Raw genomic sequence first — 55,781 nt, 5'->3', positions numbered from 1 at the left:
CTAGGACAAACACCCAGCGGACGAGCCACAGTCCACCTGCTTCAGTTCAACACAAATGAGCGCATCTCAGAACGGCAACGCGCGGCCAAGCTGAACTCATAAAAGGCAAGCAGCAAGTTTAAGAGAGATTTATATTTCATTCCGTATATTCTGTGATGCACAGCTCCGAGGTTGGCTAATAGGTTCCGAACAATCCTATATTTCCCTCATCTGAGGAGTGACCTATGTTCCACAAACTTGCTCGTCCTGCCTTCCTCGCTGCTGTTGGTATCATGTTCACGGGTGCAACTGCGGCGCTGGCCCAGCCGATTCCTGCTGCCTTCCGCGATGCCCAGAACAATATCTATGTGACCGGGCAATCTCCCAGCTCCAGCGTTTCCATGACCTATCAAGGTTTACTCCGCAGCCGAGACTATCAGGCTAACTCCTGCGGTTGGATTCTGCTGCGTCCCAGCACCACTAGCCCGATTCCGGCTTCCTTCACCGCTGGCGGCACTGCTATCACCACCGCGAGCTTGCCCACGCAGCTCCTTCCTGGCTGCAACAATGGCGTTGCCCAAGAGACTCGCTCTGCCAACTTCAAAACCAATGCTGGTCGGCCAGACACCGGGCGGCTATGTCACCGTGCAGACTCCAACCGACCGGGTGCGGAGAGCAACGGCTAATGCCTGTGGCGTAGCCCGCTTCACCAACAGCACCACCTACCAGCACAGCGGCACCACCCAGATCGATCTGGCTGCGGCTCCGACTGCTGACCAAATCTCTGACCTGAACGAGAAAGCTGGCATCCTGTGCAGCCGGGGGAACCTCTACGTTCCGGCATCCTGGCTAGCGGGCGGTGGAAGCTGATTGCGTCTAATTTCTAACTCTTAATCACCTGATCTGAGGGGCGATCTGCCTCTCTTTTTTTATGGCAATGATCTCGGTCGTCATCCCGGTTCAGAACGACAGCCAGCGGCTCGCCCAATGCTTGCAGGCTCTCCAGCGTCAGAGCTACCCCAACTTTGAAGTGATCGTGGTAGACAATAACTCGACTGAGGCCATCCGGCCCATTTGCCAGCAGTTTGCAGCTCGCTACTGCCGTGAAACGCAGCTAGGCAACAATGCAGCCCGCAATCGAGGCATCGCCATCGCCGTCGGTGAGGTCATCGCCTTCACAGATTCAGACTGTATCCCTGATCCTGACTGGCTAGCGCAGGGCATGGCAGCGATGCAGTACAGCCCGATAGTCGGTGGCGCGATCCATCTCACCTAGCAAGCTCAGCAGCCCAACATCGTTGAATATGCAGATAGCCTGAGCTATCTACGGCAGCAGGATTATGTGGAGGGTGAGCAGTATGGCGCTGGCGCTAATCTATTCATGCAGCGCAGCCTATTTGCAGCCGTGGGCGGGTTCGACTCCAGGCTGATGAACTTGGGCGACAAAGAATTCTGTCAGCGTGCCTATGCTGCTGGGTTCGAGATTGCCTATTGCCAGAGCGCGATTGTCCACCATCCAGCTCGCCACAGGCTCAGAGCGCTGCTGCATAAGGCCAGAAGACAGGCTAGAGCCTCAATGAAGCTCGCAGCGTTGCAGGGGAAAGCTCAGCCTAGAGCCAGCTTTCTGCCGCTGGGCTATCCGTTCTGGCGAGCCGTCAGCGCTGATGTCAATTTACCTACCCTCAGCCAGAAGCTTCTATTTGCAGGGGTGATCCACTGCCTCAAATGGACAATCGCCGCTACTTTATTGTTCAGCCCCCAGAACAGTTAGCTTCACCCGCACCAGCTGAGAGCGCAGTTTCGACCATGCTCTGAAGGTGTCGGCCTTTGTCCGATCCAGCGAGTTGATCTGGGCTAGGAACTGCGGCGTGTCCATATTGCCCACCGCAAACCGATAGTTCTGCTCAACGATCTGGAGCTGGAGCTGCTGACGCTTGGCCACCTCTTGACCAATCTGGAACTCGCGCCGAATCGTGTCAAAGTCCAGCATTTGCAGAATTACCTGCTCGCGGAGATTCTCAGCCAGCTCGCCTCGCTTGTTCTCCACCTCAGCAATTTTGACTTGCAGATCTGCGATGGCAATCTCGCGCTGCTGAGTCTCTGGACTGCCGCCTGCAATCGCCTGGAACAGCGGTACGCCAATTACAGAGAGAATGTCATTGATGGTTGACAGGGTACTGCTGCCCGTAAACAGCCCAATCACCCGATCCACCAGCCCCACCGTTCTGGCCGCCTGCCCCTGCGTCACGACTCGGCCTGAGCTATCCCTGGTTTCCGCGACGGCAGGCACATTCTCAACCTTGAGGAAATATTGCAGAGCCGGTTCAAACAAACCCAGATTGATAGTCTGCTGATTGTTCGCCCGTGCTGTATCGATCTTCTCGTTGATTAGCTCAATTCGCTCATCGATTGCCCTCAGCGCTGGGGCGTTCCCAATCGCCATTTCCTGGAGCTGCCGAATGCAGGACTCGGTCGCCTCCAGACAGGGCAGCTCTCCCTGCATCGTTGACCAGAGATCCACGTTCACCTGCATCTGAATCAGAGCATCCAGCGACTCACCAGCCGGGTTGAGCGGGTTAGGGTCAGTGGTGACGGTTTCGGGATCAGCCGGTTCAGCAGGCTCATCCACAAATTCTTCTACAGGCTCTTCTGGTGGTTCACTCTCCTGTGCCCTGACCGGATGCGGAACCACCAGCATCACGAACAAGGGTAAGCTCCACCAAAAGGTTCTGGTCATTCTGTTCTTTCCACACGATGCGCTGTATCTTGCCACTGTAGGGACTCCTGACTGATGAAAGGCTAAATAATTGACTGTCTAACTGCTGCATCTGCGTCTCAAGCTGGGCTAGCTTAAACGAGCGGTCGCGTTCCTGCTCCTCCTGCCGCTGAAGCTGCTCTTGCCGCTGGAGTTCGCCCTGCTGGATGCTGAGGCCGCGCTTACTCATTTCCAGCGAGTGCAGATATTCCTGGTACTGCCTGTCCTGCTGCGTCTGTCCCAGCTTGGCCTCACTCAAGCTCATCTCAGCCCTAGCCTGATCCAATTCCTGCTGCTTCTGCCTCAAGACTTCCTGCTCATGCGGCAAGGTAGCTTCCGGCAGCTCACCGCTCGGCATCGAGGCCAGCATGTCCAACATCCGCTGCTGATTCCCCACCACCGCCTCCGCCTGCCGCACCATGACGCGCTGCCGTTCCACCTCAGCCACTTCGTCTAAGAAAGTTGCCGGGGGCAGTGAGGCCACTTCAGGAATCGGGCGAGCTGGGAGCGCCCCTGCAATCGGAGCCTTCAGCCGCTCAATCTGGATCTGGAGCTGCCGCTTTTGTGCCTCTAGCCGCTGCCGTTCTCTGAGTCGGTCGCTGAGGATCTGATTCGCCTGCACCTGATCGCCTTCTCTCACCTTCAAATCCTCTGGACTCGACAGGGTAAGCCGTAGACTCAGACGCTGCCGACTATTGGCTGACTCGCTGGTAATGATCTGAGGTGGCGAGGTCGGGGACGAGAGCGCCTGAGAGTTAGCCTGTCCTGCACAGCTATAGGACATCAGCCCGATGAGTAGAGCCGCCGCTAGTTTCTGCTTCATGACTGCACCCGCGCATAGTAAGGAACAATCTCAACTGGCCTTGCATCTGTACCAAACCGCACCAGCGCTTGCAGGGGCTGAAGGGCAGCAACTTTCGCCTCGGCAAATCGGAACTTCTTCGCCACCCGCGTCACTTCGGTCTGATCGACCGGCAGCACAATCTTGGTACTAGAGTTGCCGATCACATCCAGCGACAGATGCCGCTCCGACTGAGAGGCCAAACAAAGCGCTAGGCCATATTTGCGCCCGTCGGCAATGATCCGGTCACAGGCAGCGCCTTTCCCGTTCGGCATCTCCTTCGCCTCGTCAATCCCCAGAAAGGTACGCGGCACCTTGCCGTTCATTTCCCCCAGCAGCCGATGCCGATCCATCACCTGCTTGGCCAGCGACTCTGCCGCGATAGATTGCAGCGCCGGGGGCAGCTTGGACAAATCGACCCGAATCAGCGCAGCATCCAGCGGAAACTGAGGCCGCGAGAACACCCCATATTGAAAGGTGGCCGCTAGCTTCAGCCGCAGTCGCCGCGACTCCTTGCAGTCCTCCTGCTCATCTCGATGCTGAAGTTCCTGCTCGACATCCCCAAAGTTCGGCGCTTCCCGGTTCCAAGTGGCGGCATCCTCGTTGACAATTCCCTTTTGCCGATAGCAGGCTTGCAGTACGCCCAGCAGCATTCCTTCTTGGACTGAACCCAACTGAAGCGATTTCTTCAGCACCGAGACAGCTTGAATCGCCTGAAGGTTCGGCCCACCGCCTTCGGGGTCAAGATTAACGCTCAGCGGATTGATGCCCCAAGGTGAAGCCATATGGAGCGGATAGCAGACCTCGCCTTCGATGTCCTGGTCGCCATGAAAGTCGATTAAAATTTTCTGCGACTCCATATACATAGATAGGAGCGCATAAAAAATTCCTTTGATCGTTTGGGTTTTGCCGGAACCGCTCGCCCCAATTACGACAATGTGACCATTCGGCAGGCGCTCAGGATTCCAGTAGACCCCTTGCCCCAGCAGGATGCCAGCAGCCTCGGCCACAGGTGCAGCCTTGCGCTGTAGGGGCACTACGGTTGCGGGCGGCAGTGGTTTCTCGTAACTACGACTGAACATAAATTGACCTCACAACTAAACTGCCAGTGGCATAGATGTCGCCCAGAACGGCTAGCGTCTGAGCCGGGGAAGCAGACTCCAGTTCCACCGTCACCCCGTTGAAACTTTGAATCGGCTGAAAATACTGCTTGGAACCATGAAGCTGGACGCTCTCTCGATCCAACGCATCGATGAGAAGCTGGCCTGAGAGGTAGCTGTTCTGGGGCAAATGCAGCGAGCGGATCATCTGGCCGACAGGCTGGCTATCTAGGAACAGCTCGTTCGTCACCAGGTTGATTGCTGCACCAATCGCGGCATGAACGGTTTCTGGTGCAATCTGAGCTTCGGGACTGCCGCCTGCGCGATAGAGACGGTTCTGGCTGTCCTTCACCAGCAGATCGCCCGCGATGGTGCCGATAATCTCGAACTGGCCGGCCACCGCCTGCTGCGTGATCGTATGTCTGCCCTCAATGGTGGCGAATACCTGATGACGGGCTGACTCACGCTGATAGATTTCGATTGCGCCGCTCTGAGAACCCAACATCTGGTCAAAGCTCCGCATGATGCCGCCTGACGAGTTGATGTTGATGCTCACCACCCCAATCAGCACCAGCACGGCTAGAACGCCTGATTCAGACTTACTGCCGCTAGAGAGCCGCAGGCGGGGATTGGCCGGAATCACCAAGCGAGCCTGATGTGGAAAGAAGGCAGCTACCCCAGACTTGGTGAACACATCTCCAAACCAGCCCATCCAGTAGCCGATCAGCAGCGCCCAGTAGAACTGTGATGCCCCCCAGAACATCAAGGGCAGTAGCAAGACTGCAATCAGGCCAGTCACGCTAAATGAATGCGTCATGGAACGATGCGGATACCGTGCCTCTAGCCAGCGGCTAATCGGGTGAAATACTCTGCCCGTGACGCTGCCGGAGGTATCTACATCAGGAAGTTGAGAAGCGATGGCCGCAGCACCTAGTACCCAGGGATCTGCGGTTCCGGTGAGCAGGGAAGTCGAAGCAATAGCTAGGGCAGCATGGGTGACAGTAAGCATTAGCCGAGCCGGGTAGATTTCTTGGGCAGTGAGTAGAAGATCAGGCGCAGGATGCCGACTAGCACGGTGAGTACGCCGCCAATCAGGTAGAGACTGGTGGAGTTGAGGCCGATGCCGATTACCCGCACCATACCGAACACCATCAGGCCAGCAATCAGATAGGGAGTGCCGTCTACCCATTGGGTATGGTCAGGGGCGGTATCCTCTAGCCCTAAGAACTCTTTCTGAATCACCCGCTTTGCCAGCATCGGATTCCCGCCGCAGCGTTGTTGCAGGGCTGCAAGCTGAGCTGTGCCAATGCTGAGGCCAGTTTCGAGCGCATGGGCGGCCATGATGTCTCGGATGGCAATATCAGGCAGGGGCTTCAGCTCTAGGCGAGGCAGCTTCAGGAAGATGTCTTTGGCTGGGGGTGCGGTGGCCAGCAGCAGCAGCACCACGCGATAGAGCGTCATGCGGCCTCAGCTTCAGCAACCAGCTTGCGAGCTTTCTTCCAATTCGAGATGACGCGGCGGCTACATCCGGTTCCGGTATGCTTCTCAACATAGGCAATCAGCTCAGGATAGGTGCTTTTGCCCAGCGAGTAGGCTTCGTCAAGCAGGGCGCTCACGATCTGGCTGCGGTCGCCTGTAGGAGCAGGTTCGCTGGAACTGGGAACAGGCTCGTTCAGATCTGGTGCCGCTAAGTCAGGCGCGGTCACGGCATCGTTAATCGATTCAGCTACGAGAATCATCTCGACCTCAGTGGGTGAGAGATCGATAGTGATGACGGGCGCTGGCGCAGAGACAGGTGCGGAGACAGGCAGGCTGGCGACTCGACGCTGCTGAACGCCTCGATAGATGCCGGTAGCGATGCCGCCCATGATCTGCCAGGTGAGGCGATACAGAGAGAACGCAAACTTAAGAGGTTGGAGGTACATAGTTGGGTAGGAAATTCAGTTTCCTACTCGTACTGACCAAGCCCGATTTGCGGCAATGCTGAGACTACTGAGGCGTTGAATAAAGTTTCTCTGAAGGGCTGGCATTCTCCTCGGTACGGAGCCAATACCAGCGCTTGCCGTCGCGCAGGGTGGAGCGAAGCTTGCCTTCTAGACAGAGGTTGCCTGCCTGACGGCGCACCTGTTCATAGCTGAGGCCAGAGCGCTGGACGATCTGCTCACGGGTCAGGATTTCATCGATCTGAATATGGGCTAGCAGACGAGAGCGGGTCTTTGGCCCTTGCGTAGTAATGCGGTACAAGATGCTGTCTTGCATGATTTCTGAGGAACGTCAAGCTTTCTGTTAAGGTTCCCGATAGAAGAATGATGTCAAGGCTCTGAAATAAAACTTTACCCTGCTTCATCAAAAGCAAATCTTTGGGCTGTATGAACCTGATGTATATCTAGAAGCCCAGAGAGTGATTTTCAGGTGTTAGTTAGGTCAAATTTAGGTCATTGAGTTTTTGTAGCTCTAGGAACTCCCACAATACAGGAGTTACAGCGCTCTGAACTAGGGACTCATAAGCCCAAGGTCGCAGGTTCAAATCCCGCCAGAGCCATACGAAACAAAGCGTTTCAGAGAGGTCATGTACTTCTAGGTGCGTCAAGTAGATACGTCAGGCTTGCTGCGCTATCTCCACCAAAATCAGCGGCATCACCGAACAGCAGTAGGCGAAGCCGCGAAAAAATCCAGCAGCGCCGCTGAGAACTCCTCTGGCGCATCCTGCGGCACCCAGTGCGAAGCGCCGTCAATGGCTCGAAAGACGGCACCAGGAATCTCTTGAGCGAGTTGCTTCCCATCTTCCGACTTCTGCCAGGGGTCGTCCATTCCCCAGAGGATGAGCGTCTCGGCAGAAATATCCCCGTGGCGGTCAACCAGCGCCATCGTCTGATTTGGATTCAGCGCAGAAGCGTTGCGCAGCAAGCTCAACTTTCCCATTTCGCTGGCCCAAGGCGCAATGATGCCCTGCCGGAACTCAGGCGTGAGACGGCTGCGGTTGGTTAAACCCGCCGCTAAACTGGCTTCAAGCGCTTCAACTAAATCTGCTATCGGGCGCGGCTTCCATCTCAGCGGATGACCAAGATCCAGCATGTCATCGTCAAATCGGTCGTAGCAGACCGCATTGGTAATAACCAGACGATTCACGAACTCTCTGTGCTCAATCGCCAGCATCAGAGCAACCGCGCCGCCCGTATCGTGACCGACTACCTCTACCTGCTCAACGCCAAGTGCCGACAGCAGGGCTGTGATCATCCGAGCCTGACTTTGAAACGATCGATCAAATCGGTCTCGGCGATCTGACCAGCCATGACCGAGAAAATCTGGGGCGAGAATGCGGTATCCAGACTGTACAAGAGACGGTATAACCGCATGATACAGATATCCCCAAGTCGGTATCCCATGCATCAGCAAAATTGTGCCGCACTGAGCCTCGCCTACGTCGATATAGCGGATGGTAACCGGGATATGGACGACCTGACCAGCAGGAAGAACGATTTCTTGCTGGTCAGCCCTAAATTCTTCCCAGCCGCTCCAGTTTGGCTGCATCTCGCTCCTGCCGCTATGCGTCACTTCAATGCCCGTCACTATCAATGCTCGTCATAACGCCAGATCAGCGCTGCTGCCAGCACCCTACCCGCGCACCCGCAACAGCCGCCCGTCTCGGATTTGCACTACCGGGTAATGCAGCTGTCGCACGAGCTGCTCATCGTGGGTTGTGACAATTACCGTAATGCCCATGGCGTTGAGTCGCTGCAAAATCTTGATCACCTGCAGTGAGTTATCAGGGTCAAGGTTGCCCGTCGGTTCATCAGCTAGCAAAATGGGCGGTGTGCCCACAACAGCCCGCGCGATGCTCACCCGCTGCTGTTCGCCGCCCGATAGTTCACCTGGAAAGCATTCGGCCTTCTCCTGCAGCCCGACCATTTTGAGCGTTGGCAGCAGACGACGGTGAATTTCTTTGCGAGTGAAGCTCTGGGCCTGCAGCACAAACGCCACGTTTTCGGCTACGGTGCGGCTAGGAATCAGCTTGTAGTCCTGAAACACAATCCCGATCTGCCGCCGCAGTTTGGCGATTTGATGAGGCTTGAGCTGCGACAGCGCGGTGCCGTTGACCGTGACTTCGCCCTCAGCAGGACGTTCTTCGGCATAGAGCAGCTTCAGCAGCGTTGATTTACCTGACCCAGATGGCCCCGTCACAAACAAAAACTCGCCGCGCTTTACCCGCAGGTTGACTTCGAGCAGCGCCCGACAGCCGTTCGCATAGATCTTTGTCACCCGCTCCAGCTCAACAGCCGCTCCAGCAGTCTGCGGTCTGGCCTCACTAGCGGTACTGCCCGCAGGCGGCACAAAGGACTGACCAAAGGGCGGAATCGGCGGGCGACGTGAGGGATTAGAGGTGACAGACATAGATGAAGATCGCTGAAGAACGCTATGGAGTGAGCCAACCAAAGAGACAAATTGAGCCAAGCCACCTGCCCAAAAATCAGAGGCGGCTGACCTGAAGCCTATTTTAATCTGCCTGCTGCAAAACGCTACGCCTGAGCTGATTATTTCAAGCGATCTCTATGCCGCGCTGTTGATTACGTCAGATCAGGTGATGAAGCGTACAGGCTGAGCGGCCAGATCCAACCGCACGCTTCATCGCCTTCAGAGTGCCTTCATTAACCGAGCGGCTATTAGCGGCTATTGGAAATAGCTCGTTACAGTCAATGCGCCTGCCGTAGCCTGAGCCGCTGGGCGAGTCAGTCCAGTTGCATTAACTAACAGATCCTGCCCTGCTCCAAGAGACTGCGTGCCGTCATTCACGCCGAGATACAAGCCCGTCCGCCATTCAAACAGCACGGCCTCATTCGCCCGCAGACTCTGCTTGCCTTTTTGCTTCTGGTTTTTGTCAGCATAGGCAGCGCGCGTCGCGGCGGTTAGGTTGCCCCCGGTCACGTTGCCTGCATTAAACAGCCCCTTGGGTCGCTGCGCGGTGGCCAAGTTATTGTCATAGTCAAGCTGAATCCGGTCGCCCTCAACGATGTTGAAATCGGTGATTCGATCCAGGCTCCTGAGCCGCGATCCAGCAAAGGCCGCTCGCTGGCTGGCGCCCCGATAGAGAAACCGATCGGCTCCCGCTCCACCCGTGAGCTGATCGGCTCCCGCTCCACCCGTGAGCTGATCGGCTCCCGCTCCGGCCAAGATGATGTCATTGCCTGCGGTGCCAGTCAGGATATCATTGCCTGCGGTGCCGTTGATGCTGCGGGGACTGCTCGGATTGCTTGGATTACTCGGATTGCCGGGACTTGTACCGCCTGCCCCAAACTCAAAGGCGCCGCTGTCAGCCTGTCCCACCCGGCTGAAGCCACGCGCATCGGTCGCTGGAGCGCCGCCCACCGCTGTATTAATCGCCGGACTGCCGGGGAGTAGCGCATGGGTCAGCAGACCGCCGCCGTTATCTTGCAGCGGGCCTAGCTTCGGGTCGGCAACCAGGCTATTAGCTGACACCCGGTCGTCGTTGGCCTGCGGAAACTGAATATTGCCGCCGCCATCAGTGAACTGCCGGTTGGTATGCTGCTGAATATTCCAGGGGTTGCCGCCGTTGAGCGCCGCATTGTTAGAGAAAATCGTGTTCTTGAGCGTCACGGGGGCGTCGTTGCCTGCCGTGATGCCGCCGCCCACCCAGCCAGCTCGGTTGTTGGCAATGGTGCTGTTGGTAATGCTAACCGGCGCGCCGTAGAAGATCATGCCGCCGCCGTTGCGATTAAAATCGTTGGCTGACGGCGTGGCGCTCACCAGCGCCTGATTGCCCGAAAACGTGCTGTTGGTGATTGCTGTCGGCGTGTCAAAGGCCCATAGCCCGCCGCCCTGGTTGGTGGCGCTGTTGTTGACAAACGAAGTCCGATTCAGCGTCAGGCCGCGATTGTCGCCATTGCTGAGCACCACTAGGCCGCCGCCGTTGCCCGCATTGCCGCCTGCGAGCGCCGATACTCGGTTATCTTTGAAGCTGCTGGCTTCGATGCTGACGCTGTCTTGGGTGCCGGTGTAGAGGTAGGCGCCGCCGCCTTCGGCTAAGCCCTGGTTGCCCTCAAACACCGTGCCGACAATCCGAATCGCGCCAGAGTTTTCGTTCAGCGAGCTGGCCCGGTCGGTAAATAGCGCCCCGCCGTAGCCCCGCAGATCGGCTCGCGGCTGACCGCTGGCCAGCTTGGCTGCCGTGGTGCGGTTGTTGATAAAGCGCGAATTTTCGATCGTCAGCTTGCCGTTGAGGCTGTTGACTGCGCCGCCGTTGATCCCCTCGTTGTTGGTAAAGCTGCTGTTGCGGATCGTAAAATTGCCGGGACTGACAAAGGCAATTGCGCCAGCGCCGCGCTCGTCGTTGCCTTTCACCGCTTTGTTACCGTCAAACTGGCTGTTGAGCACCGTTAGGTTGGTGTCCCAGAGCGCAAACACAGCGCCGCCGCCCTTGTCAGCCACGTTGCTGTTGAACTTGACTGTATCTAGCGTCAGGCTGCCTTTATTTTCGACCAGAATTGCGCCGCCTTGATTGGCGGTATAGCCATTCTCAAACGCCAAATTTTTAATCGTGACGCTGGTGTTGAAATCGACGTTGGAATTGACAAACAGGATCTGTGTCGCGCTCTTGCCGCTGATTTTCAGATTTGTCGCGCCTGTGCCGTCTAGCGCGATGTTTTTGCCGGGCGTAATTTCGATGCGGCTATTCAGGCCAATAGTCTGGTTGGCTAGCGCTGGGGCAAACTGGATCGTATCGCCTGAGCGCGCGGCTGTAACGGCGGCTCGCAGTGAACCAGCACCGCTGTCAGCTGTAGATGTAACCGTGATGATTGCCATATTAATCCTCGCTAAATCGCGCTGTAAATATCTGAGCTCGACAAATAGCAGAGCTCGAAAGATTGCAGTGAGTGGAAACTACGGTGAACCTAGACTAAGAGAGGAGAGGGATAGTTTCTGCTGCTGTGAACAAACCTTTCTGAATATGCAATCTCAGCAACCTAAAAATGATCTAGGCAACAGTAGAGGGCAGTAAATGAGACAGGGTTTGTTGAAGAATTGCCTGGTATAGAAAATAAGTTAGATCAGCAGCTAGAACTCAACTAACTATTTTGGGGCAATCGAAAATGAAGCAGAAGTAGCTTCGTCCTCTCTTAGCTTTTCTGATGTTCCTGAGCGCGACCGGAAAAGCTCTTGTGACAATTTTATTGCAGAGGCGTGACTTCCATCACATCAAGCGGCGTCAATCCAACAGGCTATAGCCACGCGTTCATGAAGACTATTCACAGCTCACTAGATGCTGAGCCACCTTATGCACTTCCTGACTAAACGGATGCTCCGGATGATGTAGCCAGAAAATGCCGCTGCTGGCGAGCTGCAGCATCTCTTCGTTCTCCTGAAATAGCCCTGCAACAGCCACACCATAGCGACTTTCAACCTGCTCAATGATGGCGGCAGGCTCGAACGACTGGGGGGCTTTGTTCACCAGCAGCATCAGGTTGGGCACATCCAGCCGCTGAGCCACTTCTAGCGTCACAGCAGTTCCCAAAAAGTCCTGTCGATCAGGGCGGAGAATGATCACGGCTGCGTCAGAAACCGCAATCGACAGCAGTGTCTCTTCGTTCAAGCCAGGATGCGTGTCAATAAAGAGATAGTCAAGATCCAGCTGGGCAATCAGGTTCTGGAACCCGTCGTTCAGCAAGCCGACATCAAACCCTTCTCGCAAAATTTTGGCAATCTCTCCAGCCTTGATGCTTGAAGGCACCAGATACACTGCACCAGCGAGGTTGACAGGTTCACCGCCGGCAGATTTCAGATTTTGCGTCACCTCGTAGGCTGTTTTTTCGATGCCGCAGCGCTCCCAGAGATAGTCATTCAGCGAGTAGGTGAAGGTATCTTCGTCCAGCCCAAAAATTACGTGAATGCCGGGAGACTGGATATCTGTATCGACAATGCCGACTCGCTTGCCATAGCTAGCAACTGCTACGGCCAAGTTGGCGGTCAGGTTAGATTTGCCCGTGCCACCCCGAAACGAATGGATCGAGATAATTTTGGACATAGTGGCTCCTCGCTGCTGGCGATACTGCGTTCAGTATGGGAACAATAGCCCCGAAACTATCGCAGTAGCGGAAATTCATCCACGATGAGCCAATGCTCTGTCCCAACTATCTTAGCCTCAGTCTTAGTCTCGGACTTATTAGTCTCGGACTTGGCGGTGATCTTGGCCTCACTGACCTCAGCCGATCTGGAGATCTAGATATGAATAGAGTCGGCAAACAGGTGACCATTCCTGGCATTTTGGGCGGCATGGGGCCACTGGCCCACCTGGAGTTTGAGCGACGATTGATTCAGCGGAACCTGGAGCGGGGCGCGAGCTGCGATCAAGATCACCCCGTCTGGATTCTAATTGGTGCATCCGACATTCCTGATCGAACTCAGAGTTTGGCCGGACTGACAGAAGACTGTACGCCATGGCTGGTGCGCTACGGTCGGATCTTAGAGCAGGCGGGCGCAGATTTTCTAGTCGTCACCTGCAATACATCGCATGCGTTTTACAGCCGCGTGCAGCCGCAGCTTCAAATTCCCTGGCTGCGACTCATGGACTGCACGGCTGAGTTTATTCGGACGCAATATCCGCAGGTTAAGCAGGTGGGAATTTTGGCGACAGACGGCACGTTGCAAACTGGGCTATATAGCCAGCCCCTGCTCAATCTAGGTTTAACGCCGATTCTGCCAGTCGCATTCCATCAGGCCCAGGTCATGCAGTCGATCTATCACCCAAACTGGGGCATTAAAGCATCGGGAACCTGGGTAAGCGATCAGGCGATGGCGCAGCTCCGACAGGCGATCACGACGTTGCAGCATCAGGGCGCAGAGCTGGTGATCGCGGGCTGCACCGAGCTATCGGTAGGTTTGGCGCGGATGCCAGATCTGCCGATGCCCTGGGTTGACCCGCTGGATGTCATGGCAGGTCTGTCCCTGGATCTGGCGTTTGGTCATCGTCCCGTTCATTCTATGCTGGCGGCTTAAGCAGACATGATCAGACTACAAGCTAAACCACAAGTTAAACCACAAGTCAAACTACGCAGCTTCATCCAGCTCACGGTGCGCTTCACGCTCTGCCTCAGCCTCAGCTTGGGGTGCTGGTTGGGCAGCACAGCGCCGGTTCTGGCTGGAGCGAGCTTGGAGCAGCGTACAGCATCGACAAGCCAGGCTAAACGCGCTGCAATGCCGCCCGACATTCAGAAAATTCGGCAGCGTGGCAAGCTCATTGTGGCGATGTTAAACCAGGAGAACTCGCCTTTCTTCATGACCAACCCCGCCCGTGATTTTACAGGGCTCGATGTGAAGCTAGCAAAAGCGCTGGCTGAGCAGCTAGGTGTCACCCTAGAATTTAACCGCACGGCTAAAACCTTTGATGAAGTCGTGAAAACGGTCTATGACCTGAAAGCCGATCTGGCCATCTCAAAGCTGAGTCGCACCCTGAATCGGGCTGAGAGAGTGCGGTTCTCGCAGCCTTACTTGAAAATGCGGCAGGGATTGCTCGTTAACCGCCTGCAGATTGCTCAGCAGGCCAACGGTCGTAGCATGACCGAGGTGATCCGCAGCTTGCAAGGCAAAATTGGCGTAATTCGCGGCTCCTCTTATGTCGGCTTCACGCGCAAGAAATTCCCGAATACCACAGTTGTTGAGTTTCCAACCTGGGCCGACGCCGTAGAAGCTGTGATTCGGGGCGATATCTTAGCCACCTATCGAGATGAGCTAGAAGTCAAAAAGGCTGTCTTGAGCCAGCCTGATACAGCGCTCACCCTGCAAACCATTGCCCTCACCGATACACAGGATGCGATCGCCATAGCGCTACCTTGGGACAGCTCACAGCTACTTGCCTACGTGAATCAGTTTTTGGAAATGACTGCAAGCTACAGCGCCGAGAGTCTGCTGCAGGAGTATCCAATGGCAGCATCTACTCAATAGTTCTGTTTAAGTCAACCTGTTAGGACTTGATTGCCAATCTATGTTTAAATCTATTCGCAAAGCTGCTGTCTCAAACTGGCTTCGGAGTCCCTGGTGTCTGGCGCTCAGTGTTGCCCTGGGAATCTATTTAGGAACTCACCATCCAGTCATTGCTGTTGCCCTTGCGCCAGTTGGCACGCTCTATCTCGGCTTGCTAAAAATGTGCGTTTTGCCAATTCTGCTGACTTCAATTACCAGCAGCGTCGGTCGGCTGATGATGAGTCAGGATGCCAAGCAGTCAATTCAGCGAATTTTGCTGGTGTTTCCGCTCGGACTGCTCGGCGTCAGCGGCCTGGCGGTGTTGATTGCCTCCATTGCCGCACCGGGCAAAAACCTGTCAGAGGCCACTCTGCAAACTCTGGGAGTTTTCGTGAACCAGTCGGGCATTGATTTGGAAATTGCCCTGAGCGGCTCAGTGGCAGCTGCCAAAGATGCAGATATGAGCCAGTTTTTGCTGAGCATGGTGCCCGACAATATTTTTAGCGCTCTGAGTGAGGGCCAAACCTTAAAGGTCTTAGTATTTTCGATTGTGTTTGGTATAGCACTTGGAACTATCCGCGAGCCCGTCACCGAACGGCTGTTTGAGCTTCTAGAAAGCATCTACAAGGGCTGTCACCGGGTGATTCACTGGCTGACTTTAGGGCTGCCAATCGGCCTGTGTAGCCTGCTCGCCGACCAGCTCTCCAGGCTCGGAACAGATGTATTGGTTTCAATGCTCAGCTTTGTTGTTGTGGCCATCTTCACTTTTGTACTCATCTATTTACTTTGTGTTGTCATCATCTGGCGACAGACTAGTTCTTCTCTGACGCAGATTGTATTTGCTTTGAAAGAGCCCACCGTTTTAGCCCTCGCAACCTCTAGTAGCTTTGCCTGCATTCCGGCAGCGGTCTCGGCGCTGAGCGAAGGATTAGCCTTTGATCGCAAAACCACTCAGCTGGTCGCACCGTTGGCGATCACAATCTGTCGATTCGGAGCGGTCGCTTATTTTGCGCTGGCGGCTCTGTTTGTGGCGCAGCTTTATCAAAAACCGCTAGATCTTGGGCAGCTCAGCCTGATTGTCTGCCTGTCGATTTTGGCGGGTATGGCAACCTCAGGAACCACAGGTATCCTTACCTTGACGATGCTCGATCTAGTGCTCACGCCCCTGAAACTGCCTTTGGAAGCAGTTCTGGTTTTATTTATTGCCATTGATCCAATTGTCGATCCCTTCCGCACCATGGGATTAATTCACAGCAGTTTAGCTGCTACTGCTCTAATCGCCAAACCCAGGGATTGCCAAGTGGAGAGGCTGTCATTCCCAGCAGAGCTTCAGTAGCTGGACATCAGCCTATGATTTCGTTGGCTTCATCGAACTGCACTTATCTAGACAGGATCTCCTACAAAATTTACCAATGAAACTGCCGCAGTTCTGCAAAACGCCCAATCTAAAAATTACGCTAGTGAGCGCTATGTTGGCGACCATTGGCGCAACTGTCGCTATCGTCTATCTGCCTTGGGCCATGATTTCCAAGCGGAATATCGATATGATTATTGCCCAGGTCAATCAGGAAATTTCCTTGGCCACCTCACAAGAAGTCGAGCGCCTGTTTGCCAGCGCTCAGTCGGCTCAGCAGCTGATTCAAAGTAGCTTTACTCAAGACTTCATTGACCTATCGAATCAGCAGGCTCAGGAGGCGTTTTTTCTCAGCGCGCTAGAGGCAAATCCTAACTTTACCTGGATTCAGTTGGGCTACGCGAATGGCGATTTTATTGGAGTCCAGAGAACAGCTCAAGGACGGCTTGACTTTCACAGCCGAGACTGGAATGCTCAGACGAAAACAACCCTGAGTACGGTTCGCTCCTACCGAGTGGGAGACAAGCAGATCCGGCTGGTAGATCAACAGACTCAAGCGATGAATCCCGCTTTTTATGCCCCTCAACGGCCTTGGTATCAGAACGCAGTTCAGGCCAAAGGGCAAACTGCCTGGACAGTATATGTCTATCGTTCGACTAATTCACCTGGGATGGATACAACAATCACCCTGAAAAAACAAGAGAAAACAGTCGGCGTAATCGGAATTGGTATTGAACTGACGCAGCTCTCTGACTACATGCGTAAATTGCAAAGCAAGCAGCCCGGAGAAGCATTTATTCTCAACGGCAAAGCTGAACTGATCGCCTCTTCAGACACGCAGGAAGTCCGAGTCTCTGAACCAACCTACTCCAGTCAGCTTCAGCTCAAACAGCTCAGCGCCGCCCAAAATCCGCTGCTGCAATATGCCGATCAAACGCTTCAGACTCAGCAAGTTAGCCTTGGCAAGCTAGAATCCCAGCGGCGATTTGTCTATACCAATCCTCAGACAAGCGCCAGATACTTCATCTCTTTTTCCCCGGTTGGACATCTCGACTGGGTTGTAGGGACGGTGATTCCAGAAGCCAACTATCTGGGCGAAATCAACCGCAACAAGCAAATTTTGCTGATTGTGATCGGCCCGTTCATTCTGCTAACGGCGGGGCTGTCGATCTTGGCGGTGGATCGAGTGATTGCTCGCCCCATTCTTAAAGTTGCCCATGCTGCTGCAGATATGGAGACTGAGAATTTTGAGCAGGAGAGTCTGTTTTCGGTTGCTCAGCGCACTGACGAACTCGGACAGCTAGCCCGCGTCTTTCAGACCATGGCTCGGCAAATTTACATGCGTGAACAGACGTTGAAACAGCAGGTTCAAGAGCTGCGAATTGAAATTAATGAAACCAAACGGCAAAAGCAGGTCAAGGAAATTGTTGAGTCTGATTTCTTTCAGGATTTGGCGAGCAGAGCGCAAACTCTACGCAGCCGCAATGCCAAGTCAAATCAGACTGACTAGCTCTGGACATACTGGCTCTTCACTCAACACAGTGAAAATACTGAACTCTGCACTGAAACGTCTATTGTAGTTTGAAATTAGCGTGAATTCGCTCAACTGAAACGATATTAACTAGATCTACTATTTTGAGAGTAGGCAGGAGATTAGAGGAAGAATATGCCTGTAGTTAATGTATTTCTAGGAATTAATAATAACGGCGCCGTCGCAAAACCGAGCGAAGCTCAGGTTTCAGCCGTTCAAAAAGCAATCAACGACAACCTTCTCGATACTCTATCCACCAATTTTCCAACTCAGCTCGGCTTTGCCAATCCTGAACAGGCACAAATTGCCGCTCAAGAAGTCAGAGCTGCTTTTCCAGGTTATATCTGGATTGACGTGCATCCACAAGAGTATTCGACCTCCGTCTATGCAAAAAACACTACCAACAGCGTCAATGCTCAGGTACAGGTGCAGATTGTCGAGCTAGCGCTAAATGAATCAATCCAGGATAAGCTGGTAACTGCGGCAGTAGATGGCGTTAAAACCATCATGGGTCAATCCACCGGGCTGCCAGTCAATATTGCTGCGGGCAACTATACGGGCAACATTGACATTACCGTGCCTCAGTCGAATCAAGGCGGCGTGATCAGCGCTGATAGTCGAGATAATACGATTGGTTTCCACAAAGTGCTATGGGACAGGATTTTGACCAAAACTGATTCTTTGGGACTCAACCTGGAACTCGTTGATACTCTTAACAACATTGATGGACTGCGAGGCGGTAAGGGTAACGATACGCTGCTGGGTCTGGGCGGCGATGATCTGCTGATGGCTGGCGCTGGCAACGATAAGCTCTACGGCGGCAATGGCAACGACCAGGTTTTTGGCGAAGATGGCAACGATAAGCTTTACGGCGTGGGTCAAAGAAACCTCGGCGCAGGCAGCATCGATTCCTTGACGGGTGGTGCCGGCAAAGACAGGTTCATGCTGGGGAACAGCAAGAAAGCCTTCTATGCCAGAGGCGGAGATCTCGACTACGCGGTGATTCGCGACTTCACAATTGGGGAAGACAAGATCCGACTCGAAGGCAAGCGGCAAGACTACCGACTGGCTGAAGTTGAGGTGGCAGGTATCGGCAGCGAAGAGGATATCAGCGGCACCGGCATCTTTACCAAGTCTGGCGATCTAGTCGGAGTTGTAGAGAACGCCTCGCGCGCCCTGTCTCTGAGCAAGAACAGTCAGTTTTCGTTTGTTTAAGTATCTAATTCGTTCAGCTTGAGTATTTAACTAATTCTCTCAATTTAACAGGAGGCTCTCAATGAGTAGACGCATGAATTACTACCAAGATCTGATTGCAGACTATTCAAAGCCCGGTCTGGTTTCTGAAGCCATGCGGCAAAAGCTGATCTCAGAGGCAGAGCGCTTCGTGGCCATGAAGCAAGATATCCTGCCGCAGATTGGCGCAGACTATACTGCCGAGCAAATCGAGCGGGAAAACAAAGAGTGGTGGCCGACTCACTGCGAAGCGCTACGCCAGTCAAGAGGCGATATTCTGACCGGAGAGTATCGCAGCGAGCTGGTTTATTTCTGCCAGGATGGGCCTTACTACGGCGTAGAGGAGCAGAAAACCCGCGAGCAGCACTGGTGGGCGCTAATCGCTCAACCCGGCGTGACGATGTGCTGGCCAATTGTCATGTTCCACGGCGAGTTTGTGCATTTTGAGTGGAAGTGCGAAGACGACATCACGAATGAAACTATCGCCAAAGGCATGGTCTGCTGGGTGCGACGGGGACATCAGGGCGGCTGTCACTTCAAGAGCGAGCAGCTGACCTTCTATCGCGATGTATTCGCGCCGCAAAATCTGGTCGATCTGGTAACGCTCTAAGATATTTTTCTCTATAGGCACAAGGATTGAATATGACAGGACTGAATATGGCAGAAGTAAAAGGCAAAATTGGTATCTTGATCGAAGAACATTTTGACCTCACTGAGTATCGACTGTTCAACAAGTATTTCCCTGAGCAGGGCTACGCAGTTGAATATATTTCTCACCTCTGGGGCAACGCCAGCCTCAAGTTTGGCTCCAACCCCGATCACGGCTACGTCGAAGAAGAGGTCGAAGTCACGGTCGAAGTGAATCAGGTCAACCCGGCTGACTATGCGGGCATTATCGTGATTGGCGGCTATGCCAGCGATCGACTTCGCTATCAGGCCACGGTAAAGCCCAAGCAAAAAAATCAGGCTCCGGCGGTAGTCTTTCTGCGTCAGGCAATGGCGCTACCAGCCGTCAAAAAAGGCGCGATTTGTCACAGTCTCTGGCTGTTCTGTGCCGATAGCGACCTGCTCCGCAACCGGAAAGTTACCTGTGCCCATAACGTGATTTGCGATGTCGAAAATGCTGGCGCAGAGATCGTCTACGAAGGCGAAGGCACGGCAGCGCTAGTCGTGGATGGCGATTTGATTACCGGCAAGCATCCCGGCGTTACCGAGCAGTTTATGGCGGCGTTTGTTGCCGAACTTGAAATCCAGCAGCGTCAGCTCGAAATGGCTCGCTAAATTGCTGCGCGACCTTCCCACACTATTTGCCTAGAGGAGGCGACAAGATATGGAACATATGAGTTTCTCGTTCTCAGATACGATTGCTGGGTACGTGACCCGCTTCGATCGGCAAGAGAAATGCTTCGGGCTCAAAACCAGCGATGGCCGTCAGTATCAGGTTTACCTGACGGATACCACCTTTGGCCGCATTGCCCAAAACCTGGAAGAGCCCTACACAGACTGCACCGGACGTTTGGCTGAGCTGCTGGTGCCCGGTCAATATCTGTTCAGCTACGGCGTATTTTATCCCCACGGCAGCGAGTTCAAATTTGACGCCAAGGCGCTGGTGTTTCCGGGTGAGTCGCCGGAGCAATATCGGCATGAGGAGCCAGATTGGTGGGTGAAACAGGCGCGCTCCATCGCCGACTCCTACTTGAAATGGCAGTTTGACTACCCGAATCAGACGATTGACTATGCCAACTACCGCACCCAGCTAAATCTGGCTGGCGCGAAAAAAGAAGAAGACTATCTGCAGGAAACAGATACGATTTCTCGCTTAGTTTACGGCATGGCTTCGGCTTTTCTGATGACGGGCGAAGATCGCTTTCTAGAAGCCGCCGAGAAGGGCACCGAGTATCTGCGCGATCACATGCGCTTCTACGATCCAGATGAAGATCTGATCTACTGGTATCACGGCGTTAAGGTGACGGGCAACCGCGAGCAGAAGCTATTCACCTCTGAGTTTAGCGATGACTACGATGCGATTCCGGCCTACGAGCAGATTTACGCTTTGGCTGGCCCCATCCAGACCTACCGGATTACTGGCGATCCGCGCATTCTCAAAGATGCCGAAATGACGGTAGCGCTGTTTGACCGCTTCTTCATCGACAAAGAGCAGGGCGGCTATTTCTCGCATATCGATCCGCTGACGCTTGATCCGCGCGCCGAGTCTCTGAAGTGGAATCGCGCCCGCAAAAACTGGAACTCGGTTGGCGATCACGCTCCGGCCTATTTGATTAACCTCTGGCTGGCAACTGGCGATCCAAAGTATGCCGACTTCCTGGAAGATACCTTTGACACAATCGCCAAATACTTCCCCGACTACGACCACAGCCCCTTCGTGCAGGAGAAATTCCACGAAGACTGGAGCCATGACAGCAGCTGGGGCTGGCAGCAAGATCGGGCAGTGGTTGGGCATAACCTCAAAATTGCCTGGAACCTAATGCGGATGCAGTCGCTGAGACCCAAGCCTGAATATTTGGAGCTGGCCGAAAAGATCGCGGACTTGATGCCAGAGGTAGGGAGCGACCAGCAGCGCGGCGGTTGGTATGACGTGGTGGAGCGCGTGACGCAGCCCGGAGAGCAGCAGCATCGCTTTGTCTGGCATGACCGCAAGGCTTGGTGGCAGCAAGAGCAGGCGATTCTGGCTTACCTGATTCTCAACGGCACCTTGAACCAGGCTGACTATCTGCGTCACGCCCGCGAAGCTGCTGCCTTCTACAATGCCTTTTTCCTCGACCATGACGACGGGGCGGTATATTTCAACGTGCTGGCTAACGGGATGCCGTTTTTGCTGGGCACAGAGCGCTTCAAGGGATCGCATTCGATGAGCGCCTACCACTCGACTGAGCTATGCTATCTCAGCGCCGTCTATACCAATCTGCTGATCACCCAGCAGCCGATGGATCTCTACTTCAAGCCCTATCCCCAGAGTTTCCCAGATAATATTCTGCGTGTCTCACCTGATATTTTGCCACCTGGCAGCGTCCGGATCTCTGAGTGTTCCATCGACGGCCAGCCCTACGATCAGTTTGACGCTGAAGCGCTAACCGTGACGCTGCCGAATAGCCCAGAGCGGGTCAAGGTGAAAGTGCAACTTATGCCCACCGGGAGGAAGTAGATGCAGCTCAAAAAACAAGCAGTTGTCACGACTAGCGCCGAGAGCACCGCTGTCACCGTCATGCTGATCGAACTGATTGGCGATATTGACGGCAGTACCGCTCCGCTGGTGCAGGCGGATATCCTGGCGGCATCGGCACCCAACATCAAGATGATTTTAGACATGACGCAGGTGGCTTACCTGTCGAGTGCGGGGCTGCGGATGCTGCTGTCGGTCTATCGGCAGATCTCAACGCAGTCTGGACAGGTCGTGCTGGTGGGTCTGCTAGAAGAGATTCAGGACACCATGAGCATCACCGGCTTCCTGGAGTTTTTCACCGTTGCCGATACATTAGAGGCTGCCTTCAGCCTGCTGCAGCTCAAGGCTCCGGCCTTATCGGAGCATTAGGAGGCAAGATGGAACGCATTGATATTCATCCGACTCACAGCTCCGGCAGCTATCGGCTGCGCTGCGGGCGGCCCCTGCCGTTTGGCGCAACGCTGATTGCAGGCGGCGTCAACTTCTCGATCTATTCCAGCCATGCCACGAGCTGTACGCTGGTGCTGTTCAAACGCCATCAGCCAGAGCCCGTCGCTGAAATTCTGTTTCCAGAGGAGTTTCGGATTGGCAATGTCTGGAGCATGATCGTCTTTGATCTTGACTACGAAAATCTGGAATATGGCTACCGCATGGATGGGCCGGTCGATTTTCAGCAGGGGCATTGGTTCAATCCCCAGAAAATTCTGATGGATCCCTATGCCAAAATTATCGGCGGACGGGATGTCTGGGGCGTAGAACCGGACTGGAGCGATGCCTACCAGCATCGAGCAAGACTCGCCTTCGATGATTTTGACTGGGGCAACGATCGTCCGCTAGAGATTCCGCCCGAAGATCAAATCATCTACGAGATGCATCTGCGGGGCTTTACCCAGCACCCTTCATCGGGCGTCAAGGAAACCCATCGGGGCACATTTGCCGCAGTTCGTGACAAGATCCCGTATCTCAAAGCGCTGGGCGTGAACGCGATTGAGCTGATGCCAATTTTTGAATTCGACGAATTCGAGAACTCGCGCCGCCATCCTGAAACCAACGAGCTGCTGCTGAACTACTGGGGCTACAGCACGGTTGGTTTCTTCGCCCCCAAAGCGGGCTATGCGGCGACTGGCAAATATGGCATGCAGGTGGATGAGCTGAAAACGCTGGTCAAGGATCTGCATAAGAACGGCATCGAAGTGATTCTGGATGTGGTGTTTAACCATACTGCCGAGGGCAACGAGAACGGGCCATACATCTCGTTTCGAGGCATCGACAATAAGACTTACTACATGCTGACGCCAGAGGGCTACTACTTCAACTTCAGTGGCTGCGGCAACACGCTCAACTGCAATAATCCAATTGTGCGGAATATTGTGCTGGACTGCCTGCGCTACTGGGTGAGTGAATACCATATTGATGGGTTTCGGTTCGATCTGGCCTCGATTTTGGGACGCGATCCTTGGGGTGCGCCATTGGCCAATCCGCCGCTGCTGGAAACGCTAGCTTTTGACCCGATTCTGGCCAAGTGCAAGCTGATTGCTGAGGCTTGGGATGCAGGCGGGCTCTATCAGGTGGGCTCTTTTCCAGCCTACGGACGCTGGGCTGAGTGGAACGGCAAGTATCGCGACGATATTCGTCAGTTTCTCAAGGGAGATGCTGGAAAAGTGGGAGCCATGGCGCAATCTCTGCAGGGCTCTCCTGACCTCTACGCTCCTGCCGGACGCGGCCCCGCTACCTCAATTAATTTCATCACGGCACATGATGGCTTCACGCTGGCAGATTTAGTTTCCTATAACGGCAAGCATAACGAAGCCAACGGTGAATATAACAACGACGGCAGCAACGACAACGAAAGCTGGAACTGCGGAGCCGAAGGCTGGACGGAAGACCCCAGCATCAACGCTCTGAGGCAGCGCCAGATCCGCAACGCCATCGCCATGCTGATGGTGAGTCAGGGTGTGCCCATGCTGCTAATGGGCGACGAGTTCGGGCGCAGCCAGCATGGCAACAACAACACTTACTGCCACGATAGCGAACTCAACTGGCTGGACTGGGATCTGCTCAAAACCAACCAGGACTTGTTCAACTTTGTCAGCCACTGTCTGCATTTCCGTCAGGCGCATCCTGTGCTGCGCAACCGCTACCATTTCCAAAACCGTGACTATATGGGCAGTGGCTATGCTGACATTAGCTGGCATGGCACTCAAGCTTGGCAGGCGGACTGGTCAGAAGCGAGCCGCAGTCTGGCGTTTTTGCTTTGCGGCAAACATGCCAAGCAGGGGAGCGTCACAGATAGCTCCATCTATGTGGCGATGAACATGCACTGGGAGACGCAGTGGTTTGAAGTCCCGGCACTGCCTGCTGGCTTGAACTGGCATGTTTCGGTCAATACAGGTGCGCCATTTGATCACTTTGCGATCGGGGCTGAGCCGGCGTTGGAACATCAGCATGGCCTGCTCATGCGCGATCATTCGGTAGCGATTCTGGTCAGCAAATAGCTGTGCAACGTCGCTTTAAATTTAAACGATTCATTACCTCACAGGAGAATTCTATGTCATTTAGCGCAACAACTGAAATCAACGGCAAGGCAGTCATCATCAGCATTGCGGGCGAGCTAGATGCAGCCTCGGCTCCGGTATTCCGCCAGGAGATTGAGCAAGCAGCAGCAGCAAATCCTGAGCATTTGGTGTTGGAGATGAGCGAGCTAGACTATATGGCCAGTGCCGGACTGCGAGTGCTGATCTTTGCTAAGCAGAAGATGGGCGTAAATGTAGATGTCTACGTTGTGGCAGCCCAGGAAATGGTGCTGGAGACGCTAGAAAAAACGGGCTTTGATCAGAGCGTGATCATTGCCGATCGCTATGATGCTACCGTAACTGCTTGATATCGAAACTGCTGACTGAGCAGATCGGGTATGGATGATTGGCCAATCCGATCTGCTCTTTGATTCAGGTAAGTGAGGGCAACCATGCAACCTTTAACCGTGCCAGGCAAATTAGACTCGCTCAAACCAATTGCAGAGTTTGTCGCCGCTGCGGCTGCTCAGATTGGCCTAGATAAAAAAGCCGCATATAGGCTGCGGCTGGCAGTCGATGAGATTGCCACGAATATTATTCTGCATGGCTACGAGGAGTCGGACTGCGAGGGAGATATCTGGATCTCTGCCGCCACGGATGGGCCACAGCTCGAAATTATTTTAGAAGACGATGCGACGCTCTATGATCCGCAGCAGGCTCAGTCTGTCGAAACTGCAGAGCTGCAGCGTCCGCTGGCCGAGCGCCAGATTGGCGGACTGGGCGTTTATCTGGCGATCCAGGGCGTGGATCAGTTTCGCTATGAGCGAGTAGGCAATCGCAATCGCAATATTTTCAAAGTGACGCGAGCTAATATGGGAGACTGAACATGACTGGAGTAATTGCCAACCCCGCCGCTGAACTGCGCCGCTCAAATAACTTGATGCGCGAGCTGTTAGTTTTTGGGGCAAGCTTACCGGCGGGGGAAGATTTATCCCATCTGGTCGAGAAAATCCTGCTCACGGCCAAGTCGCTCTGCTGTGCCGATGCTGGGGTTCTATACTTGCATCCTAGCCTATATGAGCCGAGCACAGAGCCAGCCAGCAGCCTGGACTGTCTGCTTGACTGTGTGGGAGTCCAGATTGATTCGCTACAGCTTAATTTGAACCGGCTACAGTCCCCTAGCTGTCTCTCTACAGCCCTGCAGCTTACCAACCAGTCTTGGGTCGCCAAGGCTGCTTTAGCCAGGGCTGTCACCGCAGTCGATTTGACGGCATCTTCTCAGGGGAGCGACGATCAGCAGTTTGATCAAGACTACGGCTATCGCTCGATGTTTGGATTGGCGGTGCCGTTTCAGGACAGCAACGGCGAGATGCTGGGCGTTTTGCAGCTGCTCAACTCGCGCCATCCAGAAACCCAGGAGATCTTGCCGTTTGATGCTGTCCTCTGCGAGATCATGCAGTGGTTTGCCGCACAGGTCAGCAGTGCCCTCGAAGATCAGCGCCTGCGCAAAAATCAGGCGAGCTGGGTTAAAGCAGAGCAGGAAATTCAGGTTGGGCGCAAAATTCAGCTCGATTTTTTACCCGAAGCGCTCCCCCAGGTCAAAAGCTGGGAGATTGCCGCTCGCTTCTATCCAGCGCGTGAGGTGGCTGGCGATTTCTATGATGCGTTTCCGATGGGGCATGGGCGCATCGGCATTGTCATTGCAGATGTTTGCGATAAGGGCGTTGGCGCGGCTCTATTTATGTCGCTGTTTCGCAGCTTTCTACGGGTTCTGGCGCAGCAGAACTATGCGTTAAACCTGCTGGATTCTCTGATTAACAATTCGCCAAAAGCCAAGCAGGATAAGCAGTCACGTCTGCCCAGCATCGGCACTCAGGCGCTCAAAAATGCGATGGAGCGCACCAATAACTATATTGTCGAAACGCATTGCCGCACCAATATGTTTGCCACCATCTTCTTTGGCGTACTCGATCCCGCAACTGGCAAGCTGATCTATATCAACGGCGGCCATGAGTCCCCGTTTATTTGCAACGCGAACGGCATTAAGCAGCGCCTGCATCGAACTGGCCCGGCGGTCGGCGTTTTCTCGAATGCCAAATTTGAGATTGAGCTGACGCAGCTTGAGCCAGGCGATATTCTGCTGGGCTATACGGACGGCGTGCCCGATGCTCGCAGCCCTAACCATGAACGCTACGGTGAGCCACGCCTCTGTCAGCTGGTTGAATCGGCCTCAATGGACTCAGCCGCAGGCTTACTCGATCGAATTGATGACGCAGTACATCGCCATATTGCCGGAATTGATCCGTTTGATGACATCACGCTGATTGCGTTACGACGCGATAGCTAGATTCAAACAGCTAAAGGAAAGCTATCGCCGCAGTATTTGTCTTGTAGACTACATTATTAATGTTTCTGGGTATACAGTAGCGATATAAATATCCAAAAAGTTCCAAAAAAGCGGCTGTTTGTAAGCTCGATAGCATTCTTTTAACGAGCGCAGGTTTTATGGTGTTGACAAGATCTATTGAGCTATTTATTGAGCCGACCTATGCTAGCACCCACGCATCGAACCAAGATTGTGGCGACGATTGGGCCTGCCAGTCGTTCCCCAGAAGTTCTCAAGAAGCTGGTTGAAGCCGGCATGAGCGTGGCTCGTCTCAACTTTTCGCACGGTAGCTACGACGACCATGCTGAAACTGTGGCCATGCTGCGGGCAGTCGAAACAGAGCTAGATACGCCGATCACCATTTTCCAGGACTTGCAGGGGCCAAAGATTCGGGTGGGGGAGATGCCGGAGGGTGGCTTGCCGCTAGTCGAAGGCGAATTGCTCCAGCTCCTGCCGGTGGCCGAATATAGTGGCGCACCCCAAACGGCAGGCATTGACTACCCGTTTTTGGCCGAAGAAGCTGAGCCGGGAACGCAGATTTTGCTGGATGATGGGCTGCTGGAGCTGACGGTTAAAGCCATTGAAGGGAACGCCGTGCAGTGCATTGTGGTCAAAGGTGGCCTGCTTAAAAGCCATAAAGGAGTCAACCTGCCTAGCCTGGTGCTGCAGCTCCCCTCCATGACCGAGAAAGACATTCAGGATTTGGAATTTGGCCTCTCGCAGGGCGTGGATTGGGTGTCGCTGAGCTTTGTGCGCCGCGCTGAAGATCTGCAGCAGCTCAAGGCATTTCTGGCTGAGCGCGGCCATGCTGATATGCCGGTGCTGGCCAAAATTGAGAAGCCCCAGGCCATCCAAAACCTAGAGGGCATTCTAGCCGAGGTGAATGGCATCATGGTCGCCAGAGGTGACTTAGGCGTGGAGATTCCGCCAGAGCAGGTGCCCATGCTGCAAAAGCAGATCATTCGCCGCTGCAACGAGCTGTGCATTCCGGTGATTACCGCCACCCAAATGCTGGAGAGCATGATCCAAAACCCGCGCCCCACCCGCGCTGAAGCCAGCGATGTCGCCAACGCCATCGTGGACGGCACCGACGCGATCATGCTCTCCGGCGAGTCGGCAGTCGGGGCTTATCCAGTCGAGGCGGTGGCGATGATGTCGCGGATTGCCCATGAAGTTGAGAGGGATCTGATCTATATCAACAATCCGGCTGCCAAGAGCGATGTGCCCCACGCCCTCAGCGAAGCGATCAACGCCATCAGTGAGGTACTAGAGCTGAAGGCGATTGTCGCCTTTACCAGCACCGGCCATTCGGCAGTTTTGGCCGCCTCCGAGCGCCCCAAAGCCGCCGTGATTGCCATTACGCCGAACGAGCGCGTCTATCACCAGCTCAACCTGGTCTGGGGGATTAAGCCGCTGATGATTGAGCAGGAGTCTGATACGTTTGAGGAAGTGCTGAACCAGGTAGAACGCTGCCTGAAGGAGCGTCAGCTAGTCACAACTGGCGATCAGGTGCTGATCATGGGCGGCATTCCGATGCGGCAAGCCGGCGGCACCAACTTCCTAAAGCTGCATACTTTCTAAGGGATCAAGCTTTCTAGAGAATCAAACTAGACCCATTCAGGCAAGCGAAAATGGCTCAACTCATCTTGATTCGGCATGGCCAGAGCACCTGGAACTCGGCCAACAAATTTACCGGCTGGGTAGATGTGCCGCTGAACCATCAGGGGCTGGCTGAGGCAGCAGTTGCGGCCCAGAAGCTGAAGCATTACTCGATTGACATTTGCTTCACCAGCCTGCTGATTCGCTCCATCCAGACCGGGCTAATCTGCCTGGTTGAGTCAGATGCTGTGATCAACCAGGGCAAAAGTCCGGTGATGCACCACGATGCTGACGACCCCGACTGGCACGGCTGGGATCACCATGCGGGCCATCCTGACGAGGAAATTCCGGTGTTTCCGGCGCAGGCGCTGGACGAGCGCTTCTATGGCGACTTGCAAGGACTCAACAAAGCTGAAACTGCCGCTCAGTATGGCGACGAGCAGGTGCATCTCTGGCGACGCTCCTATGCGGTGCGGCCTCCGGGTGGCGAAAGTCTGGCCGATACGGTGGCGCGAGCCGTGCCGTTTTTCAAGTCGCGGATTTTGACTCATCTGCTGGCGGGCGAGACGGTGCTGGTGGCGGCTCACGGCAACTCGCTGCGCGCTATTATTATGCATCTGGAAAATATCAGCGAGGCCGAAATCCCGCTGCTGGAGCTGAAAACTGGCGTGCCGATTGTCTATGAGCTAGACGATGAGGGCAAGCTGCTGAGCAAGCAAATTTTGGGAGAGGAAGCAGCGCGTTAAATTGGCCTGGGAAGCTTAGCAATTCTGCTACATTTAGGCGCTAAACTGACGGGGAGCCAGTTACTCGTTGCGCGTTCAGACGCATTCAACAGCTGCGGGAACTTGGCCTGCCGGTTTTCAGTCTCTGGTTTTCAGTCTCTACTGCCTTTAAGATCCCCCTTAAATGAACGTTTTACTCATCTACCCGCTGTTTCCCAAGAGCTTCTGGTCGTTTGAAAAAACGCTGGAGCTGCTCAACCGCAAGGCAATGCTGCCGCCGCTGGGACTGGTGACCGTCGCCGCGATTCTGCCCCAAACCTGGAGCTTCAAGCTAGTCGATCGCAACATTCGCGAGATTGGCGAAGCCGAGTGGGACTGGGCCGATCTGGTGATTCTTTCGGCCATGATCGTGCAGAAGACCGATTTGCTAGAGCAGGTGCAGCAGGCCAAGCGGCGCGGCAAGCGAGTCGCCGTGGGTGGCCCCTACCCCACCGCTCTACCCCACGAGGCCGCAGCAGCCGGGGCCGACTATTTAATTCTAGACGAGGGCGAAATCACGCTGCCGCTGTTTGTCGAGGCCGTTGAGCAGGGTCAAGCGAGCGGTACGTTTCGCGCTGATGGCAACCGGCCTGATGTGACCACAACGCCCATTCCGCGCTTTGACCTGCTGGAATTTGACGCCTATGCCGAGATGTCGGTACAGTTTTCGCGGGGCTGTCCGTTTCAGTGCGAGTTCTGCGACATTATTGTGCTCTATGGCCGCAAGCCGCGCACCAAGACTCCAGAGCAACTCTTGGCGGAGCTCGATCGGCTCTGCGAGCTGGGCTGGCATCGCAGCATCTTTATGGTGGACGACAACTTCATTGGCAACAAGCGCAACGTCAAGCTGTTTTTGCAGCAGCTCAAGCCCTGGATGCAGCAGCATGGCTATCCGTTCTCGTTTGCCACCGAAGCCTCGGTCGATCTGGCTCAAGATCAAGAGCTGATGGATCTGATGGTGCAGTGCAACTTCGGAGCCGTGTTTTTGGGCATCGAAACGCCAGACGAAGAGAGCCTGACGCTGACCCAGAAGCACCAGAATACGCGCGACTCGCTCAGCGATGCGGTGCTGGCGATTACCCGATCTGGCCTAAGGGTGATGGCCGGATTTATCATTGGCTTTGATGGCGAACAGACCGGAGCCGGGGCCAGAATTGTCAAGTTTGTGGAGCAAACAGCCATTCCGACGGCCCTGTTTAGTATGCTGCAAGCGCTGCCTGACACTGCCTTGTGGCATCGGCTGGAAAAAGAAGGCCGTCTGCGCAGCAAATCAGCAGCCATCAACCAGACCAACCTGATGAACTTTGTGCCGACGCGCCCGCTCGCAGAAATCGCCCAGGAATATATCGAGGCATTCTGGCAGCTCTATGATCCGGTGCGGTTTTTGGATCGCGCCTATCGCCACTACCGGATTTTGGGCGAGGCTACCTATCCCAAAAAAGGCAAAAAATCGGCGAAAAAGCTGGACTGGGTGACGCTAAGAGCGCTGCTGATCATCTGTTGGCGGCAGGGATTGCTGCGCCAGACGCGCTGGCAGTTTTGGCGCAATTTGCTGAGCATGATCCGGCATAATCCAGGCGGCGTTAGCAGCTATCTGGCGGTCTGCGCCCAGATTGAGCATTTCTTAGAGTACCGTCAGATTGTCCGCACCGAGATCGAGGCCCAGGTTGCCGAATTTTTGGCAGCTGAGGTGGAAGAGCCCGTGAAAGTCGTTGCCTAGAAGATGAGATGGCGTCGAGGGATATGAATAAATGAGAGATAGCCGTAGATACAAAAAAGAGTAGGCCATTGACCTACTCTGAGTGAGTCTTGAGATATCAGAGATAGCGCAAAGCGAAATCTAAACGGTTTGCGCTAAGCGATAAGGACTAGTCAGCTTGCTGAGCTGCTGCAGCAACAAGCTCAGAAACAGCCCCACATCTGTGACAATGCCCACCGACTCCACCGAGCCGCGATCGCTCAGCTTCGTCACGACTGCCGGGTTGATATCGACACAGACCATCTTGACGCCCGCTGGCGTCATATTGCCGACGCCGATGGAATGCAGCATTGAGGACAGCATCAGAATCATATCCGCGCCTTCAATCAGCCGCGCATAGTCAGCCTGCGCCTCCAATAGATCCATTTTGGTGTCGGGCAGGGGGCCGTCGTCTCGGATGGAGCCAGCCAGCGAAAAAGGAACGCTATGCCTGACGCATTCGTAAAACACGCCGCTGGTAATCATGCCCTGCTCAACGGCTTGGGCAATGCTACCGGCTCGCCGCACGCTGTTGATCGCCTTGAGATGATGCCGATGCCCGCCTCGCACCGAGATGCCCCGCTTCATATCCATCCCCAGCGAGGTGCCCATCATCGACTGCTCAATGTCATGCACCGCAATCGCATTGCCGCCCAGCAGCGCCTGCACATAGCCATCTCGGATTAGCTGCGCCAAGTGATCGGCCCCGCCTGTGTGGATCACCACCGGGCCGCCCACCACGACCACCTTGCCGCCCCGGTCGCGGATTTGGCGCAGCTCCCAGGCAATCTGCTCGACTAGCAGCTCCACCCGGCGCTCGCTCGAAACGCCTGACCCCATGAAGCTAAACTCCTTGTCAGCAGCCCGCAGATCGCGCGACTCAGCTTTGCGGACGGTGCGAATCCCCTCAACGCCGACAATAATTTTTTCGCCCTGCTTCAGGTCGCGCAGCAGCCGGCATTCGGCAGTCGCGCCGCTAGGAGAATGTGCCACCACAATCGCGCCATCCATCCGCTGATTCTGCACCCGCACCCACTCGCAGTTGACCCGCACCTCGGTCGGATAGATCGTGGTGACGTAAAAATCATCTGGCGCTACGCCGTCCTGCAGCACTTCGGCCAGCGGATTGTCGCAAACTTCTTGCGGACGCGGCACGGCTCCTAGATCGATCAGCTGCACCATGATTTCTTCCATGACGCTGTGCGAGGGAGCAGTCACGCGGATCTCGGCGTTGGAGGTGCTTTGCTTCTGCTCGCCCAAACTGAAGTTGAGCACCTGGAAGCTGCCGCCGCCCTCGGTGATAATATCCAGCGCCCGGTTGATCAGGCCCGAATCGAGCAGATGTCCGGCCATTTGAATGGTGCGGCTCTCAACGGTGGCGGCGGCGCTATGCAGAGGCTGGATCGGCTCAGTGGTGCGGAGCGTCAGGCATTTGGCAGCCCCGCCCGCTTTGAGAAACTCAGTCAAAGGCGTTTCTAGCACCTGGAATCCGGCGGCGCCCAGACGCTGCTTCAGGTCATCGCTGGCCTGATTCATAATAATAATCTGGTTAATATTCACCGCATTGCAGGCAAAGTTCGCCGCATCGACTTCCCCCACGGCGATCCGCTTTTGCTCCGGCACGCGCATCTCGATCAGGCGGTTGGAGTAAGCGTCAAAGGCGGGCGGATAGTAGAGCAAATAGCCGTCCAGCAGCGGGCAAAAGCAGGTATCCAGGTGATAAAACCGCTCGTCCATCAGCCGCAGCGACAGCACTTCGATATCCAGCCATTTAGCCAGATAGGGATGCGAGTCTAGCTCCGAGCGAAAGCCATAGCCCGCCCAGAGCCAGCGCCCTTCGCGATCTAGCAGCGCATCTCCAGCTCCCTCAAACGGCAGATCTTTGGGCAAGACATGCACCGTGAAGCCGTTCTGCTCAAACCAGGCTTGGAAAAACGGCTCCTCACCCTGCCGCTCTTTGTGATAGAACCGGCTCAGCACTACGGTATTGTCCAGCAGCAGTCCGGCATTGGCCGTGAATACCATGTCGGGCACGCCCAGCTCTGGCTTCACCAGATCGACAATCGCATGGTCTTTGATCAGGTGAAAGAGTCCCTGCCATTGCTCAGCCGCTCGCTCGCGAGAAGACTTGTGAACGTTACCCTCCATCCAGGGGTTAATCACATAGTCTACGTCATAGTGATCGGGCGGGCACATTAGAAAACGAATTGCATCTGTACTCATAATCAGTCAAGTAAGGTGAAAATTGTAGAAATCGGCTGAAGTTGCTAGCGTCATATTGCTTCATATTGCTATAGCTATTCAGAGCCGTAGCTGCCATTGCAGTTAAAACAAGTTAAAACAGTTGACAAACCTCAGATCTTATCTTATTACGCCATAGAAAGGCATCGCTAGCACCCAGCCTCAGGGAACCCTGACGACCCAGCTCGCTAGTTTAACCTGGTAGCCTAGAGAAGCAAGGCAACCCCAGCGTGAGATGAAAATTTGGCAGGTTGATTTCTATCGCCGTCCGCTGCAAGATGCTGAGGGCCATCCGGTGTGGGAACTGGTCGCCTGCGAGCCGGACGACAGCCCCGCTTTCGCGGCCCAAGCCTACTGTCCGCAGTCGGAAGTCAGCGCGGATTGGCTCACCCAAGCCCTGCAGGTCTTTGCGGCAGAAGCAGGTGGGCTGCCCCAGCAGATCCAGATCTTTCGGCCTCAGTGCCTCAGTTTGCTAGAAACTGCCTGCCTGCCGCTCCAGATCACCGTCGAGCCGAACCGCGATCTGCCTGAGCTGAAGCAGATTTTGCAAGAGCGCGCTGCCCAATATCCCGCGCTGCCCAACTACAGCCTGCCCCCGCTCGGCCAGCCTTATAGCCCGACCGCCCTCGATCAGCCGCCGCCCTTGCCCCTACCCGAAAACCTCTGGGGCGAGCGCTGGCAGTTCGCCGCCCTGCCTGCGAGTGAGCTGATTCCAGCCTTTCAGAATCGCCCCATTCCTGTCCTAGAAATGCCGGCCTCGCGGTCGCCGCTGGCCCTGAAGCTGCCCTCTGACCTGCCCATTCCCGGCGTGATTATTGAGGCCGGACGGCGGGCCATGACCCTGACGCGCTGGCTGCAGCAGACCAAGCCCTACGCGCTCAGCGCCATGGCCGGCGAGCCAGACGGCCTGATCCTCGAAGCCGGACTGGTGGATCGCTGGGTGCTAACCACCTTTAGCGATCCAGAAGTGAGCGATGCGGGCCGCAGCTTCCAGAGTCGGCAGCAGGCGGCGCTTGGCCTGCATTTTCTGCTGGTGCAGCCCGATGATTCTGGCATGACCTACAGCGGATTTTGGCTGCTGCGGGCCGAGCCGACCTGATAGAATGACCTCGCAAGCTTCAGCGAGAGATGAGTCATGCCAGAGGTCGAATCGGGCGTCAAAATTGGAGTGATGGGCGGCAGCGGCCTGTACAAAATGGATGCCCTCCAGGATATAGAGGAGCTGCAAATCGACACGCCGTTTGGTTCGCCTTCTGACAAGCTGATTTTGGGCAGTCTGGAGGGCAGCCGCATCGCTTTCTTGGCTCGCCATGGCCGCCATCACAGCCTGCTGCCCAACGAAGTGCCCTACCGCGCCAATATCTACGCGATGAAGAGTCTGGGCGTCGAATATCTGCTGTCGGCTTCGGCGGTGGGCTCGCTCAAGGCCGAGGCGCGACCGCTCGATATGGTGATCCCCGATCAGTTCATTGACCGCACCAAAGACCGCGCGGCTACGTTTTTTGGCGAAGGCTTGGTGGCTCACATTACCTTTGGCGATCCAGTTTGCCCTAATCTAGCGGCTGTTTTGGGCGATGCGATTGAAAGCCTGAATCTGCCGGATATCAGGCTGCACCGGGGCGGTGCCTATATCTGCATGGAAGGCCCCGCCTTTTCCACCAAAGCCGAATCGCAGCTCTACCGCAGCTGGGGCGCGACGGTGATTGGCATGACCAACCTGACGGAAGCAAAGCTGGCTCGCGAAGCTGAAATCGCCTATGCCTCGCTGTCGCTGGTGACAGACTACGACTGCTGGCACCCGGATCACGATAGCGTCACGGTAGAGATGATCGTCCAGAACCTGACCAAAAATGCCGTCAACGCCCAGCGCGTCGTGCAGGAAACCGTGCGGCGGCTCGTGGCGCAGCCGCCTCAGTCGGAAGCGCATTCAGCGTTAAAGTATGCAATTATCACGCCGCTGGATCAGGCTCCGGCAGCAACAAAAGCCAAGCTGCAGCTGCTGCTCAACAAGTATCTCTAGGCCGCTCTGCAGCAGACCTTGGGGGAACAGCAGCTCAATTTTGCTCGCAAATCTATCTAAAATTCTGCCTACAATGATCATGTTCGCAGAGCCTTACCCTGGCTAACTCCTTCGCACAGGCCAACCGGATATCTATGGTGCTCAAAGCGGTTTTGTTTGACTTCAACGGGGTAATCATCAACGACGAGCCGCTGCACAGCAAGCTATTGGAGCAGATCCTGATTGAAGAAAACCTGCGCCCCAACCCCAGCGAGTTTCGCGAGCTTTGTCTAGGACGCAGCGACCGGGCTTGCCTCCGAGATCTGCTGGCTCGCCGAGGCCGGGTTGTCACCGACGAATATTTAGATAAGCTGGTTGCCAAAAAGTCACAGGCCTATTTGCAGCAGATTGCGGCCATTGAGCAACTGCCGAGCTATGCTGGCCTGGATGACTTGATTTTCCAGCTCAGGGCAGCCCAGATCGTCATGGCGGTGGTCAGCGGCGCAGTCCGCAGCGAAATTGAGCTGGTGCTGCAGCGGCTAGCGCTGACCGAATGTTTTACAGCAATTGTGGCCGGCGACGAGATACAGCAGAGCAAGCCGGCCCCCGATGGCTATTTGCTGGCCTTGGAGCGGCTGAATCAGCATGACCCGTCTTTACAGCTTCAGCCTGCCGACTGTCTGGTGATTGAAGATAGCTTTGCCGGAATTGCTGCGGCCAAGGCAGCTGGTATGCAGGTGGTGGGAGTCGCCAATTCCTACCCGTTTCACATGATGCAGCGGCTGGCGAACTGGGCGGTAGACTATCTCTGTGATCTGGAGCTAGAGCGCGTCCAGCAGATTTTTGCGGGCGAGAAGTCGCTGGTGCAGAGCACAGAGGGCTAATCCAGTCGGCTGGAGCATGCATCGGCGCGAGTTCAGCCTGGTTTGAGATCTCAGGGCTGAGCCTGCTGGATCAGCTGAATAATTTCGGCGTTGCCCTGCTGCTGAGCCACCGTCAGCAGATTGCGGCCATCTGCAGGCTTGACCTGCGCGCCAGACTGCAGCAGCAGCTTCACTATCGCCGGATTGTTGGCCTGGATCGCAAATTCTAACGGCGTCAGACCGGAGGCCATCCGATTTGGATCTGCGCCTCGCTTCAGCAAGAGCTGCACAATGTCGGTTTGACCGGCGGCAATTGCCTCAATCACAGGCCGAAAACCGTCCTCTGAGACAAAATCGACAGCCGCACCTCGCTCTAGCAAGAGCTGCACAATGTCGGTGTAGCCCAGCGTCGCCGCACTAGCCAGAGCATAGCCGCTGTAGAGATTGCCCGCGTTGGGGTCTGCGCCTTGCTCCAACGCCACTCTGACATCAGCCAAACGGCCTGCTGTCACCGCATCTAGCAGTGACTGATCGACCGTTGACATCTCTGCTAGATAGATCTGCGCTGAATTCCTCGGCGTCAGATTGACTGGAGTTAGCGGAACTAACTTTGCCCCAACAGGTATCATAGCTTGAGCTAACTGACCCGTCGCTAATTCCGTCGCTACTTGAGAGGTCGCCAATGCAGAAGACAGCACTCTAGGGGGCTGGGCTTCAACAGCATAGTCTTGCTGATCTGAGGCGGCCATATTGGCGGCAAGCAACAAGAACAGCCCAAGCCGATGCAGCAGAGGAACAACAGAGAAAGGCATAGAACAAACAGGGTGAACAGAGCCTCAGCTTCTAGTTCATCGCAAAACTTCAAGTTTGTGTCCCTCCCTCATCAAAACTTTAAAAAGCTGCCCCAGTCACTCTGGGTCAATTTCCGCAGAGTTTCTCAGTTGAGCAACCGGATGATCAGTCCAGAAAGTGGCAGCTAGAACCTGAATCGGGAGTTGATCTGAAGTTTGAAAGTTTGGATTTGAAAGTTTGGAACTGACTAAATCGCCTTTCGTCAAGAATGTGATATTTTTGTGAGCGTTGTGTTTTTGTCACCGCTGTATTTTTATCCTCACAGGGTTTAACCCTCGTTGGCCCTACCGCATCAGCTCTAATCTTTAGTATCGATGCAGGAATGACTCGCTTGAAGAAACTCTCTCCTCAAAATCGCTGGCAAAATCGTTGGCCGCTGCCTCACCTGCTCTGGGTAAGCGGGCTGTGGCTGATTGCACTCCCGGCGCTGGCTCAGGCTCCCTCTGAAGCGGTGCCCAGCGCTCAAGATTTGCTGGCTCCAGTCGCGCCGGCTGTGGAGCCGCAGCCTGCCGAAGCGCCTCCGCTCGAATCAGTCGCGCCGCCTGCTCCGCCCAAATCAGTTGATTTAGAGCTATCGAGTCCCGGCCAAACCGAAGCCAGTCCCGCTAATCCGCCGTTGATTAGCCCCAACCTGGTTGAGCAGGCGCAGTCTAGCTTTGGGTCTAGCCTTGGTCAGTCTAGCCTTGAACAATCTGCCACCAACCGCTTCATCGACTCAACGCCCTATTCGCTGGGCGCCACCGACAACCCCAGCGTTGTGCTGTCTGAGCGCTCCACCGGCTGTGAAACCGTGGTGCAGCCCGGCCAAGCTGCGCCCAGCAGTATCTGCGGCAGCAGCGGAGCAGCTCCAAGCTGGAATGCGGCCGCTGACGGCGGGGGCAGCGGCGAGATGAGTCTGGGCGTCGTCTACGGCGGGCGAGTCACGCCTTCGGGCAAAGATTTCTACAATTTGACCCTGCGACCCGCCGCCAAGATCAGCAGTGCGGCAATCAACTTCCTGTTCCCGCTCTCCATTCCGGCAGCCATCACCTCCGCTTTCGGCTGGCGCGTTCATCCTGTGATGGGCGAAAGTCGGTTCCATACCGGCACTGACTTGGGCGCCCCCGAAGGAACGCCGGTCTTGGCCGCATTCGCCGGAAAAGTGGCCGTAGCTGACTTCATGGGTGGCTATGGTCTCACGGTTGTGCTGCAGCACCAGAACGGCAGCGAAGAAACCCTCTATGGCCATATGTCTGAGATTTTTGTCAAGCCGGGTGAGACGGTGAAGCAAGGAGAGGTAATTGGGCGCGTTGGCAGTACTGGACTCTCGACCGGGCCGCACCTGCATTTTGAATTCCGCAAGCAGACGCCCAGCGGCTGGGTGGTGATGGATGCAGGCGGCGCGATTGACTCAGCCCTGAACCAGTTTGTCAGCGCTCTGAAGCTGGGCATTGCCTATCCGCCTCAGCTGGCCCTGATTCGCTCGGCGAGCTTTACCAAAGCGCTGGAGATGGCCGAGGCTCAAGAACCCAGCGCCGTCCCCAAAAGCCTGCCAAAAAACCTGCCGGAAAGCGCCCCACCTGAGCGATAAACCTGAGCTGCTCTATAACTTACTGGAGCTTCTTGATAAAATGGGGTCAGCCGCTCAGCTACAGGAAAACTACAGGTAAAACTACAGGTAATCTGCCGCCATGACCGCCACCACGCTCGCTAGCTGGATTCTAGGCCCTCTGCTGGGGATCTTGATCTTCCTGTTCATCTTTCGGATTGTCCTCACCTGGTATCCTCAGGCAGACGGCAGCAAATTTCCGTTCAGCTTGGTTGTGCTGCCAACCGAGCCCTTTTTGGCTCCGCTCCGCCAGCTCGTGCCACCGTTCGGTGGCGTAGATATCACGCCGATCATCTGGGTGGGGATTTTTAGCTTTCTGCGCGAGATTCTGCTGGGCCAGCAGGGTTTGCTGACTATGCTGAACTATACGCCCTAGCGAGACTATACGCCCTAGCGAGTGAGCTTAGCTAATGCCCGCTGCCAGATTGGTTTTTGGGGTACTGCGGCAGGAATGACGGCGACAGGCTTCTCTTCGCCCAAGTAGCGGTAATGCTCCCAAATCTCCCAGTAAGGGCATCCGGGCTGAATCCGAAAGCCGGCCCAGTGCAGATATTGCAGCGGCTGGTTGTGGGTTGGGTCAACTAAAATATCGCCCTCGCGCCGAAACTGCGGGCTGCCAGCCCAGCTGCCGGGAGCGCCTTCAGGTCGCCGCACCAGATTCAGCCGCTTGGCAATGCGCTTCAGCACCATGTAGTTAATAATCGGCTGGTCAGAGGTTTTCTGCGAGAAGTCAAAATATTCTGGATGGGCAGCGCATTCGCGAAACACCTGATAGAGATCAGCTTCAGAAATCAGCCCTTTGTTTGCGCCCCAAAAGCCGCAGTTAAAAATCTCCTGACAGTCAGCCTCGCTGAATACGCCTGAGCTGATCACCTCAGGGCTAAACACGTTGCTGATGCCGCCTGCATGCTGGTAGTCAGCGCAGATAAAGTCATAGTCGGCCAGATAGTCCAGCGTCTGGATAATCGGCTCAAACACCACAATGTCGGTATCTAGGTAGAGAAACTGATCAAAGGGGCCAAACCAGCAGGCCTGTTTGCGAAACTGGTTGGGACGAGCAAAAAACTGCTCGCCAAAGGTCTGCTGCAGGCGGCAGGAGAGCCGCTCAATGAACTTCAGATCGGCATAGAGGGTGACGCTATAAGCTGACAAAGCGGCGGCGACAGCTTGGTATGAGTCATCGTATGGAATCAAAATGACCGGCGTTTCGGTATCGTAGGCGCGAATGCTCTTTAGTAGAGCTATAGCTTGATCAATCACGCGATCGTTAGCAGTAATATAAATTCCGCGCATGAAGATTGTTCTCCTAATGTTGTAAGACTGTTGTAAAACTAGAGCGAATTGAGCTTGGCCAGCTTCTTGACCAAACGCTGCCGGAAGCTAGGGGCGGCATTATATGGCTGACGCGCACCCCGCAAAACGGGCTGTGGCTGGTTGAGATAGCGGTAGTGCAGGAAAACATCGCGGTAGGGGAAATCCAGATTTTCTCCGGCGCAGAGGCGGCTGAATAGCTGGCTCGATAGACCAATATAGTGCAGATACATCAGGCGCTTGCCTCGGTCATAGAGCAGATGATCGCGCTGCTCAAAATGCGGCGAGGTGACAGAGTTACCTGTGCGCTCTGACGCCGGCAAGCTCAGCGCTAGATTGAGGCTGGTCAGCTCCGACCTCATCACCATGTAGTTTAAAACTGTCTGGTCGGGGGCCATTGGGTAGAGCAGTTCAGCCTCGCCAGCTTGTAAGCAGGTCAGCAGGTGGGCTCTCGCTTGAGCATCAAATAAACCGCGCTTGGCGGCATAGAATCCAGAGCAGAAAATTTCGGTCTGGAGTCGAGCTAGACCAAAGACCTGAGGCTGAGCAAGATTAGTTAAATCAATCTCATAGACATGGCTCAAATCTTTATGCTGAAAGTCGTATACAACCCAGTCATGCTGATTGAGTTCGGCAAAAACCACATCGACGGCATCGAGCAGCAGCGTATCGGCATCCATATACAGAAACCGCTCAAACGGCCCATCAAAGGCACAGAATCGGCGATGCGTGCCGACACGATGGTAGTCGTTAGGGGGAATGCCCCAGCGCTGACGGGCCGTAGGATGGAGATCCCAGACCTGCCGAGCAAACTGATCCCAGCGCGCTATAGAATCAGCGTCATCGTAAAGCTGGACTTGGGGGCGCTGCTGGATGGCCGCTGCAATTCGCTGAGTTTGCCGATCATAGGGATAGATGCAGACCGGCATAGACGGCCCATATCGACTCTCGATGCTGTTGAGCAGGGCAATCAGCTGATCGTAAACCTGGTCGTTAGCAAGTGTACAGATTCCGTTCATAGTGGCGTAGTTAGGCTGACAGGCTCTCGGCATTCTCGACAAATTCAGAGAGCCAGTTGAGCAGATTGAGCTTGCGCAAAATAATCTGTCGCGCTTCGGCAATTGCTGCTTTGGCGGCATACCAGGCGTCAGGCGTAGCCGTAATCTCGCGGATATAGGCAATGCCTTTTTCGTCCAGGCTGGGCAGTCTCAAGAAGCTTCCGGGCGGCAGCAGTCGATCAGCCGCTGCACCGCCGTAATAGATCGGCAAACACCAGCAAAGCAGCGCATCCCAAAGCTTTTCGCTGGCATACCAATCGTTATCGGCGTAGTTCTCAATCGCCAGGTTGTAGTAGTAGGGAGCCATGCCGTGCCATTTGTTTTCCAGTTCGCCCACTGCTCGCGTCAGGGGCGGCAGTCCGCGCCCAAATAGATCTAGCGCAACCGGCTCATCTTGCAGCCGCTGCAGGAAGGCTAGCCGCTGCCGATGGTTTGCAGTACGGCTGATGCCGGAGGTAATCCAGCTACAGGGCTTGACTTTATCAGGAATCTGGCCTTGATCTAGCTGCTCAAACGAGTTGGAAACATACCAGATGGCAGGCATATAGTCCGGGGTAGGCGCAGCGTCATCAGGGCCAGAAATATAGCCGCAGATTGGCTGAGCAGCCTCATAGTTCTGCTGATTTTTCTGCTGAATTTCTGGCAGCGGTGGTTCGCGCAGCAGGTAGATAGCTCGATGTTGAGGAATGCCCCGCAGTTCGGCAGCAGTTGGCCCAGTCAGGTTAGCCTGAGTCCCCAGCTTCTGCCGCAGCCGAGCCCAGGCAGACTGCGGCAGATGAGGCTGAAAATCATACTGATACATCAGCAGCCAGTCAGGATGCGGCGCGTTCTTCAGAATCTGGATGTTTTTCCAGACGCCAAAGGGTTCAGGGGTTTGCTTCCAGAGCCAGTCTGCTTGCGAAAGCCCGCTGTAGGACGAGATCATTCCAACTATCTGTTTGTCCATGAGTGAGCGGCACCGATAGAGAAGAATTTGCAATCATATTTTGAAGTCATCTGTAGAATGCCCGCAAATTGCTGAATCTATCCCAGCTAGAGCGCCTGCATCGTGGTACAACCTGTAGAGGCGCTTATAAAATCCGGGTTACCCTATGACCCCATCTGAGATCACCACCTCGCTCACGGCGCTGTTTGAGAACGCTGTGCAGGTGAACGAACCAGAGTCTTGGCAGGTCGAAGGCGAGGCGTTTCGTCTGCTGGTGCTGCTGTCAGAAGATCAGTCCTGGCTACGGGCGCTGGTGACCATTGCTCCGGCCCAAGAAGCCGCGCCGTTTTTTCAGCAGCTGCTAGAAGCCAATTTTGACGAAACCCAAGAGCTGCGCTACGCCCTGTTTCAAGGTCTGCTTTGGGGCATATTTCAGCATCGCTCCGCCAGCCTGGAAGCCGAGGATTTTCAGCAGGCCATCTTGCGCCTGATTGAGCTGCACCAGCGGGGTCTCAATGACTGCTTCAACAAGCTGGCCGAAACTCAAATTCGCCAGATCGTGCAGGCTGCCAAGCTGCAGGGACAGTCGCTAGAAGCCACAATGCAGACGCTGGAGCGGTTCTATGAAGAGGGAGTCATGGGCGACCTCAATTCTGGCTCCCAGTCGCGCAGCGAGGTTTTGGCTGCCTGGCGCTATCAGCTAGAGCGGCTGTGGAGCGAGGCTGTGGACTGAGCGTAATGAGAGCTCATCTGCCTAGCTTCTCACAGGATATTTCAGGATATTTCTGAGGCCAGCCGATTTTTTAAGCGGGTGATGGGACTCGAACCCACGACGTTCAGCTTGGGAAGCTGACATTCTACCACTGAATTACACCCGCATTACACCCACAGCTCTTGTGCATCCAAGCATAGCGCATTTCTGCGAGATTCGCGGAGGCCAAATCTGGTCAAACTCGCTAGGATCTAGGTCTGAGCTAGTTCATGCAAGTCATTTTCAAAACTAGGGCCAAAACTAGGGCAGTAGCAAAATTAAGGCTAGCGGCTTGGGCATTTTAACTGCAACAGAGCTGCGAGCCCAGCTCAAATTTTGCTCACCCCTGCTCTCAATCCTGAATCTTCTGCAACAAGCGAGACACCAGAATGTTTAACGCCACCGAACTGCTGATTGATGACTTTGTAGAGAAGCTCAAGCAGGGCTACCGTCGCACCTACGGAGCCTGGAAACATGACTATGAAGACATTATTGGCTGGGTCGGGTCAATGGCGCTGGAAAATATTGCCAACAGCGATGCCCTCTACCACAACGTAGAGCATACGATTTTAGTGACGCTGGTTGGACAGGAGCTGCTGCGCGGACGGCATATCCGTGAGGGTGGCGTTTCCTGCGAAGACTGGCTGCATTTTATTATTTCGCTGGTCTGCCATGATATTGGCTATGTGAAGGGCGTTTGTAAAGATGACCGTGAGGGCTGGTATGCCACAGGGCAGGGCCAGGACATGGTGCATCTGGACGCCAGCTCCACGGACGCCAGCCTGACGCCCTATCACGTTGATCGGGCCAAGCTATTTGTCGATGAGCGGTTTGGCGGGCATCATCTGATTGACTCTGAGCGGATCAAAGTGAACATTGAGCTCACCCGTTTCCCGGTGCCCAACAAAGAAGATCACCAAGATACCACTCACTATCCTGGCCTGATTCGCGCTTCAGATCTGATTGGTCAGCTCAGCGATCCGCGCTATCTCAAGAAAATTAGCGCCCTGTTTTACGAATTCAAAGAAACTGGCGTCAGCGATATCTTAGGCTATCGGCATCCTGGCGACCTGCGTAAAAACTATCCCAAATTCTACTGGAACGGCGTTTATCCCTACGTCAAGGATGCGCTGAAATATCTAGAGCTAACCCAGCAAGGCAAGCAGGTGATAGCCAACCTGTACTCAAATGTGTTCGTAGTGGAACATGAGCCCTTTAGCCCAGAGCTCATGGTGGTCGAGCGGGCAGCCTTGAGCTAGCAGAGCTGCAAATTCTCCAGCTTCGCCGCATCGTTCAGCTTGAGACGAGATTTTTGGATGAATTTTTTGTGAAGTAAAACCAGCTGAACCTGCAAATGTGAAGAGCTGACAAATTTTTGAAAAACCAATGCTCTTCTCCCCTGAGAGCCGGCACGGGGAGCTGAATGTTGCGATACTCTGTTGAAGGTTCAAGTCTGATGGGCAACCTGATTTTGACGAGACTCAGCCCCTGAATCTCGCCTTGCTTCATGTCCAGCCCTACAGTCTAGGTTTTATTGTGAATTCCCTCCGCCCACTGACCCTTTCCATTTCCAGCCTGCTGCTAGGAACCCTGCTTGTCTTACCTGCTACTGCACCCGCCAGCGCAATCGACCCAAGTTCACCCAATCTCCAGCTTGCTCAGGCTCAGCAGATCCCGGTTGTGGGCGTGGTCAAAAGCCAGGAGAACGCGCATCAGTGGCAAACGATCATCGATCGACTAGATGCCAGCGGCCTGCCCTACTACGTGATTGACTGGCGCGACGTTCTGCCTGCCGCTGACTTTGGCGAGGTGACGGTGCTGTTCTTGCCAAATCTAGAAAGCATTTCTGCAGAGCAGCTTTTGGGGCTGCAGGCCTGGCTGAATCGCGGCGGTGGCCTGATTGTCAGCGGTGCGGTGGGCAGTCAGTCTTCGGCGGGAGTACAGAACGCGCTGCGGTCGCTGCTCGGAGCTTACTGGGCGGCTGATCAATCGCAGCCTCAGTCGGTGCTGCCGCTACAGCTGGCAAGTCAGCGCTGGGCGCGTGGGGCCGATGCAGGCAGTACGGCGATTGGCGGCCTGCTGGTGCCTACCAGTTTGGCCAGTCAGCTCGTAGCGGTCTGGAATCAGACTGAGCCCTCCAGCGATGGAGCTAGCGCTGCGGTGGTGGTGACGCAAAAAACCACTTTTTTGGGCTGGCGCTGGGGAGATGAGACAGCCAGCCTGAGCGACTTTGATCAAAGCTGGCTGCGGGCTGCGGTGAGTCGGTTCGGCAACCTGCCGCCCCTGCTGGCAGCACCAGTCAGTCGGACAGCGAGATCTAGGGCGACTGCACCAGTTGCCACTTTAGATTCACCAGCGACACCGCAGCCCGCAGCTCAGCCAGTGACTCAGCCAGTGACTCAGCCAGTGACTGAGCCCGCAGCCGATCTGCCTCAGCCCCTGAGTCGGCCTCTGAGTTGGCCCGCGCTACCGACAAGACCTGTGCAGTCGCTGCCCTCAGCTCAAACTAGCAGCGTGAGTCAAGATCCAGCAGAGCAGATCACGCCGGCAGATCTGGACTTGCATAGCCCTCGCATGACGCTGTATGAAGCTGGCCTCATGCAGCAGGAGCTAGAAAACCTGATTGGCCGCTATGAGAGCGCTGTAATTCTGGCAAGTTCGCGGGACGGGTCGCAGGCCCGATCTTCTGCTGGCGCTGCTGGACAGGTCATCCCAATTCGCGCTATCAACCCGGCTGAGGCTACCCTCAACGACGCGGTTTTGACCGAAGCACGGCAGGGCTACAGCAGCTTTGCGGCGGCCATGAGCCAGCATAACTACCCGCAGGCGCGGCAGCAGTGGTTGGCAACCCGCCAGCTATTGTGGAACAACTTTCCGCTCGATCGGCCGCTGTCTCAGCCGGAAGTCCGCGCCATCTGGCTGGATCGCGGCACGATTGTGCAGGCGGGTTCGCGACAGGGGCTGGCGCAGCTATTTGATCGGCTGGCCGCTGCAGGCATTAACACCGTGTTTTTTGAAACGGTGAACGCTGGCTACCCGATCTATCCCAGCCAGGTTGCGCCGGCCCAAAACCCGCTGACGCGCGGCTGGGATCCGCTGGCTGAGGCGGTCGATTTGGCCCATCAGCGCCAGATGGAGCTCCATGCCTGGGTCTGGACGTTTGCGGCAGGCAACCAGACGCACAACCTGATTTTGAATCAGCCGGCCAGCTATCCAGGGCCAGTTTTAGCGGCTCATCCCGACTGGGCCAATTTCGACAGCCGGGGTTCGCTGATTCCGCCGGGACAGACCAAGCCATTTCTAGACCCAGCCAACCCGCAGGTGCGGCAATATCTGCTCAGCCTGTACGAGGAAATTGTCAGCCGCTATGACGTAGATGGCTTGCAGCTAGACTATATCCGCTACCCGTTCCAAGATCCGCGAGCTGGCGGCCATACCTACGGCTATGGCACCGCTGCAAGGCAGCAGTTTCAGCAGCAGACTGGGGTTGACCCGATCACGCTCTCGCCGACCAGCCCAGCCCAGCAGCAGCTCTGGCAGCAGTGGACAGCCTTTCGGACTGAGCAGGTCAGCTCATTTGTAGCGGAGACTTCTGAGCGCCTGCACCAGCTCAGGCCGGATTTAATTCTCTCAGCGGCTGTGTTTGCCCTGCCTGAACGCCGCCGTCTCAGCGAAATTCAGCAGAACTGGGAGCGCTGGGCGCAGCAGGGCGATCTGGATATGATTGTGCTGATGAGCTACGCGGGCGATACCAACAGCCTGCAGCGGCTCACCAGTCCCTGGCTTTCAGAGCAGGCAAATCTGGGAGCGGCCTTGGTCTTACCCGGCATTCGCCTGCTCAACCTGTCGGATGCCACGGTGGTCGATCAGGTGCAGGCCCTGCGCGATTCGCCCTCAGGTGGGTTTGCGCTGTTTGCAGCCGAGAATCTGGATGGACAGCTACAGCAGATTTTTCAACAGATGCAGGGGAGCGCTGCGGCTGATCCCATTCCCTACCGCGATCCGTTTGCCACTGCCGCTGGCCGCTATGGGCTGCTGATGCAGCAGTGGAGCTGGCTGATTGACCAGGGTGAGATGCAGCTGCGAGGCTCGCAGGCTCAAACCTGGCAGAGCAAAACAGCCGAGCTAGATCAGGCGCTCCAGACGCTGGCTCAATCACCTTCTGAAGCTAATCTGCGTCAGGCTGCAGCGCTGTTAACGAGCTTTCAAGGGCAGTTCAAGAGCTGGATCGAGCTGCCAACTTTGAACGCTGACTATCGCATCCGCACCTGGCAAAATCAGCTGGCAACGATTGATAAGCTGCTGAACTATGGCGATCAGGTGGTGCTGGTGCGGCGGGCGGGCTCCCGAACTGCAGGCCGCTAGCGCTCACGCCTGAGCCCTAGGCGGCAGCAGCGCCAGATGAGCACGACGAATTCAGAGCATTTAGCGCATTTAGTGCGGTAGTCATCTCCCAGAATGAGCTTTAGGGCGGAATCTAGCTCGCTGAGTCTCTGGGCAGCAAATTCGCGGGTTTTACAGAACCTTCTATAAAATAGGCGGGTGAGGGCATCCTACTCCCAGTAAAATCCTATCCTCTGCGGTGCAGCAGCATGACTGACTTTTCTGACTCGTTGAGTGCATCAGCCTCGCTGGATCTGGCTCACGCCCAGCACGAAGCCAAGCTACAGATCTCGCTGCATGCGGGCCTCACCGCCCTCAAACAGCGAGACTATCCCAAAGCCATTGCCGAACTGAGCGACTGCGAAGCCAGCCTGGATGCCGCCACCCGCTTAAAAGCCCAAATGGGGCTGATTAAAGCCTACGCCCGCACGAAGCAGGTGCAGGCCGCCGCCCTTCTCGCCCAGCCCCTCTGCGATCACTCCAACCCGCAAGTCCGGCATTGGGCAGAGCAGACTCTCGCCGAGCTGACCGCCCCCGACTCGACCGCCCCCAATCTGGACACCTCCGACCCGCCGCCCAGCTCTGACGACGTAACCGGCTTTGTGCCGCTCCCCGAGCCGCCCTCCGCCTCCAGCCTCCAGCCCTCCCCCCCACCGCCATCCACTAAAACTCGCCCTACCACTCAACCCGCCGCAGAAACTGCGCTACTGCCCCGCTCGCCCGCCGCTGCCATTCGGACTCAAAAATGGAACTCGCTGGGCAAAGTTGATGCCTCTGGCCTCTGGGCGCTGCAGGCAGGCTCGCTGGTGCTGCTGTTCTGGATGAGCAAAACGCTGCTGAGCTGGGCGTTTGGGCTGTGGAACGAGTTTTCAATTGCGGTCAGCAACTTAATCAACACGCCGCGTTTGATTCTGCCGGTAGAAATTGGCCTGCCGCTGCTGCTGCTCTTGCTAGGGCTGGCCGCAGCTTCACCCTGGCTGCTGCATCTGATCTTGCGACAGGCTTACGGCTTGCAGCCGCTTAACTCGCAGCTTGAGAGCAGTCCAGAAAGCCTGCGCCTGCTGCGGCGGTTCTGCAATCAGCAGCGCCTGCCTCTGCCTGAGCTGGGACTCTTGCCCACCGCCGCGCCGATGATTTTCAGCTATGGCTATTTGCCGCGCCGCGCCCGGATTGCCGTCAGTCAGGGGCTGTTGGATCAGCTCAACGAAGACGAGACGGCGACGCTGTTTGCGGTGGAGCTAGCGCATATTCGCTACTGGGATTTTGGGACGCTCTCAGCCATCACTCTGATTGCTCAGCTTCCTTATCTGGTTTACTGGCAGGTCGCCAACTGGGGCGATCAACAAAAAAATCCAGTTTTTAGAGGACTTGCCGTGGTCGTTTCTTCGGCGGGATACGGCCTGTTTCGGCTGCTGCGACTGCCGGGGCTGTGGCTGTCGCGGGTGCGGCTCTATTACAGCGACCGCTTGGCCTGCGACTTGACGGGCAACCCCAACGGGCTGGCGCGCGCCTTGCTAAAAGTTGCCTCAGGCACAGCACAGCAGATGCAGCAGCAAACCGATCCGCTGCTGGAAGGCTTTGAGCTGCTGGCGCCGGTGGGCTTTCATAGCGCGCTGCCCAGCAGTCTCTATCAGGGCGATGCGGCGCTGTTTGACTGGGACTGCCACAGCCCGTACCGTCGCTGGCTGCAGCTCAACAACAGCCATCCGCCCTTGGGCGAGCGCTTGGCGCTGCTGATGCAGTACGCGCAGCGGTGGCGCTTGCCGCCTGAAGTTGAGTTGCGCCAGCCCAGCCGCCCTAAGCCGCAGCTAAATCGGCTGGTGCTACAGGCTGCGCCGGTTTTTGGCGTTTTGTTTGGGGCGCTCTCGTCGCTGTTGCTCTGGGCGGTGGGGCGGCTGGCGACTCAGCTCCGCTGGTTTGAGCTGTCCTGGCTGGCTACTGAGCAGTCGGTGTTTTGGGCTTGCTGTCTGCTGGGGTTTGGCATTGGTTTGTTTGTGCGGATCAATCCCTTTTACCCGGATATTAAACGTGCCAATCTGGTTGATTTTGATCTGCCGCAGCTCTTGAGCGACCCGGATCGGCTGCCGCTTGACAGTCTGCCGGTGCAGGTGCAGGGCAAGCTGGTGGGGCAGACAAGCCTGCAAAACTGGCTCTACCGCGACCTGATGCTGCAAACCTCCAGCGGCCTGATTCGGCTGCACTACACCAGCAAGCTGGGCTGGCTGAGCGACCTGTTGCCGCAAGCCCAGCGTCCAACCGCGCTGATTGGCCGGACGGTGACGGTGACGGGCTGGTTTCGGCGGGGTGCAACGCCCTGGATTGACGTGGATAAGATTCAGGTGCAGAAAGGCCGCAGCCTGCTGAGCCATCACCCGATTTGGTCTACGGCTCTGGCGGCGGCGGCGGTGCTGCTGGCGGTTTATTTAATTTTACGCGGCGGCGGTTGAGTTATCTATTGTCTTTGCACCGCTGACGCTTGGCCTAACATTGATGCTGAAACTTAACCCGATTCCCTACCTGCTAGCGCTGGCGACAGTAACCAACATTGGCTCAATCGTAACCATCAGTGGTAATCCTCAAAATATCTTGATTGGCTCTTTTTCGCAAATTGCCTATCTAGACGTTGCACTAGTGCTGACTTCAGTGGCGTTGATGATTAATCATTTAAATTATTCTGCTCTGGGTGTTTTATTTGTCTTAGTTTGCATCAAGCCAATTCATTCGTTCTTGAGTGTAGCGCTCGCCAGCCGTGAGACCTACAGGAGCAAGCTTACTCAACCGATTTAGGTCCTCAGTGCTGAAAACGATCTCACTTGCCTTTGCATTCTCTTCAAGGTAAGCAATTCGTTTTGTTCCAGGAATCGGAACGATATCACTACCTTGGTGGAGCAGCCACGCTAGCACAATTTGCCCAGCCGTTGCCCCTCTCGCTTCAGCAATTTCTTGGACTTGCTGAACCAATTTCATATTTTGATCAAAGTTATCTCCCTGAAATCGGGGATCGAGGCGGCGATAGTCATTTTCAAACGCTTCAGCCCGCTTGATTCGCCCCGTTAAAAACCCCCGTCCCAGCGGACAATAGGGAACAAAACCAATTCCCAATTCCTGCAACGTCGGCAGAATCTCAGTTTCGACTCCTCGTTCCCAGAGCGAATATTCAGACTGAAGCGCAGTGATTGGATGAACGGCGTGGGCGCGACGAATCGTCTCCGGACTTGCTTCCGAGAGTCCAAGATAGCGAACTTTTCCTTGTTGTACGAGTTCCGCCATCGCTGCAACCGTTTCTTCAATTGAGACAGTTTTATCGACGCGGTGCTGATAAAACAGATCGATATAGTCAACTCCTAATCGCCGCAGCGAGGCATCACAGACTTGGCGAACATTTTTAGGCGAGCTATCTAAGCCAGCAATCGCTCCGCTTTCGTCGATTTTGAAGCCAAATTTCGTTGCAATGACAACGCGATCGCGGTAGTTCCGAATTGCCCGCCCGACCAGATGTTCGTTATCGTTATACACCTCAGCTGTGTCAAAGAAAGTAATGCCAAGCTCAATTGCGCGGTAAATAGTTTGAACGGCTTCCGATTCATCTCGATTTTCATACGCTGAACTCATGCCCATACAGCCAAGCCCCAGCGCTGAAACGCTCAATCCTTCCCCAAGGGTGCGAGTTTTCATCTCTTTTCCTCATCTATTGCCTGACTCAACTCATTGCTTTCGCGTCTCGTTCTGCAAAAACTTCTTTTGCAGCAAAAATTCCGTTCAAAGCAGCCGGAAATCCAGCATAGACTGCCATCTGAATGATCACTTCTACCACTTCTTCGCGAGTGCAACCAACATTTAATGCGCCGTGAATATGGACTTTGAGCTGCGGTTGAGCATTGCCCATTGCCGTCAGTGCAGCAACGGTAGCGATTTCCCTAGATTTTAGATCTAGTCCTGGGCGTGAGTAAATATCTCCAAACGGAAATTCAATGATGTATTGTGCTAAATCAGGAGCAATTCCCTTTAAGCTTTCAATCACCTGTTCGCCAGCATACCCATCCACTTCTGCAAGTTTTTGCCATCCTCGTTGATAACGGTCAGTGGCTGCTTTCTGTAAGTGAACTCGTGTCATATTGTCCCTCCAATTCTTGATAATGCTGAATTTTCTCTTGAATGACCTTTAGGTTCTGAGTTAGTTCGTCAATCTGCTGATGTACCCGCTGTTGATGGATTTCAAGCAGTTGCCGTCGTTGAGTCAGGGTGCAACCACCTCGTCTTCGTAACTCAGCAAACTGCTGCATCTCTCGAATGGGCATTCCAGTCGCCCGCAGTCGAATCAAAAAATTAATCCAGGCAATGTCTTGACTGGAATAGCGACGATGACCGCTTGAAGCCCTTTCGATCGGAGCAACCAGACCAATTCGTTCGTAGTAGCGTAAAGTGTACATACTCAGTTGAGTGATTCCTGCAACCTGTTGGATTGACAGTTCCGTGTCCATGTCTCTTACCATAAAACTTAGAGTGTACTCTAAGTCAATAGCATAATTCAAACTTTAGGCTGGTAGGGTTTAGCCGCATGGTAATTGAGCTAAAAGCCACACAAAAATCTGGGATTGAGCGCAGCCGAAACTCTATCTCAAGCAATGTGATAGCGCACCAGAATCCGAATCACTTCTCCGGCAATCGGAGAGGGCAAGGCCGGACTCCACTCGCTAGCTTCAGCAAAACCCAGCAGGTGCAGCTGATGCACGACGCGATTGACGCCATTGGGCAGGCCACAGACCAAGATCCGAATCGGCTGCTTGCCGGAGGGCGCGTCGGGGATTGGAGCCTGTAGAAGCTCTGGAATGGTTGTTTCGAGTTTTGCCGATCTGGTTTCTGGTTCAGTTTTCGACGTTATCATAAGCATCTCCCGTGCAAGCGGTGAAGGACGGTTGCCCTGATGTTTTCCAGACGCAGGGGCAACCGTTTTTGGATTGGGCTCAATTTACATCTGCTGTAGAGGGCTTGTCAACCGCTACGGGTTATTTCAGTACTGTAACGGCTTGTTTTAACTCGTGACATGAGTAGAAAGTGATAACATCTGCCATGCAAAACGCCGCTGAAGCTGGGCATCAAAGCAGTGATTCACTGGAGACTCGCAGTTGTAATGGCTGAACGCAACATCAGCAATAAGGAGCTGGCCGCAGCTATGGGAATACATCCTCATTCTGTCTCTAGGCTTAAAACTCGGCGGCGGCTGACGCGGATTGATGAAACAACCTTGAGTGCCCTCTGCAAAGCCCTCAAATGCCAACCCGGAGATTTGATGCGGTACGAGGAAGGTTCCTAACGATTTAGATTACAGTTGTGCAAGAGTTTGAAGGTCTGCATAATCTGAAGTGTCGTTTGTAATCAAGATCAAATCATTGACAGTGAAAATCGCTGCAATAGTGATTTGCCGAAGCTTCCCCTAGTGACCAGCAGGTGATCAAACTCGTCAGCCGACAGAATGACCGCAGCCCGTTTTCCTTGCCGGGCGATTTCAAGAGTTCCCTGCTCTGCGGTGTCAATCAGCTAGGTCAACTGAACTTGTGCCTGAGCAATGGAACATTGGGATTGGTCATGCAGGACAGCGATATGAGGGGATTGCTCGATTATAAAAGAACCGTCATCACGCATCACCAGAAAAATTCCTAGCGTCTCAGATTTTCAATATCCGTAAATCCAGTTAATCAGGCTGAAGTATTCTGGAGAAACAAGCGGCAGCCGAGATATGAGCTTTTCTATAGAAACTGTGATCAACCAGTTCTGGCTGCTAGCAATTTTGGTCAATGCGGTTAATGCCCTAATCTGGTGGTTCAGGGCACAGCCTCATATTCAAAATAACTCAGCGCTGCGAGTCGGTTACACCAAACTCATTCGCGGATTTTTTCTAGGCACAACTGCGCCTTGGCTGGTGATGGGACTTGGCATGACAGCAGGCGGGATTGCCAATATTGCAGACTACTGGGTGCTCCAGACCAAAAATCCATTTGTGGTCGCCTGGTGGATCTCGATTTGGACAGTCATCCTGCTGCTCAGCTATTGGATTTGGTTTCGAGGCGGAGCAGAAAGCTTGATCAAATATCCAGGTCTGCTGAGCGGCAGCCCCAACAGCCCGCAAGCCATCAAACGGATGTGGCTTCTAGCGGTGATGGGCAGCGTAATTGCAGTCGGAGTCGCGTTTTTTTTGAAACCTAGCTAATCGCTTCCATCAGCCAGATCAAACGGCTGATCTGAGAAAAAGCTGCTGTCTAGAATCTGCTTAACTGAGTAAAGGCACTCAGATGGCAACGCCTGCTTCAGCTTCCCGACTGCCAAGCGCGGTAAGAAATTTGGTCTTTCCACAGCAAGAGCGAATTTCTGCCGTGATTGCAGGCTATCTTGAAGGAGACTGACTGGCAGACAGGGTCATTTCATCCTAAATAATAGCTTGATTGTGCTGAGGCCAAAGCCAACAAGCCGTTGAGCTTGAGCCATATTCTCAAAACCATTGTCGCGATACAAATTCAGGGCAAAGTTGCGGGCAATTGCCCAACTCTGTATCAACGGTGAGGTTCGGATGCGCGAAGCATCTTCTCCTTGCGTCACATCCCGGACGTGATGCACCTTGTTCTCCACGCCCTAGTAGCCGCCAATCCGCTCAGCAAAAGCTGCTGCACTCTCGATAAATGAAGCCGCGTAGCAACGAGTTTCGCGGCTCTCTTCGATGACATTAGCCCGATAGACTTGGCGTTCTGATTCAACTCGCATCACGCTTTGTAGTCCTGGAAACTCAGGAATGTTGTCCAACAGATGCGTGATGCTAACAGCCCGTTTCTCAATGCGACCCTGCCCTTTATTGATCTGGTGGACAGTCTGCTGAGGCTGAAAGTGGGTTTCCACTGCTTTGAGTAAGCCTGATTGGTTGCCCTTGAGCGCACCCAAATAATCTTTACCACTCTCAATGATGCTCTGTGCCGTTTTTTTGGCTGCTTATGGCATCAAAGGCAAAGACGACGCCCCTGAGCGCCATCTGTTCAATCAAAGCAGGCAGAGCGGTGATTTCATTGGTTTTCGCGTTGACCTCATAGGGTTCTAGAATCAGTCCCCGCTCCACGATGTAGGCCGTTACTAGCATAATGGCTGGATGAGACGCTAGGGTTGGATTATCACGGCTAGCTTCATAGGAGCCGCGCAGGACTTTGCCGTCGGTGGCAATGGTTTCGCCTGCTAGAGGCTGAATGCCGAAGAATCGAGAGAGCCGAGCTGAATAGTCCCGGTAATCTAGTCGCAGGAGCGCCCGTCGAATCGTACTGTAAGAGGGGAGTCGGTTTTTTTGGGGGTTCAAAGAGTAAGAGCAACTCATCGTCATAGGCATTGAGCCAGTCTCCGATGGCCAAAAAGCCTCGGTTACCTGCGGCGACTGCCAGGGTGAAGAGGGCCAGACAGAGTGCCTGCTGGTGACGTTGTCCGGCTGTGCGACGGGTATCACAGAGGTCGGCAAAGGCATCGACAATCGCAAGTTGAGGCATCGGGGGTCAGGGTTTGAGAGATAGCCTAACTACCATATCGGTTCCTCAATTGGATTGAAATAGCCCTGCTCTAAATCGTAGAGCGTTACTTTGTCTGCCGCAATCGTTCGTATCATTTTAGCTATTTTTCTGCACCTGGATCTAGTTCTATGTTAGAGGATTTGGAAGTCCCAAAACCTAGAATTGGCAAAAGCTTCAGTCTCTCATTGAGATAGCTTGTATTAATCACGAAGTTCAAGTGCATTGCAAAAGCTATTCAGGCGACTCAGCAAAGCATTGTAGTAGAGGTAGGCATCATCTCGTTCATCTTGAAGACGGGCGTACAGAGTTAGTTCTGGTTCTGCGGCTAGATGATCTTGAGGAAAATCTAAGCCTGCTTCGGCTAGGCGCGTTGCTGCGATTGCGATTAACAATGACCCAACTGTATTTGTTCTACCATGAGCAAGATCATTTAGTCCGGGCAGAATCAGCTCTGCTCCTGGCAACTCATTCAAATTCATGACTGTCCCTCTTCTGAGTTACTTTCGCAATCTTCAATGAATTTTTCAACTCTGCTTCTCAGCAAATCAGGATTAAGAGAGGGGAATCGGATCAATTCGGGTACAATGGCTTCAAAGCTATCCCGCAGTTGTTCTAAGGAAAATAATTTCTGTGTATACATAGCTTCCACATCTTTGATATCGCGGTCAAAATTCCTGGATAGCTTAGAGAGCGCTTGGGCTGTGAAGTCATAATGATAAAACGAGATTTGACCGTATTTACCAATGAAGATGCTCCTATCACGCCAGCCCGGAAGTGGGGGTAAGAAATCCTGCGGGGAAGCGAGTTCGATGTTGATATTTAATTCTTGTTTGGTTTTGGCAATTGCCTGAAAGATGCCTAGGGGTTCAGGATCTAGACGAATATCAATATCAACTGTGGAATTCCGCCACCCAATCAGTAGGGCACTAGCACCACCCGTAAAATAAATGCAGCCTGCACCCTGAGCTTCTCGACCCAAGACTTGCATCAATCGTTCTATCTTCTGAGGGTCAACGTGCGGGTGCATATTCGGCACATAGATAGCAGATTTGCTCTAGTTGTCTTCGCTCATACGGAGTCCATAGCTCTATCATAACTCGGTAGCAGGATTTGAAAAAGAGCGCATAGATTCACGACCTGTATCCTGACTTAAGACTGAAGCCACCAGAGCATTGCAACTGGCCGATAGCTTTTCAACTACGTCATAGTGTTCCGATTGAGCGGCGGCAACCAACCTCGAACTCAACGCTAGAGACTTTCAAACGTCCGCTGCATTTAAATTATGGGGAGACGAGACCTAGAAAGGGGAGAGGAGACGACCCTCAG

General features: G+C 54.7%; 57 protein-coding genes, 1 tRNA gene and 3 pseudogenes (1 of these 61 running past the window's edge). 33 read left to right on the top strand and 28 right to left on the bottom strand.

Annotated elements, in window-relative coordinates:
* Positions 1-102, top strand: the 3' end of a protein-coding gene (locus VB797_RS23825) for an HNH endonuclease signature motif containing protein (protein ID WP_323240226.1). It extends 300 nt beyond the left edge of the window; 102 of the gene's 402 nt are visible here — the last part of the coding sequence; its start codon lies off the left edge, out of view; the stop codon is at positions 100-102.
* A gap of 293 nt (positions 103-395) precedes the next feature.
* Here VB797_RS23825 and VB797_RS23820 read toward each other — a convergent pair whose 3' ends face one another.
* Complete coding sequence (locus VB797_RS23820) at positions 396-560, bottom strand: hypothetical protein (RefSeq protein WP_323240225.1); 165 nt, start codon at positions 558-560, stop codon at positions 396-398.
* 350 nt (positions 561-910) lie between these two features.
* Here VB797_RS23820 and VB797_RS23815 point away from each other — a divergent pair, with 350 nt between their 5' ends.
* Together VB797_RS23815 and VB797_RS23810 are read left to right on the top strand one after the other, a co-directional pair.
* Complete coding sequence (locus tag VB797_RS23815; protein WP_323240224.1) at positions 911-1,255, top strand: glycosyltransferase family A protein; 345 nt, start codon at positions 911-913, stop codon at positions 1,253-1,255.
* A 105-nt stretch (positions 1,256-1,360) separates the two neighbouring features.
* Positions 1,361-1,750, top strand: coding sequence for a hypothetical protein (locus tag VB797_RS23810; RefSeq protein ID WP_323240223.1), 390 nt, complete (start codon positions 1,361-1,363; stop codon positions 1,748-1,750).
* On the opposite strand, the gene VB797_RS23805 is transcribed toward VB797_RS23810, so the two are convergent.
* The 7 genes from VB797_RS23805 to VB797_RS23775 all read right to left on the bottom strand — a co-directional run bounded on the left by VB797_RS23805 (position 1,724) and on the right by VB797_RS23775 (position 6,934).
* Positions 1,724-2,716, bottom strand: a complete 993-nt coding sequence (locus VB797_RS23805) for a hypothetical protein (RefSeq protein ID WP_323240222.1) — start codon at positions 2,714-2,716, stop codon at positions 1,724-1,726. The genes VB797_RS23810 and VB797_RS23805 overlap by 27 nt on opposite strands.
* Entirely contained in the window at positions 2,637-3,557 is a 921-nt protein-coding gene (locus VB797_RS23800; RefSeq protein ID WP_323240221.1) for a hypothetical protein, read from the bottom strand. Before VB797_RS23800 ends, VB797_RS23805 begins: the two co-directional genes overlap by 80 nt.
* Complete coding sequence (locus tag VB797_RS23795) at positions 3,554-4,657, bottom strand: ATP-binding protein (protein WP_323240220.1); 1,104 nt, start codon at positions 4,655-4,657, stop codon at positions 3,554-3,556. Before VB797_RS23795 ends, VB797_RS23800 begins: the two co-directional genes overlap by 4 nt.
* Positions 4,644-5,684 (bottom strand): metal-dependent hydrolase, encoded by a 1,041-nt coding sequence (locus VB797_RS23790; RefSeq protein ID WP_323240219.1) that lies wholly within the window; start codon positions 5,682-5,684, stop codon positions 4,644-4,646. Before VB797_RS23790 ends, VB797_RS23795 begins: the two co-directional genes overlap by 14 nt.
* Positions 5,684-6,136 (bottom strand): hypothetical protein, encoded by a 453-nt coding sequence (locus VB797_RS23785; RefSeq protein WP_323240218.1) that lies wholly within the window; start codon positions 6,134-6,136, stop codon positions 5,684-5,686. Before VB797_RS23785 ends, VB797_RS23790 begins: the two co-directional genes overlap by 1 nt.
* Positions 6,133-6,600 (bottom strand): hypothetical protein, encoded by a 468-nt coding sequence (locus VB797_RS23780; RefSeq protein ID WP_323240217.1) that lies wholly within the window; start codon positions 6,598-6,600, stop codon positions 6,133-6,135. Before VB797_RS23780 ends, VB797_RS23785 begins: the two co-directional genes overlap by 4 nt.
* 64 nt (positions 6,601-6,664) lie before the next feature.
* Positions 6,665-6,934: a hypothetical protein gene (locus VB797_RS23775; protein WP_323240216.1), complete on the bottom strand. Its 270-nt coding sequence runs from the start codon at positions 6,932-6,934 to the stop codon at positions 6,665-6,667.
* A gap of 322 nt (positions 6,935-7,256) precedes the next feature.
* Between VB797_RS23775 and VB797_RS35060 the strand changes: the two are divergent.
* A pseudogene (locus tag VB797_RS35060) lies at positions 7,257-7,343 on the top strand (hypothetical protein); the annotation flags it as partial.
* On the opposite strand, the gene VB797_RS23770 reads toward VB797_RS35060, so the two are convergent.
* The 4 genes from VB797_RS23770 to VB797_RS23755 form a co-directional block, all read right to left on the bottom strand.
* Positions 7,313-8,206 carry an alpha/beta hydrolase gene (locus tag VB797_RS23770; protein WP_323240215.1) on the bottom strand — a complete coding sequence of 298 codons (894 nt, stop codon included), beginning with the start codon at positions 8,204-8,206 and terminating at the stop codon, positions 7,313-7,315. The pseudogene VB797_RS35060 and the gene VB797_RS23770 sit on opposite strands and share 31 nt — an antisense overlap.
* Positions 8,207-8,290: 84 nt before the next feature.
* Positions 8,291-9,067 carry a cell division ATP-binding protein FtsE gene (ftsE, locus tag VB797_RS23765; protein ID WP_323240214.1) on the bottom strand — a complete coding sequence of 259 codons (777 nt, stop codon included), beginning with the start codon at positions 9,065-9,067 and terminating at the stop codon, positions 8,291-8,293.
* 276 nt (positions 9,068-9,343) lie between these two features.
* Complete coding sequence (locus VB797_RS23760; RefSeq protein ID WP_323240213.1) at positions 9,344-11,494, bottom strand: choice-of-anchor Q domain-containing protein; 2,151 nt, start codon at positions 11,492-11,494, stop codon at positions 9,344-9,346.
* A 439-nt stretch (positions 11,495-11,933) separates the two neighbouring features.
* Positions 11,934-12,713, bottom strand: coding sequence for a MinD/ParA family protein (locus VB797_RS23755; protein ID WP_323240212.1), 780 nt, complete (start codon positions 12,711-12,713; stop codon positions 11,934-11,936).
* 200 nt (positions 12,714-12,913) lie between these two features.
* Here VB797_RS23755 and VB797_RS23750 point away from each other — a divergent pair, with 200 nt between their 5' ends.
* The 17 genes from VB797_RS23750 to VB797_RS23670 all read left to right on the top strand — a co-directional run bounded on the left by VB797_RS23750 (position 12,914) and on the right by VB797_RS23670 (position 30,928).
* Positions 12,914-13,684, top strand: coding sequence for an aspartate/glutamate racemase family protein (locus VB797_RS23750; protein WP_323240211.1), 771 nt, complete (start codon positions 12,914-12,916; stop codon positions 13,682-13,684).
* 6 nt (positions 13,685-13,690) lie between these two features.
* On the top strand, positions 13,691-14,629 hold the full coding sequence (locus tag VB797_RS23745; RefSeq protein WP_323240210.1) for an ABC transporter substrate-binding protein: 939 nt from the start codon (positions 13,691-13,693) through the stop codon (positions 14,627-14,629).
* A gap of 40 nt (positions 14,630-14,669) precedes the next feature.
* On the top strand, positions 14,670-15,983 hold the full coding sequence (locus tag VB797_RS23740; protein ID WP_323240209.1) for a dicarboxylate/amino acid:cation symporter: 1,314 nt from the start codon (positions 14,670-14,672) through the stop codon (positions 15,981-15,983).
* A gap of 76 nt (positions 15,984-16,059) precedes the next feature.
* Positions 16,060-17,511: a HAMP domain-containing protein gene (locus VB797_RS23735; RefSeq protein ID WP_323240208.1), complete on the top strand. Its 1,452-nt coding sequence runs from the start codon at positions 16,060-16,062 to the stop codon at positions 17,509-17,511.
* A 156-nt stretch (positions 17,512-17,667) separates the two neighbouring features.
* On the top strand, positions 17,668-18,747 hold the full coding sequence (locus tag VB797_RS23730) for a hypothetical protein (RefSeq protein ID WP_323240207.1): 1,080 nt from the start codon (positions 17,668-17,670) through the stop codon (positions 18,745-18,747).
* 73 nt (positions 18,748-18,820) lie between these two features.
* Complete coding sequence (locus VB797_RS23725; RefSeq protein ID WP_323240206.1) at positions 18,821-19,375, top strand: hypothetical protein; 555 nt, start codon at positions 18,821-18,823, stop codon at positions 19,373-19,375.
* Positions 19,376-19,422: 47 nt separating this feature from the next.
* On the top strand, positions 19,423-20,046 hold the full coding sequence (locus VB797_RS23720; RefSeq protein WP_323240205.1) for a DJ-1/PfpI family protein: 624 nt from the start codon (positions 19,423-19,425) through the stop codon (positions 20,044-20,046).
* 49 nt (positions 20,047-20,095) lie between these two features.
* Positions 20,096-21,928, top strand: coding sequence for an AGE family epimerase/isomerase (locus VB797_RS23715; protein WP_323240204.1), 1,833 nt, complete (start codon positions 20,096-20,098; stop codon positions 21,926-21,928).
* On the top strand, positions 21,929-22,315 hold the full coding sequence (locus tag VB797_RS23710; protein ID WP_323240203.1) for an anti-sigma factor antagonist: 387 nt from the start codon (positions 21,929-21,931) through the stop codon (positions 22,313-22,315).
* A gap of 8 nt (positions 22,316-22,323) precedes the next feature.
* Positions 22,324-24,441 (top strand): glycogen debranching protein GlgX, encoded by a 2,118-nt coding sequence (gene glgX / locus VB797_RS23705; protein ID WP_323240202.1) that lies wholly within the window; start codon positions 22,324-22,326, stop codon positions 24,439-24,441.
* Between the two features lie 53 nt (positions 24,442-24,494).
* Positions 24,495-24,827 carry an anti-sigma factor antagonist gene (locus VB797_RS23700; protein WP_323240201.1) on the top strand — a complete coding sequence of 111 codons (333 nt, stop codon included), beginning with the start codon at positions 24,495-24,497 and terminating at the stop codon, positions 24,825-24,827.
* Between the two features lie 84 nt (positions 24,828-24,911).
* Positions 24,912-25,343 (top strand): ATP-binding protein, encoded by a 432-nt coding sequence (locus VB797_RS23695; RefSeq protein WP_323240200.1) that lies wholly within the window; start codon positions 24,912-24,914, stop codon positions 25,341-25,343.
* 2 nt (positions 25,344-25,345) lie between these two features.
* Positions 25,346-26,806 carry a PP2C family protein-serine/threonine phosphatase gene (locus VB797_RS23690; RefSeq protein WP_323240199.1) on the top strand — a complete coding sequence of 487 codons (1,461 nt, stop codon included), beginning with the start codon at positions 25,346-25,348 and terminating at the stop codon, positions 26,804-26,806.
* A gap of 158 nt (positions 26,807-26,964) precedes the next feature.
* Complete coding sequence (locus tag VB797_RS23685) at positions 26,965-27,093, top strand: hypothetical protein (RefSeq protein ID WP_323240237.1); 129 nt, start codon at positions 26,965-26,967, stop codon at positions 27,091-27,093.
* Complete coding sequence (gene pyk / locus VB797_RS23680; protein WP_323240198.1) at positions 27,038-28,426, top strand: pyruvate kinase; 1,389 nt, start codon at positions 27,038-27,040, stop codon at positions 28,424-28,426. Before VB797_RS23685 ends, pyk begins: the two co-directional genes overlap by 56 nt.
* 50 nt (positions 28,427-28,476) lie before the next feature.
* Positions 28,477-29,190 carry a 2,3-bisphosphoglycerate-dependent phosphoglycerate mutase gene (locus tag VB797_RS23675; protein WP_323240197.1) on the top strand — a complete coding sequence of 238 codons (714 nt, stop codon included), beginning with the start codon at positions 28,477-28,479 and terminating at the stop codon, positions 29,188-29,190.
* 163 nt (positions 29,191-29,353) lie between these two features.
* Positions 29,354-30,928: a B12-binding domain-containing radical SAM protein gene (locus tag VB797_RS23670; RefSeq protein WP_323240196.1), complete on the top strand. Its 1,575-nt coding sequence runs from the start codon at positions 29,354-29,356 to the stop codon at positions 30,926-30,928.
* Between the two features lie 120 nt (positions 30,929-31,048).
* Here VB797_RS23670 and VB797_RS23665 read toward each other — a convergent pair whose 3' ends face one another.
* The gene (locus tag VB797_RS23665; protein WP_323240195.1) at positions 31,049-33,169 is read right to left on the bottom strand and encodes a TIGR00300 family protein; all 2,121 of its coding nucleotides are present in this window, start codon (positions 33,167-33,169) and stop codon (positions 31,049-31,051) included.
* Positions 33,170-33,416: 247 nt separating this feature from the next.
* On the opposite strand from VB797_RS23665, the pseudogene VB797_RS23660 reads away from it, so the two are divergent.
* From VB797_RS23660 to VB797_RS23650, 3 genes and pseudogenes are all read left to right on the top strand, one after another.
* A pseudogene (locus VB797_RS23660) lies at positions 33,417-34,286 on the top strand (Tab2/Atab2 family RNA-binding protein); the annotation flags it as partial.
* Positions 34,287-34,322: 36 nt separating this feature from the next.
* A complete protein-coding gene (locus VB797_RS23655) occupies positions 34,323-35,207 on the top strand; it encodes an S-methyl-5'-thioadenosine phosphorylase (RefSeq protein WP_323240193.1) in 885 nt (294 codons plus the stop codon).
* Between the two features lie 134 nt (positions 35,208-35,341).
* Positions 35,342-36,070, top strand: a complete 729-nt coding sequence (locus tag VB797_RS23650; protein ID WP_323240192.1) for an HAD family phosphatase — start codon at positions 35,342-35,344, stop codon at positions 36,068-36,070.
* Positions 36,071-36,120: 50 nt separating this feature from the next.
* On the opposite strand, the gene VB797_RS23645 is transcribed toward VB797_RS23650, so the two are convergent.
* Positions 36,121-36,861 (bottom strand): ankyrin repeat domain-containing protein, encoded by a 741-nt coding sequence (locus tag VB797_RS23645; RefSeq protein ID WP_323240191.1) that lies wholly within the window; start codon positions 36,859-36,861, stop codon positions 36,121-36,123.
* A gap of 362 nt (positions 36,862-37,223) precedes the next feature.
* Between VB797_RS23645 and VB797_RS23640 the strand changes: the two genes are divergently transcribed.
* Positions 37,224-38,471: a M23 family metallopeptidase gene (locus VB797_RS23640; protein ID WP_323240190.1), complete on the top strand. Its 1,248-nt coding sequence runs from the start codon at positions 37,224-37,226 to the stop codon at positions 38,469-38,471.
* Between the two features lie 100 nt (positions 38,472-38,571).
* Complete coding sequence (locus VB797_RS23635; RefSeq protein ID WP_323240189.1) at positions 38,572-38,865, top strand: YggT family protein; 294 nt, start codon at positions 38,572-38,574, stop codon at positions 38,863-38,865.
* Between the two features lie 14 nt (positions 38,866-38,879).
* Here VB797_RS23635 and VB797_RS23630 read toward each other — a convergent pair whose 3' ends face one another.
* Genes VB797_RS23630 through VB797_RS23620 form a run of 3 tightly spaced genes read right to left on the bottom strand, consistent with a single transcriptional unit; the run spans position 38,880 to position 41,804 of the window.
* Positions 38,880-39,782, bottom strand: coding sequence for an Npun_R2821/Npun_R2822 family protein (locus VB797_RS23630; protein ID WP_323240188.1), 903 nt, complete (start codon positions 39,780-39,782; stop codon positions 38,880-38,882).
* 38 nt (positions 39,783-39,820) lie between these two features.
* Positions 39,821-40,819: an Npun_R2821/Npun_R2822 family protein gene (locus VB797_RS23625; protein ID WP_323240187.1), complete on the bottom strand. Its 999-nt coding sequence runs from the start codon at positions 40,817-40,819 to the stop codon at positions 39,821-39,823.
* A gap of 10 nt (positions 40,820-40,829) precedes the next feature.
* Complete coding sequence (locus tag VB797_RS23620) at positions 40,830-41,804, bottom strand: glycosyltransferase family 10 domain-containing protein (protein ID WP_323240186.1); 975 nt, start codon at positions 41,802-41,804, stop codon at positions 40,830-40,832.
* A gap of 145 nt (positions 41,805-41,949) precedes the next feature.
* On the opposite strand from VB797_RS23620, the gene VB797_RS23615 reads away from it, so the two are divergent.
* The gene (locus VB797_RS23615) at positions 41,950-42,516 is read left to right on the top strand and encodes a hypothetical protein (RefSeq protein ID WP_323240185.1); all 567 of its coding nucleotides are present in this window, start codon (positions 41,950-41,952) and stop codon (positions 42,514-42,516) included.
* A 73-nt stretch (positions 42,517-42,589) separates the two neighbouring features.
* On the opposite strand, the gene VB797_RS23610 is transcribed toward VB797_RS23615, so the two are convergent.
* Positions 42,590-42,661 (bottom strand) — tRNA-Gly (locus VB797_RS23610).
* A gap of 262 nt (positions 42,662-42,923) precedes the next feature.
* Here VB797_RS23610 and VB797_RS23605 point away from each other — a divergent pair.
* From VB797_RS23605 to VB797_RS35055, 4 genes are all read left to right on the top strand, one after another.
* Positions 42,924-43,793 carry an Npun_R2479 family HD domain-containing metalloprotein gene (locus tag VB797_RS23605; protein ID WP_323240184.1) on the top strand — a complete coding sequence of 290 codons (870 nt, stop codon included), beginning with the start codon at positions 42,924-42,926 and terminating at the stop codon, positions 43,791-43,793.
* 241 nt (positions 43,794-44,034) lie between these two features.
* Positions 44,035-46,899 carry a family 10 glycosylhydrolase gene (locus VB797_RS23600; protein WP_323240183.1) on the top strand — a complete coding sequence of 955 codons (2,865 nt, stop codon included), beginning with the start codon at positions 44,035-44,037 and terminating at the stop codon, positions 46,897-46,899.
* A 227-nt stretch (positions 46,900-47,126) separates the two neighbouring features.
* Complete coding sequence (locus VB797_RS23595; protein ID WP_323240182.1) at positions 47,127-49,364, top strand: M48 family metallopeptidase; 2,238 nt, start codon at positions 47,127-47,129, stop codon at positions 49,362-49,364.
* Positions 49,365-49,407: 43 nt separating this feature from the next.
* On the top strand, positions 49,408-49,704 hold the full coding sequence (locus VB797_RS35055; RefSeq protein WP_416350917.1) for an SLC13 family permease: 297 nt from the start codon (positions 49,408-49,410) through the stop codon (positions 49,702-49,704).
* Here VB797_RS35055 and VB797_RS23585 read toward each other — a convergent pair.
* From VB797_RS23585 to VB797_RS23570, 4 genes are all read right to left on the bottom strand, one after another.
* Entirely contained in the window at positions 49,615-50,592 is a 978-nt protein-coding gene (locus VB797_RS23585; protein ID WP_323240181.1) for an aldo/keto reductase, read from the bottom strand. The two genes, VB797_RS35055 and VB797_RS23585, sit on opposite strands and share 90 nt — an antisense overlap.
* 25 nt (positions 50,593-50,617) lie before the next feature.
* The gene (locus VB797_RS23580) at positions 50,618-51,031 is read right to left on the bottom strand and encodes a carboxymuconolactone decarboxylase family protein (RefSeq protein ID WP_323240180.1); all 414 of its coding nucleotides are present in this window, start codon (positions 51,029-51,031) and stop codon (positions 50,618-50,620) included.
* The gene (locus VB797_RS23575) at positions 50,997-51,398 is read right to left on the bottom strand and encodes a MerR family transcriptional regulator (protein ID WP_323240179.1); all 402 of its coding nucleotides are present in this window, start codon (positions 51,396-51,398) and stop codon (positions 50,997-50,999) included. Before VB797_RS23575 ends, VB797_RS23580 begins: the two co-directional genes overlap by 35 nt.
* A gap of 137 nt (positions 51,399-51,535) precedes the next feature.
* Positions 51,536-51,802 (bottom strand): hypothetical protein, encoded by a 267-nt coding sequence (locus VB797_RS23570; RefSeq protein ID WP_323240178.1) that lies wholly within the window; start codon positions 51,800-51,802, stop codon positions 51,536-51,538.
* A 219-nt stretch (positions 51,803-52,021) separates the two neighbouring features.
* Between VB797_RS23570 and VB797_RS23565 the strand changes: the two genes are divergently transcribed.
* Positions 52,022-52,231, top strand: coding sequence for a helix-turn-helix transcriptional regulator (locus VB797_RS23565; protein ID WP_323240177.1), 210 nt, complete (start codon positions 52,022-52,024; stop codon positions 52,229-52,231).
* A gap of 423 nt (positions 52,232-52,654) precedes the next feature.
* Positions 52,655-53,125, top strand: coding sequence for a hypothetical protein (locus VB797_RS23560; RefSeq protein ID WP_323240176.1), 471 nt, complete (start codon positions 52,655-52,657; stop codon positions 53,123-53,125).
* Positions 53,126-53,331: 206 nt separating this feature from the next.
* On the opposite strand, the gene VB797_RS23555 is transcribed toward VB797_RS23560, so the two are convergent.
* The 6 genes and pseudogenes from VB797_RS23555 to VB797_RS23535 form a co-directional block, all read right to left on the bottom strand.
* Positions 53,332-53,541, bottom strand: a complete 210-nt coding sequence (locus VB797_RS23555; RefSeq protein ID WP_323240175.1) for a hypothetical protein — start codon at positions 53,539-53,541, stop codon at positions 53,332-53,334.
* A gap of 3 nt (positions 53,542-53,544) precedes the next feature.
* A complete protein-coding gene (locus tag VB797_RS23550; RefSeq protein ID WP_323240174.1) occupies positions 53,545-53,673 on the bottom strand; it encodes a hypothetical protein in 129 nt (42 codons plus the stop codon).
* A gap of 190 nt (positions 53,674-53,863) precedes the next feature.
* Complete coding sequence (locus VB797_RS23545; protein ID WP_323240173.1) at positions 53,864-54,280, bottom strand: hypothetical protein; 417 nt, start codon at positions 54,278-54,280, stop codon at positions 53,864-53,866.
* A gap of 16 nt (positions 54,281-54,296) precedes the next feature.
* Positions 54,297-54,434, bottom strand: a pseudogene (locus VB797_RS35050) (hypothetical protein); the annotation flags it as partial.
* Positions 54,435-54,655: 221 nt separating this feature from the next.
* Positions 54,656-54,919, bottom strand: a complete 264-nt coding sequence (locus tag VB797_RS23540) for a hypothetical protein (RefSeq protein WP_323240172.1) — start codon at positions 54,917-54,919, stop codon at positions 54,656-54,658.
* An 11-nt stretch (positions 54,920-54,930) separates the two neighbouring features.
* Positions 54,931-55,482 carry a DUF6036 family nucleotidyltransferase gene (locus tag VB797_RS23535; RefSeq protein ID WP_323240235.1) on the bottom strand — a complete coding sequence of 184 codons (552 nt, stop codon included), beginning with the start codon at positions 55,480-55,482 and terminating at the stop codon, positions 54,931-54,933.
* Positions 55,483-55,781: the final 299 nt, after the last annotated feature.

Source organism: Rivularia sp. UHCC 0363 (assembly GCF_034931125.1).
Classification (GTDB): domain Bacteria; phylum Cyanobacteriota; class Cyanobacteriia; order Cyanobacteriales; family Nostocaceae; genus Rivularia.
This window is presented reverse-complemented; position numbering and strand designations above follow the sequence as displayed.

Excerpts from the sequence above, each read along its gene's own strand:
- VB797_RS23815 (WP_323240224.1), top strand. The coding sequence starts at position 911 with ATGGCAATGATCTCGGTCGTCATCCCGGTTCAGAACGACAGCCAGCGG.
- VB797_RS23810 (WP_323240223.1), top strand. The coding sequence starts at position 1,361 with ATGCAGCGCAGCCTATTTGCAGCCGTGGGCGGGTTCGACTCCAGGCTG.
- VB797_RS23805 (WP_323240222.1), bottom strand. The coding sequence starts at position 2,716 with ATGACCAGAACCTTTTGGTGGAGCTTACCCTTGTTCGTGATGCTGGTG.
- VB797_RS23800 (WP_323240221.1), bottom strand. The coding sequence starts at position 3,557 with ATGAAGCAGAAACTAGCGGCGGCTCTACTCATCGGGCTGATGTCCTAT.
- VB797_RS23795 (WP_323240220.1), bottom strand. The coding sequence starts at position 4,657 with ATGTTCAGTCGTAGTTACGAGAAACCACTGCCGCCCGCAACCGTAGTG.
- VB797_RS23790 (WP_323240219.1), bottom strand. The coding sequence starts at position 5,684 with ATGCTTACTGTCACCCATGCTGCCCTAGCTATTGCTTCGACTTCCCTG.
- VB797_RS23785 (WP_323240218.1), bottom strand. The coding sequence starts at position 6,136 with ATGACGCTCTATCGCGTGGTGCTGCTGCTGCTGGCCACCGCACCCCCA.
- VB797_RS23780 (WP_323240217.1), bottom strand. The coding sequence starts at position 6,600 with ATGTACCTCCAACCTCTTAAGTTTGCGTTCTCTCTGTATCGCCTCACC.
- VB797_RS23775 (WP_323240216.1), bottom strand. The coding sequence starts at position 6,934 with ATGCAAGACAGCATCTTGTACCGCATTACTACGCAAGGGCCAAAGACC.
- VB797_RS23770 (WP_323240215.1), bottom strand. The coding sequence starts at position 8,206 with ATGCAGCCAAACTGGAGCGGCTGGGAAGAATTTAGGGCTGACCAGCAA.
- ftsE (WP_323240214.1), bottom strand. The coding sequence starts at position 9,067 with ATGTCTGTCACCTCTAATCCCTCACGTCGCCCGCCGATTCCGCCCTTT.
- VB797_RS23760 (WP_323240213.1), bottom strand. The coding sequence starts at position 11,494 with ATGGCAATCATCACGGTTACATCTACAGCTGACAGCGGTGCTGGTTCA.
- VB797_RS23755 (WP_323240212.1), bottom strand. The coding sequence starts at position 12,713 with ATGTCCAAAATTATCTCGATCCATTCGTTTCGGGGTGGCACGGGCAAA.
- VB797_RS23750 (WP_323240211.1), top strand. The coding sequence starts at position 12,914 with ATGAATAGAGTCGGCAAACAGGTGACCATTCCTGGCATTTTGGGCGGC.
- VB797_RS23745 (WP_323240210.1), top strand. The coding sequence starts at position 13,691 with ATGATCAGACTACAAGCTAAACCACAAGTTAAACCACAAGTCAAACTA.
- VB797_RS23740 (WP_323240209.1), top strand. The coding sequence starts at position 14,670 with ATGTTTAAATCTATTCGCAAAGCTGCTGTCTCAAACTGGCTTCGGAGT.
- VB797_RS23735 (WP_323240208.1), top strand. The coding sequence starts at position 16,060 with ATGAAACTGCCGCAGTTCTGCAAAACGCCCAATCTAAAAATTACGCTA.
- VB797_RS23730 (WP_323240207.1), top strand. The coding sequence starts at position 17,668 with ATGCCTGTAGTTAATGTATTTCTAGGAATTAATAATAACGGCGCCGTC.
- VB797_RS23725 (WP_323240206.1), top strand. The coding sequence starts at position 18,821 with ATGAATTACTACCAAGATCTGATTGCAGACTATTCAAAGCCCGGTCTG.
- VB797_RS23720 (WP_323240205.1), top strand. The coding sequence starts at position 19,423 with ATGGCAGAAGTAAAAGGCAAAATTGGTATCTTGATCGAAGAACATTTT.
- VB797_RS23715 (WP_323240204.1), top strand. The coding sequence starts at position 20,096 with ATGGAACATATGAGTTTCTCGTTCTCAGATACGATTGCTGGGTACGTG.
- VB797_RS23710 (WP_323240203.1), top strand. The coding sequence starts at position 21,929 with ATGCAGCTCAAAAAACAAGCAGTTGTCACGACTAGCGCCGAGAGCACC.
- glgX (WP_323240202.1), top strand. The coding sequence starts at position 22,324 with ATGGAACGCATTGATATTCATCCGACTCACAGCTCCGGCAGCTATCGG.
- VB797_RS23700 (WP_323240201.1), top strand. The coding sequence starts at position 24,495 with ATGTCATTTAGCGCAACAACTGAAATCAACGGCAAGGCAGTCATCATC.
- VB797_RS23695 (WP_323240200.1), top strand. The coding sequence starts at position 24,912 with ATGCAACCTTTAACCGTGCCAGGCAAATTAGACTCGCTCAAACCAATT.
- VB797_RS23690 (WP_323240199.1), top strand. The coding sequence starts at position 25,346 with ATGACTGGAGTAATTGCCAACCCCGCCGCTGAACTGCGCCGCTCAAAT.
- VB797_RS23685 (WP_323240237.1), top strand. The coding sequence starts at position 26,965 with ATGGTGTTGACAAGATCTATTGAGCTATTTATTGAGCCGACCTATGCT.
- VB797_RS23675 (WP_323240197.1), top strand. The coding sequence starts at position 28,477 with ATGGCTCAACTCATCTTGATTCGGCATGGCCAGAGCACCTGGAACTCG.
- VB797_RS23670 (WP_323240196.1), top strand. The coding sequence starts at position 29,354 with ATGAACGTTTTACTCATCTACCCGCTGTTTCCCAAGAGCTTCTGGTCG.
- VB797_RS23665 (WP_323240195.1), bottom strand. The coding sequence starts at position 33,169 with ATGAGTACAGATGCAATTCGTTTTCTAATGTGCCCGCCCGATCACTAT.
- VB797_RS23655 (WP_323240193.1), top strand. The coding sequence starts at position 34,323 with ATGCCAGAGGTCGAATCGGGCGTCAAAATTGGAGTGATGGGCGGCAGC.
- VB797_RS23650 (WP_323240192.1), top strand. The coding sequence starts at position 35,342 with ATGGTGCTCAAAGCGGTTTTGTTTGACTTCAACGGGGTAATCATCAAC.
- VB797_RS23645 (WP_323240191.1), bottom strand. The coding sequence starts at position 36,861 with ATGCCTTTCTCTGTTGTTCCTCTGCTGCATCGGCTTGGGCTGTTCTTG.
- VB797_RS23640 (WP_323240190.1), top strand. The coding sequence starts at position 37,224 with ATGACTCGCTTGAAGAAACTCTCTCCTCAAAATCGCTGGCAAAATCGT.
- VB797_RS23635 (WP_323240189.1), top strand. The coding sequence starts at position 38,572 with ATGACCGCCACCACGCTCGCTAGCTGGATTCTAGGCCCTCTGCTGGGG.
- VB797_RS23630 (WP_323240188.1), bottom strand. The coding sequence starts at position 39,782 with ATGCGCGGAATTTATATTACTGCTAACGATCGCGTGATTGATCAAGCT.
- VB797_RS23625 (WP_323240187.1), bottom strand. The coding sequence starts at position 40,819 with ATGAACGGAATCTGTACACTTGCTAACGACCAGGTTTACGATCAGCTG.
- VB797_RS23620 (WP_323240186.1), bottom strand. The coding sequence starts at position 41,804 with ATGGACAAACAGATAGTTGGAATGATCTCGTCCTACAGCGGGCTTTCG.
- VB797_RS23615 (WP_323240185.1), top strand. The coding sequence starts at position 41,950 with ATGACCCCATCTGAGATCACCACCTCGCTCACGGCGCTGTTTGAGAAC.
- VB797_RS23605 (WP_323240184.1), top strand. The coding sequence starts at position 42,924 with ATGTTTAACGCCACCGAACTGCTGATTGATGACTTTGTAGAGAAGCTC.
- VB797_RS23595 (WP_323240182.1), top strand. The coding sequence starts at position 47,127 with ATGACTGACTTTTCTGACTCGTTGAGTGCATCAGCCTCGCTGGATCTG.
- VB797_RS35055 (WP_416350917.1), top strand. The coding sequence starts at position 49,408 with ATGCTGAAACTTAACCCGATTCCCTACCTGCTAGCGCTGGCGACAGTA.
- VB797_RS23585 (WP_323240181.1), bottom strand. The coding sequence starts at position 50,592 with ATGAAAACTCGCACCCTTGGGGAAGGATTGAGCGTTTCAGCGCTGGGG.
- VB797_RS23580 (WP_323240180.1), bottom strand. The coding sequence starts at position 51,031 with ATGACACGAGTTCACTTACAGAAAGCAGCCACTGACCGTTATCAACGA.
- VB797_RS23575 (WP_323240179.1), bottom strand. The coding sequence starts at position 51,398 with ATGGACACGGAACTGTCAATCCAACAGGTTGCAGGAATCACTCAACTG.
- VB797_RS23570 (WP_323240178.1), bottom strand. The coding sequence starts at position 51,802 with ATGATAACGTCGAAAACTGAACCAGAAACCAGATCGGCAAAACTCGAA.
- VB797_RS23560 (WP_323240176.1), top strand. The coding sequence starts at position 52,655 with ATGAGCTTTTCTATAGAAACTGTGATCAACCAGTTCTGGCTGCTAGCA.
- VB797_RS23550 (WP_323240174.1), bottom strand. The coding sequence starts at position 53,673 with ATGCGAGTTGAATCAGAACGCCAAGTCTATCGGGCTAATGTCATCGAA.
- VB797_RS23545 (WP_323240173.1), bottom strand. The coding sequence starts at position 54,280 with ATGCCTATGACGATGAGTTGCTCTTACTCTTTGAACCCCCAAAAAAAC.
- VB797_RS23535 (WP_323240235.1), bottom strand. The coding sequence starts at position 55,482 with ATGCACCCGCACGTTGACCCTCAGAAGATAGAACGATTGATGCAAGTC.